This is a genomic window from Lactobacillus sp. ESL0233 (genome assembly GCF_003692995.1).
GTDB classification, from domain to species: domain Bacteria; phylum Bacillota; class Bacilli; order Lactobacillales; family Lactobacillaceae; genus Lactobacillus; species Lactobacillus bombicola.
Genome location: NZ_REHH01000009.1, coordinates 230,686 through 288,356 on the forward strand (window position 1 = coordinate 230,686; position 57,671 = coordinate 288,356).

The 57,671-nt window shown below is 35.8% G+C and carries 54 protein-coding genes and 2 riboswitches (2 of these 56 only partly in view); of the genes, 18 read left to right on the top strand and 36 right to left on the bottom strand.

The genetic code is table 11. The features are described from left to right. From asnB to F5ESL0233_RS07430, 10 genes are all read right to left on the bottom strand, one after another. A protein-coding gene (gene asnB, locus F5ESL0233_RS07390; protein WP_090092576.1) for an asparagine synthase (glutamine-hydrolyzing) crosses the window boundary here: on the bottom strand, positions 1–295 show its start. It extends 1,655 nt beyond the left edge of the window; the window shows 295 of its 1,950 coding nt (coding positions 1–295); it begins with the start codon at positions 293–295; its stop codon lies off the left edge, out of view. Positions 296–394: 99 nt separating this feature from the next. Then, on the bottom strand, positions 395–1,792 hold the full coding sequence (locus tag F5ESL0233_RS07395) for a metallophosphoesterase (protein ID WP_090092577.1): 1,398 nt from the start codon (positions 1,790–1,792) through the stop codon (positions 395–397). Between the two features lie 52 nt (positions 1,793–1,844). After that, positions 1,845–2,330 (bottom strand): hypothetical protein, encoded by a 486-nt coding sequence (locus tag F5ESL0233_RS07400; RefSeq protein WP_090092579.1) that lies wholly within the window; start codon positions 2,328–2,330, stop codon positions 1,845–1,847. Between the two features lie 246 nt (positions 2,331–2,576). Beyond that, positions 2,577–3,389: a phosphonate ABC transporter, permease protein PhnE gene (phnE, locus tag F5ESL0233_RS07405; RefSeq protein ID WP_090092581.1), complete on the bottom strand. Its 813-nt coding sequence runs from the start codon at positions 3,387–3,389 to the stop codon at positions 2,577–2,579. Beyond that, complete coding sequence (gene phnE, locus F5ESL0233_RS07410; protein WP_090092583.1) at positions 3,389–4,192, bottom strand: phosphonate ABC transporter, permease protein PhnE; 804 nt, start codon at positions 4,190–4,192, stop codon at positions 3,389–3,391. The genes phnE (F5ESL0233_RS07405) and phnE (F5ESL0233_RS07410) overlap by 1 nt, the downstream gene beginning before the upstream one ends. Then, positions 4,185–4,958: a phosphonate ABC transporter ATP-binding protein gene (phnC, locus tag F5ESL0233_RS07415; protein ID WP_122059509.1), complete on the bottom strand. Its 774-nt coding sequence runs from the start codon at positions 4,956–4,958 to the stop codon at positions 4,185–4,187. The genes phnE (F5ESL0233_RS07410) and phnC overlap by 8 nt, the downstream gene beginning before the upstream one ends. Positions 4,959–4,973: 15 nt before the next feature. Next, on the bottom strand, positions 4,974–5,909 hold the full coding sequence (phnD, locus tag F5ESL0233_RS07420; RefSeq protein WP_090092585.1) for a phosphate/phosphite/phosphonate ABC transporter substrate-binding protein: 936 nt from the start codon (positions 5,907–5,909) through the stop codon (positions 4,974–4,976). Between the two features lie 28 nt (positions 5,910–5,937). Further along, positions 5,938–6,072, bottom strand: a complete 135-nt coding sequence (locus F5ESL0233_RS08470) for a hypothetical protein (protein ID WP_255409639.1) — start codon at positions 6,070–6,072, stop codon at positions 5,938–5,940. Positions 6,073–6,180: 108 nt separating this feature from the next. After that, complete coding sequence (locus tag F5ESL0233_RS07425) at positions 6,181–7,107, bottom strand: phosphate/phosphite/phosphonate ABC transporter substrate-binding protein (protein ID WP_122059511.1); 927 nt, start codon at positions 7,105–7,107, stop codon at positions 6,181–6,183. 290 nt (positions 7,108–7,397) lie between these two features. Continuing rightward, the gene (locus tag F5ESL0233_RS07430; RefSeq protein WP_165777845.1) at positions 7,398–7,871 is read right to left on the bottom strand and encodes a universal stress protein; all 474 of its coding nucleotides are present in this window, start codon (positions 7,869–7,871) and stop codon (positions 7,398–7,400) included. A 151-nt stretch (positions 7,872–8,022) separates the two neighbouring features. Here F5ESL0233_RS07430 and F5ESL0233_RS07435 point away from each other — a divergent pair, with 151 nt between their 5' ends. Together F5ESL0233_RS07435 and F5ESL0233_RS07440 are read left to right on the top strand one after the other, a co-directional pair. Next, positions 8,023–8,823, top strand: coding sequence for a tyrosine-protein phosphatase (locus F5ESL0233_RS07435; protein WP_122059512.1), 801 nt, complete (start codon positions 8,023–8,025; stop codon positions 8,821–8,823). A gap of 18 nt (positions 8,824–8,841) precedes the next feature. Further along, the gene (locus tag F5ESL0233_RS07440; protein WP_090092591.1) at positions 8,842–9,318 is read left to right on the top strand and encodes a nucleoside 2-deoxyribosyltransferase; all 477 of its coding nucleotides are present in this window, start codon (positions 8,842–8,844) and stop codon (positions 9,316–9,318) included. Positions 9,319–9,373: 55 nt separating this feature from the next. On the opposite strand, the gene nagA is transcribed toward F5ESL0233_RS07440, so the two are convergent. Further along, positions 9,374–10,528, bottom strand: coding sequence for an N-acetylglucosamine-6-phosphate deacetylase (nagA, locus tag F5ESL0233_RS07445; RefSeq protein WP_122059514.1), 1,155 nt, complete (start codon positions 10,526–10,528; stop codon positions 9,374–9,376). A 154-nt stretch (positions 10,529–10,682) separates the two neighbouring features. Here nagA and F5ESL0233_RS07450 point away from each other — a divergent pair, with 154 nt between their 5' ends. Then, positions 10,683–13,670 carry a TIM-barrel domain-containing protein gene (locus F5ESL0233_RS07450; RefSeq protein ID WP_122059516.1) on the top strand — a complete coding sequence of 996 codons (2,988 nt, stop codon included), beginning with the start codon at positions 10,683–10,685 and terminating at the stop codon, positions 13,668–13,670. 58 nt (positions 13,671–13,728) lie between these two features. Here F5ESL0233_RS07450 and F5ESL0233_RS07455 read toward each other — a convergent pair whose 3' ends face one another. Further along, positions 13,729–14,334 (bottom strand): hypothetical protein, encoded by a 606-nt coding sequence (locus F5ESL0233_RS07455; protein ID WP_122059517.1) that lies wholly within the window; start codon positions 14,332–14,334, stop codon positions 13,729–13,731. Between the two features lie 143 nt (positions 14,335–14,477). Next, positions 14,478–15,401, bottom strand: a complete 924-nt coding sequence (locus tag F5ESL0233_RS07460) for a cytochrome C5 (protein WP_122059519.1) — start codon at positions 15,399–15,401, stop codon at positions 14,478–14,480. Between the two features lie 143 nt (positions 15,402–15,544). Between F5ESL0233_RS07460 and F5ESL0233_RS07465 the strand changes: the two genes are divergently transcribed. Beyond that, positions 15,545–16,780 carry an MFS transporter gene (locus F5ESL0233_RS07465; protein ID WP_122059520.1) on the top strand — a complete coding sequence of 412 codons (1,236 nt, stop codon included), beginning with the start codon at positions 15,545–15,547 and terminating at the stop codon, positions 16,778–16,780. A 203-nt stretch (positions 16,781–16,983) separates the two neighbouring features. Here the strand turns inward: F5ESL0233_RS07465 and F5ESL0233_RS07470 are convergent, their stop codons facing one another. From F5ESL0233_RS07470 to F5ESL0233_RS07485, 4 genes are all read right to left on the bottom strand, one after another. Beyond that, positions 16,984–17,808: a histidine phosphatase family protein gene (locus F5ESL0233_RS07470; protein ID WP_122059522.1), complete on the bottom strand. Its 825-nt coding sequence runs from the start codon at positions 17,806–17,808 to the stop codon at positions 16,984–16,986. 26 nt (positions 17,809–17,834) lie between these two features. Further along, complete coding sequence (locus tag F5ESL0233_RS07475) at positions 17,835–19,283, bottom strand: glycoside hydrolase family 1 protein (protein WP_122059524.1); 1,449 nt, start codon at positions 19,281–19,283, stop codon at positions 17,835–17,837. Between the two features lie 28 nt (positions 19,284–19,311). Beyond that, positions 19,312–21,267, bottom strand: a complete 1,956-nt coding sequence (locus tag F5ESL0233_RS07480) for a beta-glucoside-specific PTS transporter subunit IIABC (protein WP_122059525.1) — start codon at positions 21,265–21,267, stop codon at positions 19,312–19,314. 140 nt (positions 21,268–21,407) lie between these two features. After that, on the bottom strand, positions 21,408–22,280 hold the full coding sequence (locus F5ESL0233_RS07485; RefSeq protein ID WP_090092606.1) for a PRD domain-containing protein: 873 nt from the start codon (positions 22,278–22,280) through the stop codon (positions 21,408–21,410). A 263-nt stretch (positions 22,281–22,543) separates the two neighbouring features. On the opposite strand from F5ESL0233_RS07485, the gene F5ESL0233_RS07490 reads away from it, so the two are divergent. Continuing rightward, on the top strand, positions 22,544–23,488 hold the full coding sequence (locus F5ESL0233_RS07490; protein WP_090092608.1) for a class A sortase: 945 nt from the start codon (positions 22,544–22,546) through the stop codon (positions 23,486–23,488). 53 nt (positions 23,489–23,541) lie between these two features. Here F5ESL0233_RS07490 and F5ESL0233_RS07495 read toward each other — a convergent pair whose 3' ends face one another. Continuing rightward, positions 23,542–24,315, bottom strand: coding sequence for a tyrosine-protein phosphatase (locus F5ESL0233_RS07495; RefSeq protein WP_122059639.1), 774 nt, complete (start codon positions 24,313–24,315; stop codon positions 23,542–23,544). A 15-nt stretch (positions 24,316–24,330) separates the two neighbouring features. After that, positions 24,331–25,848: a glycerol kinase GlpK gene (glpK, locus tag F5ESL0233_RS07500; RefSeq protein ID WP_090092609.1), complete on the bottom strand. Its 1,518-nt coding sequence runs from the start codon at positions 25,846–25,848 to the stop codon at positions 24,331–24,333. 143 nt (positions 25,849–25,991) lie between these two features. Here glpK and thiD (F5ESL0233_RS07505) point away from each other — a divergent pair, with 143 nt between their 5' ends. After that, positions 25,992–26,804, top strand: coding sequence for a bifunctional hydroxymethylpyrimidine kinase/phosphomethylpyrimidine kinase (thiD, locus tag F5ESL0233_RS07505; protein WP_370448351.1), 813 nt, complete (start codon positions 25,992–25,994; stop codon positions 26,802–26,804). A gap of 64 nt (positions 26,805–26,868) precedes the next feature. After that, positions 26,869–27,540, top strand: a complete 672-nt coding sequence (locus F5ESL0233_RS07510) for a type 1 glutamine amidotransferase (protein ID WP_122059529.1) — start codon at positions 26,869–26,871, stop codon at positions 27,538–27,540. A 33-nt stretch (positions 27,541–27,573) separates the two neighbouring features. On the opposite strand, the gene tenA is transcribed toward F5ESL0233_RS07510, so the two are convergent. Further along, positions 27,574–28,230: a thiaminase II gene (gene tenA / locus F5ESL0233_RS07515; protein WP_122059530.1), complete on the bottom strand. Its 657-nt coding sequence runs from the start codon at positions 28,228–28,230 to the stop codon at positions 27,574–27,576. 91 nt (positions 28,231–28,321) lie between these two features. After that, positions 28,322–28,425: riboswitch (TPP riboswitch) on the top strand. A gap of 71 nt (positions 28,426–28,496) precedes the next feature. On the opposite strand from tenA, the gene thiM reads away from it, so the two are divergent. The 3 genes from thiM to thiE are packed head-to-tail and all read left to right on the top strand — an operon-like array spanning position 28,497 to position 30,776. Further along, on the top strand, positions 28,497–29,285 hold the full coding sequence (gene thiM / locus F5ESL0233_RS07520; protein ID WP_122059532.1) for a hydroxyethylthiazole kinase: 789 nt from the start codon (positions 28,497–28,499) through the stop codon (positions 29,283–29,285). A 13-nt stretch (positions 29,286–29,298) separates the two neighbouring features. Then, positions 29,299–30,108: a bifunctional hydroxymethylpyrimidine kinase/phosphomethylpyrimidine kinase gene (gene thiD / locus F5ESL0233_RS07525; RefSeq protein ID WP_122059533.1), complete on the top strand. Its 810-nt coding sequence runs from the start codon at positions 29,299–29,301 to the stop codon at positions 30,106–30,108. 5 nt (positions 30,109–30,113) lie between these two features. Continuing rightward, the gene (gene thiE, locus F5ESL0233_RS07530; RefSeq protein ID WP_122059641.1) at positions 30,114–30,776 is read left to right on the top strand and encodes a thiamine phosphate synthase; all 663 of its coding nucleotides are present in this window, start codon (positions 30,114–30,116) and stop codon (positions 30,774–30,776) included. 182 nt (positions 30,777–30,958) lie between these two features. Here thiE and F5ESL0233_RS07535 read toward each other — a convergent pair whose 3' ends face one another. The 3 genes from F5ESL0233_RS07535 to F5ESL0233_RS07545 all read right to left on the bottom strand — a co-directional run bounded on the left by F5ESL0233_RS07535 (position 30,959) and on the right by F5ESL0233_RS07545 (position 33,199). After that, entirely contained in the window at positions 30,959–31,714 is a 756-nt protein-coding gene (locus F5ESL0233_RS07535; protein WP_122059535.1) for a hypothetical protein, read from the bottom strand. Next, positions 31,711–32,169, bottom strand: coding sequence for a LytTR family DNA-binding domain-containing protein (locus F5ESL0233_RS07540; RefSeq protein ID WP_090092622.1), 459 nt, complete (start codon positions 32,167–32,169; stop codon positions 31,711–31,713). Before F5ESL0233_RS07540 ends, F5ESL0233_RS07535 begins: the two co-directional genes overlap by 4 nt. Positions 32,170–32,353: 184 nt before the next feature. After that, positions 32,354–33,199, bottom strand: coding sequence for a helix-turn-helix domain-containing protein (locus F5ESL0233_RS07545; RefSeq protein WP_122059536.1), 846 nt, complete (start codon positions 33,197–33,199; stop codon positions 32,354–32,356). 216 nt (positions 33,200–33,415) lie between these two features. On the opposite strand from F5ESL0233_RS07545, the gene F5ESL0233_RS07550 reads away from it, so the two are divergent. Then, positions 33,416–34,645 (top strand): MFS transporter, encoded by a 1,230-nt coding sequence (locus tag F5ESL0233_RS07550; RefSeq protein ID WP_122059538.1) that lies wholly within the window; start codon positions 33,416–33,418, stop codon positions 34,643–34,645. Positions 34,646–34,939: 294 nt separating this feature from the next. Here F5ESL0233_RS07550 and purB read toward each other — a convergent pair whose 3' ends face one another. Together purB and F5ESL0233_RS07560 are read right to left on the bottom strand one after the other, a co-directional pair. Next, a complete protein-coding gene (purB, locus tag F5ESL0233_RS07555) occupies positions 34,940–36,235 on the bottom strand; it encodes an adenylosuccinate lyase (RefSeq protein ID WP_122059539.1) in 1,296 nt (431 codons plus the stop codon). Positions 36,236–36,238: 3 nt separating this feature from the next. Further along, positions 36,239–37,528, bottom strand: a complete 1,290-nt coding sequence (locus F5ESL0233_RS07560; RefSeq protein WP_122059541.1) for an adenylosuccinate synthase — start codon at positions 37,526–37,528, stop codon at positions 36,239–36,241. A 191-nt stretch (positions 37,529–37,719) separates the two neighbouring features. Between F5ESL0233_RS07560 and F5ESL0233_RS07565 the strand changes: the two genes are divergently transcribed. Both F5ESL0233_RS07565 and F5ESL0233_RS08415 read left to right on the top strand, forming a co-directional pair. Further along, positions 37,720–38,712 carry a GMP reductase gene (locus F5ESL0233_RS07565; RefSeq protein WP_090092630.1) on the top strand — a complete coding sequence of 331 codons (993 nt, stop codon included), beginning with the start codon at positions 37,720–37,722 and terminating at the stop codon, positions 38,710–38,712. Positions 38,713–38,969: 257 nt separating this feature from the next. Next, on the top strand, positions 38,970–39,968 hold the full coding sequence (locus F5ESL0233_RS08415) for a CAP domain-containing protein (RefSeq protein WP_233554981.1): 999 nt from the start codon (positions 38,970–38,972) through the stop codon (positions 39,966–39,968). Between the two features lie 51 nt (positions 39,969–40,019). Here the strand turns inward: F5ESL0233_RS08415 and F5ESL0233_RS07575 are convergent, their stop codons facing one another. The 7 genes from F5ESL0233_RS07575 to lysA are packed head-to-tail and all read right to left on the bottom strand — an operon-like array spanning position 40,020 to position 47,157. Further along, positions 40,020–41,084: an aspartate-semialdehyde dehydrogenase gene (locus tag F5ESL0233_RS07575; protein WP_122059542.1), complete on the bottom strand. Its 1,065-nt coding sequence runs from the start codon at positions 41,082–41,084 to the stop codon at positions 40,020–40,022. Position 41,085: 1 nt separating this feature from the next. Continuing rightward, the gene (locus F5ESL0233_RS07580) at positions 41,086–42,267 is read right to left on the bottom strand and encodes an aminotransferase class I/II-fold pyridoxal phosphate-dependent enzyme (protein WP_122059544.1); all 1,182 of its coding nucleotides are present in this window, start codon (positions 42,265–42,267) and stop codon (positions 41,086–41,088) included. 15 nt (positions 42,268–42,282) lie between these two features. Then, on the bottom strand, positions 42,283–43,044 hold the full coding sequence (gene dapB, locus F5ESL0233_RS07585; RefSeq protein ID WP_122059545.1) for a 4-hydroxy-tetrahydrodipicolinate reductase: 762 nt from the start codon (positions 43,042–43,044) through the stop codon (positions 42,283–42,285). Positions 43,045–43,054: 10 nt separating this feature from the next. Then, entirely contained in the window at positions 43,055–43,966 is a 912-nt protein-coding gene (gene dapA, locus F5ESL0233_RS07590) for a 4-hydroxy-tetrahydrodipicolinate synthase (protein WP_122059547.1), read from the bottom strand. Positions 43,967–43,988: 22 nt separating this feature from the next. Next, entirely contained in the window at positions 43,989–45,128 is a 1,140-nt protein-coding gene (locus tag F5ESL0233_RS07595) for an N-acetyldiaminopimelate deacetylase (RefSeq protein WP_122059549.1), read from the bottom strand. 4 nt (positions 45,129–45,132) lie between these two features. Continuing rightward, the gene (gene dapD / locus F5ESL0233_RS07600) at positions 45,133–45,843 is read right to left on the bottom strand and encodes a 2,3,4,5-tetrahydropyridine-2,6-dicarboxylate N-acetyltransferase (RefSeq protein ID WP_122022324.1); all 711 of its coding nucleotides are present in this window, start codon (positions 45,841–45,843) and stop codon (positions 45,133–45,135) included. Between the two features lie 18 nt (positions 45,844–45,861). Next, positions 45,862–47,157, bottom strand: a complete 1,296-nt coding sequence (lysA, locus tag F5ESL0233_RS07605; protein ID WP_122059551.1) for a diaminopimelate decarboxylase — start codon at positions 47,155–47,157, stop codon at positions 45,862–45,864. A gap of 89 nt (positions 47,158–47,246) precedes the next feature. Further along, positions 47,247–47,424, bottom strand: a riboswitch (Lysine riboswitch). Between the two features lie 168 nt (positions 47,425–47,592). Here lysA and F5ESL0233_RS07610 point away from each other — a divergent pair. From F5ESL0233_RS07610 to F5ESL0233_RS07630, 5 genes are all read left to right on the top strand, one after another. Further along, the gene (locus F5ESL0233_RS07610) at positions 47,593–48,945 is read left to right on the top strand and encodes an aspartate kinase (protein ID WP_122059553.1); all 1,353 of its coding nucleotides are present in this window, start codon (positions 47,593–47,595) and stop codon (positions 48,943–48,945) included. A 17-nt stretch (positions 48,946–48,962) separates the two neighbouring features. Then, a complete protein-coding gene (gene dapF, locus F5ESL0233_RS07615; RefSeq protein ID WP_122059554.1) occupies positions 48,963–49,943 on the top strand; it encodes a diaminopimelate epimerase in 981 nt (326 codons plus the stop codon). A 111-nt stretch (positions 49,944–50,054) separates the two neighbouring features. After that, entirely contained in the window at positions 50,055–50,951 is an 897-nt protein-coding gene (locus F5ESL0233_RS07620; protein ID WP_122059556.1) for an alpha/beta hydrolase, read from the top strand. A gap of 75 nt (positions 50,952–51,026) precedes the next feature. Next, the gene (locus F5ESL0233_RS07625; protein WP_090092644.1) at positions 51,027–51,896 is read left to right on the top strand and encodes an AraC family transcriptional regulator; all 870 of its coding nucleotides are present in this window, start codon (positions 51,027–51,029) and stop codon (positions 51,894–51,896) included. Positions 51,897–51,947: 51 nt separating this feature from the next. Then, a complete protein-coding gene (locus F5ESL0233_RS07630) occupies positions 51,948–53,129 on the top strand; it encodes an MFS transporter (protein ID WP_122059557.1) in 1,182 nt (393 codons plus the stop codon). Positions 53,130–53,288: 159 nt separating this feature from the next. Here the strand turns inward: F5ESL0233_RS07630 and F5ESL0233_RS07635 are convergent, their stop codons facing one another. From F5ESL0233_RS07635 to F5ESL0233_RS07650, 4 genes are all read right to left on the bottom strand, one after another. Continuing rightward, on the bottom strand, positions 53,289–54,689 hold the full coding sequence (locus F5ESL0233_RS07635) for an APC family permease (RefSeq protein WP_122059559.1): 1,401 nt from the start codon (positions 54,687–54,689) through the stop codon (positions 53,289–53,291). Positions 54,690–54,693: 4 nt separating this feature from the next. Beyond that, on the bottom strand, positions 54,694–55,422 hold the full coding sequence (locus F5ESL0233_RS07640; protein WP_090092647.1) for a gamma-glutamyl-gamma-aminobutyrate hydrolase family protein: 729 nt from the start codon (positions 55,420–55,422) through the stop codon (positions 54,694–54,696). A gap of 107 nt (positions 55,423–55,529) precedes the next feature. After that, positions 55,530–57,083, bottom strand: a complete 1,554-nt coding sequence (locus F5ESL0233_RS07645; RefSeq protein WP_122059560.1) for an ATP-binding cassette domain-containing protein — start codon at positions 57,081–57,083, stop codon at positions 55,530–55,532. 280 nt (positions 57,084–57,363) lie between these two features. After that, positions 57,364–57,671, bottom strand: the 3' portion of a protein-coding gene (locus F5ESL0233_RS07650) for an ASCH domain-containing protein (protein WP_122059562.1). The gene runs 130 nt beyond the window's last position; the window shows 308 of its 438 coding nt (coding positions 131–438); the start codon falls outside the window, past its right edge — the gene reads right to left on this strand; it ends in the stop codon at positions 57,364–57,366.

A 57,671-nucleotide genomic window follows, 5' to 3' on the forward strand; every position in this document is an offset into this window, starting at 1 on the left:
TATCAGCCTTAGTAGTAAAGGTATGACCCTTTTCAATCAATTCTTCCCTTAGCGGCTTGAAATTATAAATTTCACCATTAAAAACAATTGCCCGCGTCTTATCTTCATTAAAAATCGGTTGACTTCCACCACGCAAATCAATAATTGATAATCGTCTAAAGCCAAGTGCCACTTTATCATTAGTGTAAAGTCCATCTGAGTCTGGACCACGGTGCTTAATTGCTGCCATCATTTTGCCAATTGCAGCTTGTTTATCGTTTATTTCTGGATTATAAAACGCGACAATTCCGCACATAGTTTATCTTCCCTTATTTTCAGTAATTTATTTTTTTAGTCTAGTCGCTCTATTATATGCTAAAAATCACATATTTACCAAACTACTTGTGAATTTTTACTAAATATAAAAAAATCGTCTCTTACTTGCCGCACCATAGCCAAATACTTGAATTAAGTGTCGATGCAAATCAATATTTACAACATAACCCGCAAATTCTGTTTGATGATCAATCTGTCGTTTCCAATTTTTATTATACTTAGTAGTTAAAGCATGGTTAGGACCCATCAAAGCCGAACAATTAAATAAAATATATTGAATACCATTAATTCGATATTGGTCTTCACGGTGCCGATGTCCACAAAAATAGGCGATAATCCGGGCATTTTTGACATTAGTGAAATCAAAATCATTAGCTAAGCGAAATTCCGCAGGAATACCATAGCTAGAATGCATTCGGCCTTTTTCACCTTGATTAAAGGCTACTAATAATTCATGAAGAGAACGTCCATTATATTTCAAAGCATTAGAAGCTTTACGATTAATTGGATTAGCATGGCTCATAAAAATAATATTTTTATTCGAAGACTGTTCCAAAATTTCAATAATTTCTTCAATTTGATCTTCTCTAACACCTAAGGTAATTTTGGCATCATATTTTTTGCGACCTTGCGCATCCAAATAATAGGGTAAGTCTGAAGTATTAACCGCAATAAAGCGAACATTATCTATATCATAGTAACAAACCCCATGCTGGCGTGAAATATAGTTAATCTCATCTTGCGCGTACATCTGCGGCCACATAATATGTTCGAATTCATTTTCTGGAAACGATGCTTTTAAGTCATGATGTTCATCGTATTTATCATTTTCATCATGATTTCCTTTAATCATTATATATGGAATGTAGTTTGACTTAAAAGCATCACGTAATTTAATAAGTTCCCTCTCACCTAAAAATCCGGTATCTGACCCATCAATCCAATCCCCTAGGTGAACTTTTAAATCTAATAAACCTAAATTATCTAAATAGGAAAACTCACTAACATGGGTTAGCCCATTCCAACCATAAAAATCGATACTGTTGGCATCTTTATAATGGGTATCAGTAATCACACTGACATTTACCGAGTTTTCTCCTTGGCGGACATGCTTTTTTACTCGCCCAACAAATTGTTCTAAATATTCTTCAACCACGTAGCGGCGACCAGTATTCCGATTAGCAAAGGCACGATAGCAGCCTAATTCTTGATTAAAGTCACGGACATATTCCGGTTCTAACTTAGTTGTACTTTCTAAACTAAGTGCTTGATGTAAAACCCCTTCATCATCTTTATAAACCGTTAAATTATATGGCTGATTATGCGGCGTATGTTGTTCCTCATCAACCCGATATTCTCCTACAGTTAAGTAATCCTGCATCGGATCAAGTGAGACATTTTTCTTTTGCGATAATTTCTGCTCTCTTACACTACTAATCCGATTAACTAATCCTTTAGCATATCTAAAAAATTCCATTATTCTGCCTCAAGCTAAAGAAAAAGCTGGGCATTAGCCACAGCCTTCATTTTTATTTATTATTTGCCAATGCGTATGCTGCTAACCCAATTGACAAAACTGCATCTTTAGACAATACTGTTTGTAATTCTTGAGCTGCTACTGCTTGAACGGCACCAATTACCTTCAAACTATAGCTAACAACATGAAAATCGACTACATTATTATAAAAATCATCTTCGAAAGGATTTTCATGATTATAAGTCAGATTAATCTCATGTTGATCCACAAAACCATCTACATGATTAGTTAAGATGCGATCATGCAAGTCAGTCAAGTTTGCTGATAAATTAATCAAAGTTAATTTATGATCACTCTCGGTTTCATAATATTGTTCTTGTGTCATTGCAAAGTATTCTTTGACTGGCTTATGCAGTACTTGCAAACTGTCAATTACACGATAAACAGCCTCGGCATCAAAATCTATTTCTTGGTTTAAAATACTTTCTTGGTTCATGGCCAAATCATCGGCCAAAGCCACTATAGCTAACTTTTCCATGATATCCTCCTAAAGTTCATTCTATATTATACCAAAAAAACTACTATTGCACTTTTTCAAAATAAATTTTTACTCTGTTAACAAAGAATTAATAATTATAATAATGTTTTTACTTAAAACGGACTACAATTTGTCTATTTTTATCTAAAAATATAAATTTTATTAATAGCACAGCAAAAACTAACGGTAAATATAATACCCCGATAATAAAAAAAGTAATGCAGTTTTACCTGCACTACTTTTTATTTATACTAATTTTTTACGAATCCAACCAGAAATTGCATCAATAACAATTACCATGACAATAATACCGAGTAAAATAATTCCCACTCGATTCCATTGCCGATACTGTAAAGCAATTATTAAAGGATAGCCAATACCACCAGCACCAACAAGACCAAGAATTGAAGCTGATCTAATTGAAACATCAAATCGGTATAAGGTATTAGAAATCAGGGCAGGCATTAAATTAGGTAGGATTGAAAACATGATTATATTCATTTTTGATCCACCAGCCGCAGTTACTGCCTCATTAGGACCATCATCTAAATTTTCAATTGCTTCTGAAAACAATTTAGCTAACATTCCCACTGAGTGAAAACCTAAGGCTAAAACACCAGCTGCTGAACCAGGGCCAACCGCTTTAATAAACATTAAAGCCAAAACTATTTCAGGGAATGACCGAATGACTGCTAGCACAATCTTACCTAAACGTGATAGATACCATTTTTTATGCTTTGTATGTGCTGCCCAAAAAGCAAATGGTAAAGAAATAATTGCTGAGATGAAGGTCCCTAAGAATGCAATACAAACAGTTTCCCATAATTGAGAAACTAAATCTTCACCGGTCCCATTATAAATGTAGGACCAATCAGGATTAAAAATACCTGTAAATATTGCACCAGCAATTTGGCCAGCAGTTTCCTTAATACCACCAAAATCAATCCCTGTACAAGACCAAATAATTAAGAAAACCGTAATTATTGCTATAGCCCAATGTAAGATGCGTTTTTTCCATTCAATTGGCTTAGGAGGCAATTTTTTCATAGTAGTATCCATTAGTTCATCAACGCCTCCCGTGATTTAGATGAAATGTAATCAATTAGTACCACAACCAAAATAATTACAATAATAATTGTCCCGGTTTTTGCATAGTCAAAGACTTGAAGTGTTTGTTGCAAGTACAAGCCAATCCCACCAGCACCGATATAACCAAGGACTGTTGAAGCCCGCACATTGATTTCAAAGGCATATAGGCAATATGAAATGAAGTAAGTGATAACTTGAGGTAAAACTGCAAAAACAATAATTTGCAATTTATTAGCACCTACAGCAGTTAAAGCTTCAATGGGACCTGGGTCAATTGTTTCAATGGCTTCATAAAATAATTTAACCACTATTCCAAACGTACAAATCGCCAATGCCAAGATACCTGCCACCGGACCAATACCCACAATTGCCACAAAAATTGCTCCCAGTAGTAAGTCAGGTATCGTTCTAATAATATTCATAATTACCCTTAGAATGCCGGTTACTGTTTTATTCTTAACAATATTACGTGCAATTAATAATGCATAGATAAAGGCTAAGACTGAACCAATTACAGTCCCCAAAACAGCCATCTTAATCGTCTCCAGCAGAAGCGGAATCACTGCACCAAGATATGCCCAATTCGGATGAAGCATTTGTAAGAAGATATCAGCAAATTGCCCAAAATTGCTAAAAAAAGCACCTAAACTTGTTTTAGTAACACCAGTTGAAATAAACAAACCGCCAATAAAAATAATTACCCAAATTAAGTTCCAGAATTTAAATTTTTTCTTAGGCAATGTCATTAATTTTTCTGGATCAGTGCTATTCATCTTTTTCACCACCACTGTATATTTGATCAAAGGTGGACTCTGGCGTTTCATTCATTTTGCCATCATAAATGATTTCACCAGCACGTACGCCGATTACTCGCTTACCAAATTCTTTCGCCAATTGCACGCTATGTAAATTAATAATAACTGTCATACCATGCTTTTCATTGAGCATCTTTAAATCTTGCATTACCCGCCGTGAAGTTTGGGGATCAAGTGACGCTGTAGGCTCATCAGCTAAAATAATATCAGGATTCTGAGTTAAAACCCGAGCAATGGCTACACGTTGCTGCTGACCTCCTGAAAGTTCATCAGCTCGGCTATATACTTTATCAGCCAAATCAACCTGTTGCAGAGCATCATATGCTCTTTGTTTATCCTCTTTAGTAAATAGATTTAGAGTACTTTTCCAAGTTGGATAATATGCTACCCGCCCAGTTAAAACATTACGTAAGACACTCGAGCGCTTAACTAAATTAAAGCTTTGAAAAATCATTCCAATATTACGGCGCAGCATTCTGAGCTCTTTACCTTTAGCCTTAGTAATTGATTCACCGGCAATTAAAATATCACCGGCACTAATGTCGATTAAGCGATTGATTGAACGCAGCAAAGTTGATTTTCCTGCACCAGATAAGCCAACAATAACGACAAATTCACCCTTATTAATAGTTAAATTGATATCTTTTAAACCAACAATATCTTTACCATAAATTTTATTTACATTTTTTAATTCAATTATTGGTTTAACTGCAGAATCTGCCATTATATACTTCCTTTTTTATTTTTTAGTTGATTCGATAATCTCTTCATATTTACGAACTGTATTAAAATCGCTGTCTTTACTATTGACATACCCTTCGTGCGTATAAATACTTTCGATAATCTTCTTACCTTTCTTTGATTTACCAATATCAATAAAGGCATTAGCTAACTTTTTCCGAAATGATTTAGGCATACTTGGAACAACCGAAATTGTGTCATTAGGAATTGGCTTGGTAAAGTAAATTGGCACAACTTGTTTCATAATATTAGGATTATCATCTTTAACGATGGTCCGTGCATCTTCGAAAACAAAAGCTGCATCCGTATCACCGTTTAAAACATTTAAAACAGATTGATCTTGACCTGTAACAGTTACTAATTTGCAACTCTTTCTTACATCAAGCCCTTTTTCCTTTAATTCAGCAATGGGATATACGTAACCAGCTGAAGAGGTCGGACTTTGAATGGAAATTGATTTCCCTTTTAAATCTTTCCAAGTTTTAATCTTAGAACCCTTTTTAACTAAAATTTCTGCACGATAATAGTTAACCAACTCTTTAGTTGGCCGACCATCAGGTTGCTTAACGCCATATCTTTGAGCTTGCAGTAGAACATCTGCTGCTTTTTGCTTATGTGCTAAAACATATCCATTTGGTGGTAAAAAGCCTACATCAACTTTTTTAGACTTCATTGCTTCAACTACCGTGTTATAGTCCGTTGACATTGAAACATGGACTGGAATGCCTAAGCGGTCAGATAACATTTTTTCTAGCGGCTTGGCCCTTGATTCTAGTTTAGTTGCCGCTTGACTTGGTACAAACTGAACATTTAAAGATTTAGGTGCAGCATTATCTGTACTCTTACTTTTACTTGAGTTACCTGAACAAGCAGTCGCCATCACAGCTACCAGCATCACCGCAAAACCAGCAAGTATTTTTTTAAATTTATTCATCATGCCCTCCCAGACATAAAAAAAGACTTTAGCTAAGAACACAAGCGTGAGTCATACTAAGTCTTTTACCAACAATATTATTTAAAAAGCGAACAATAACATCATTTTTAAAGAAACAAAAAAGCTTAACTGCAAAATCTCTAATGGATACTTCATTTTGCATCAGCCTTTGCCCCCTTTCGATGCTTTGGTAATTATTCTATCAAATAATAACAGAAATACTTTATTTAGCAAAGTAAAATATATAAAAATAGCTCATATAAATTAAAAATTATTTTTTGATTGTATCCATAATTTTATTATATTGTCTAATGGTGTCATAGTCACTATCTTTAGCGTGAACGTAGCCTTCATGACTATAGACACTCTCTATAATTTTCTTACCCGCTTTAGACTTACCGATAGCAATAAACGCTTTAGCTAATTTTTTCCGAAAATTTTTAGGCATACTGGAAATAACTGAAATCGTATCGTTGGGAATTGGTTTGGTGAAGTAAATAGGCACAACTTTAGTCATAATATCAGGCTCATCATGTTTTACAATATTGCGCGCATCCTCAAAAACAAAGGCTGCATCTGTATCACCATTTAAAACATTCAACACCCCTTGGTCAGCTCCTTTAACAGAAACAACTTTACAGCTCTTAGTAACATCTAACCCCTTTTGTTTTAATTCAGCGACGGGGAAAACATAGCCTGAGTCTGAGGTAATGTCCTGAACAGAAATTGATTTACCTTTAAGATCTTGCCAAGTTTTAATAGCGGAATCTTTTTTAACTAAAATTTCACCACGATAAAAGTTGACTAATTTTTTAGTTGCCACTCCACCGGGTTGCTTTATACCATAGCGAACTGCTTGTAAGAGTAAATCAGCTGCTTTTTGCTTATGTGCCATGATATAAGCATCGGAAGGCAAAAAACCTACGTCAACTTTCTTAGACTTCATTGCCTCAACTAGCCCGCTGTAATCAGTTGACATTGAAACATGGACTGGAATGCCTAACCGCTTAGAAAGTAATTTTTCCATTGGCTTTGCCCGCGCTTCTAACTTATTAGCAGCAGAGCTGGGAACAAATTGGACATTAAGTGACTTGGGTTCATTATTGCTTGAAGACGTTTTTTTATTTGCACACGCCGTTAAATTAGCTGCAAATAGTACGGCCATCATTATTACAAGAAATTGCTTGACTTTTTTCATTTCTATAATACTCCTATATTCCATGTACAAACTGAATCTTTTTAATTAAAATGGCAAACTTATTTAATCAGTTTCAGTTAAATTACGTTCAATACATTTAAATACTATCATTAATATTCGCAAATTTATAGGTTAATATTATTAATTTTTTCCTGTACGTTTATGCCATTATTTAAACACGAACATTTTATTTATGCTTTTCGTAAATGAAAAACATACGATTTACTCGTATGTTCCAGTTAATTATTGTTTTTATTTTGCTTTAACTATAGTTCGGATTACTCTTCAAATTACTTAATTGGCTTATTGTTAATATCTGTTCTAACAATTAAGACATCTGCTAATGCATGTTGATTGACGTATTCAGTTACTGAGCCCATTAGCATTCTTTCAACAGCGTTTAAACCAGTTGAACTCATGATAATTAAATCGTCATGATGATCCTGAATAAAGTCATAAGAAATAATAGCCTTGGGACTACCATAACGAATATGATAATCAAGATTATCAAAACCAAGGCTATCATGAGCCCAATCTTTTAAACTTTTTAAATATTTTTCTGCATCTTGAGTCATTTGATAAATAGTATCACCTGTAATTACAGTATCTTGGATTTCGCCCAAAAATTGTCTAGTATCAATTACATTTAACAGATCAAGATGAGCATCCACATCCATTGCTATTTTTACTGCCTTATCAAAAGCACGTTCGGCTGCTTCAGAACCATCAACCGGAACTAAAATCTGTTCTTTTTTCATAGTCATAATCCACCCTTTATTAATGTACAATCCTTAATTTTCTATATTTTAACATATTTTAGCCTTAGTAATTTTTGGGAATTTCTTGGAATTGTTTGTACCTTAGTTTATTGCTAAAATGATATTGGAACTCAAAGTGTAAAAGGTGGAGAATTTAATGACTAAAAATTTAACAAATCAACTTATCCCAATCAAGAATGGCCGTAATTTTCGCGAACTTGGCGGCTATAAAACTATGGATGGTAAAACCATTAAAAAGCATAAACTACTTAGAACAGCTAATTGGGCGACACTAGATGAAGCTGACCTTCAATTTCTACAAGATTATGGTGCTAAGTATATCGTTGATTTTAGAAGTAAAGACGAAGTAGACCAAGAACCTGATCGTGTTCCTGAAGGGGTAACATACAATTTCGACCCAGTTTTCAGTGAAGATTTAACTAATTCTTCTAAGGGAATTGATGAAATTATTAGTCAAGAAAATGATGATCCTAAAGCCGGCTTTAACCATATGTTTATTGCCTATGATGATATGATTAAAAGTGAATCAGCTCAAAAGGCATATCGTAAGTTTTTTGACATCTTATTGGCTAACACAGACTCCGATAAAAGTGTACTATTTCACTGTACTGCTGGTAAAGACCGGACTGGCTTAGCAGCAATTTTAATTTTATCTGCTTTGAATGTACCGCTTGAAACCATTAGAGCAGACTATTTATTTACCAATATCGCCACTAAAGATTTCGTTAATAACTTTTTGCAAAAGGCCAAAGACGAGGGTGCCAATGATGCAGCAATTAGTAATTTAAGAGACTTACAAACTGTTTGCCCAGAGTATTTTGATTACGTTATCAATACTATAAATAAAAATTATGGTAGTCTAGAAAACTATTTGCATGATATCATGAGACTAACTGATGATAAAATTGTTCAATTACGCAAAATTTATCTAGATTAAAATGCTAAGGAGAGAAAAATGGGTAAAACAAAGACCGTTTATTTTGGCGCAGGCTGGTTTAACGAAAAACAAAACAAGGCATATCAAGAAGCAATGTCAGCTTTAGCACAAAATCCAACAATTGACCTTGAAAACAGTTATGTTCCATTAGACCACCAATATAAGGGTATTAACGTGGCAGAGCATCCCGAATACTTACATGATCGAGAATGGGCAAATGCTACTTATCGGGGTGACTTAACTGGTATTAAAGCAAATGACGTCATGATTGGCGTTTATCTTCCTGATGAAGAAGATGTAGGCCTGGGCATGGAACTGGGCTATGCGATGTCCCAAGGTAAGTATATTGTTTTAGTAATTCCTGATGAAGATTTTGGCAAATCAATTAACTTGATGAGCTGGGGTGTGTGTGATAATGCCATCAAAATTAGCGAGTTAAAAGATTTTGATTTTAACAAACCAACTTTCAATTTTTATGATGGTGGTGTCTACTAAACTAAAACAAAAACCGTTTCACAAGATGTGAAGCGGTTTTTTTCGTATTTCAATTTTAAGCCTGATACCGTGACTCTCCTTCTAAGTAGGTTTCACTCAAAGTCATATCTTGATTTAATACTAAAAAATCAGCCGCCTTGTCAGGAGCAATTGAACCACACTTATCTAAAAAATGGGCACTTTTAGCAGGTACATAAGCAGCCATCATTACTGCTTCTTCTGGTGTGGCCACATTCCAATCAACAACATTCTTTAAAGCAGTATTAAGCTGCAAAATACTACCAGCCAGGTTATCACCTGTTTTAAGACGGGCCATCCCATCTTTAACATAAACTGGTAATTCACCAAGCATATAATCTCCATCGGGCATCATTCCAGCTTCCATACAATCTGTTATCAAACAAATGTGTTCTGGTCCCTTAGCCTTAATCAAGGCACGGACCATTTCCTTATTCACATGGTGCCCATCACAGATTAATTCGGCAGTTACATTATTTAAGGCCATTGCTGCATTAGAAATGGAAGTATCATGATGAGCCGGATCAGGCATGCCATTAAAAGTATGAGTAAACATTGAAGCCCCTGCCTCAATACCAGCCTTGGCTTGGGTATAATCGGCACTAGAGTGTCCTAAAGCAACAACTACTCCTTCTTTAACAACTGCCCGAATAAATTCTTTGGCACCCTTTCTTTCTGGTGCAAGTGAAATTTTATTTAATAAGCCTTGCGAATCCTCACGCCACTGCTTAAATTGATCAATATCCGGATCAAGCAAATACTTAGGATTTTCTGCCCCAGCATGTTCGGCAGTAAAATATGGTCCTTCAAAATGGAGCCCTTGAATTTTAGCACCAGTTTCTTCACCTTTATGCTCACCAAACATTCGGCAAATTTCAGTTAAAGTTGTTGCACTAGCAGTATATGTGGTCGGTAACCAACTAGTTACACCTGATTGTAAAAAACCTTCTGACAGCCGATTAACACCGGCCCAGTCGCTACGCATTATATCTTCATTAAGAGAGCCATGAACATGTGTGTCAACTAAACCTGGGGCAATCCACTTGCCGCTGTAGTCAATAATTTTACCTTGAGGTTTTTCATTTTCAGAATAGTAAAAGCCAAATTTACCATTATCTTGAATTTCTAAGTAACCACCATCTTCAGTTACATTTTCAAGAAAAAATTTATCTGCATGGATATAATAAGTCATTATTTTACCTTTCTTTACAAAATTCAGCTTAATATTTTCATCTTCATTTTAGCTTAATAAATTTACCTTTACCAGTTCAATCACAAATACTACAGAAAGTTTCTATTTTTTAGTTATAATAGTAGTAAGAATAGTTAACAGGAAAGCAATAATTATGATACAAAAAACAAACAAACATCAATTAGGAGCGTTGACTGGTGCTAACAGATGTGAAAACTTTTACGAATTACACTTTGCTACCGGAGAAGTAGCACATTTTTACATTTTAGCAGATGGTATTTTTCGCTTTTTACTTGATCCAGAACAAAACTTCAATGAAAACCGTACAACTTATATTCAATTAAATAATTTTGACGAAAGTGCATTTAAACTTTCACGTGTCCATGCAACCAACGATTCATTAATTATTCATGCAGGTAATTATCAAATTATTTTTGGGCAAAATCCTGTATTAATGAGCATCTTTGATGAAAAACTACATCGCATTCGTATGGCCCAGGCCAAACCACTAGAGCTATCAAATGAAGCCACAAGTGAAACTCTCGTTCAGAAAAAAAATGAATTTTATTTTGGTGGCGGCTTACAAAATGGCTATTTCAGTCATAAAGGACGCAAAATTATGATTAAGCATGATCAAATTACTGGAAAAGGCGGTATTCCGCTGCAGGTGCCATTCTTTTGGTCAAATGCTGGTTACGGTGAAATCCGTAATACTGCCCAAGAAGGTATATATGATTTTGGACAGCAAAATCCCGAACTAACATTGATTAAACATCAAGACGTGATTTTTGATAGTTTTTATATAATGGGCGAAACACCCAACTCTATCTTAAAAAAATACTATTCTTTAACTGGCCAACCCCAGCTATTGCCTAAATATGCGTTGGGTTTGGGACATATTGGCAATTTCATTACTACTCTTTGGCAACCAAGTCAAGCCAAGGAGCGCAATGCCAGTCGTTTTGACAATAGTTATTATACTCGTACTAATGACCCCACTGTTGCCTCTAGTAAAGCTTCGCTTAATGGTGAGGAAGACTATCAATTTTCTGCTCGTGGTCTTATTGATCGTTATAAAGCAATGAACTTCAACTTAGCCTGGCTTATCCCCAACCATGGTGTATCAGCTGTTGATTACCAAAGATTTAATTTTTTCAATGATTATGCTATCGACCAGGGAGTTCAACCAGGATTTTGGTATGAAGGCCAGCCTACTTTACCATCTAAAAGTAGCTTTAGCTATGCACGTAATGAAACTGCAATCGATACCGACCAAAAGCAACTGCAAAGTATTTTACGACCTAAACGTCCATTAATACTGCGGGATGGCGGTTTTATGGGGATGCAAAATAAGGCAGCCTTAATTTTTGGTGATGTTGGTGGAAATTGGGAAAACATCACCACCCAAGTTGCGGGAATGATTGGAGCAAATTTATCAGGTCAACCTTTAGTAGGAGCAGCAATTGATGGTGCTCAAGGTGGCGGAAATGCTCAAATTTATGTTCGTGATTTTCAATGGAAAACCTTTACGCCCTTCTTATTTAATATCGATGATCAAAGTAATTATAGTAAAACACCATTTTCCTATAATAATAAAATAACCAATATAAATCGTGCATATCTAGCATTACATCAACAGTTACAAAGCTATTTATACACGCTAAATGCTCAAGCTCGAACTGGAAATCCCATTATGCAACCATTATTTATGGCATTTCCTGACGAACGAATAAATTATACTGAGCAATTCAACAGCGAATTTATGTTAGGTAATAATTTTTTAATTGCGCCTATCACAAACGGACGCGAAGATGCTAATTGCGATTCACGTAAAGATAATTTATATTTACCCGGCAAACATATAATGTGGATTGATCTACTTACTGGAAAAAAATATGCTGGTAACCGCGTCTACAATAACCTGTCATTTCCCCTATGGCATTTGCCAGTATTTGTGCGTGGGGGGAGTATTTTTGACTTTGGTCGCCGTAATTTCTTCTTTTATCCCCAAGGAGAAAGCGAAACTGTCATTTATAATGATGATGATTTAACTGCTTTTAGCGAGCATCATTCCGAAACACATATTAAGAGCATAGTTAAAGGCGAAAAGCTGACCATTACAATTGATCCAGTTAAAGGCGACCACTCCGCATTAAAAACTGACCAAGAAACCCAATTAACCATAATGTGTGATTCGTATTCTGATCAAGTTACAGTAAAGATCAATGATCAAGTTATACAAATACAGCAATACGGTACAATTGATGCCTTTAATCATGCACGCGAAGGAATCTTTTATAATACTAATTATGCCTTACCAGAATTTGCTCCATATCTGCAACAAGGACAAACTGCTTTTCAAATTAAACTAGCAAATCGAAATATAACCGATGCCAAAATTGAAATTACCATTAATAATTTTTCTTATAATAGCAAAGTCATGGTACCTGCTGTTACTAATGGGCTTCTCCCATCTCCCAAATTACCGTCAGTTGATTCAAATAAAATTTCAGCCCATTCATTTGAACTTACTTGGTCTCGCCCTGGCAATGTTGAAGTTGAAATTAATCATCTTATTTATAAAGGAATTTCCGGTAAAAGTTTCACTTTCCATGAATTGACCCCCAATAATCGTTATATTATCCGTATGCGCTATGTAGCTGGAAATAAGGTATCCGAGTGGTCTGATCTTTTTGGAGTAATTACTAAACACGAAGTAATCAAAAACGCAATTGCTGATATTCTAGTCACTAGCAATTGTGAAAGTAACTCTCATCACCCACTAACTTACTTAACTGATTTAAAATTAGCTAGCGAATGGCAGACTAACCAAGTTAGCTTGCAGGATAACCCACTCAAATTAACTTTTACTTTTGATAAAGTAGAAAATTTGAGCCGGATGGTTTTTGTGCCACGCAATATTGATCACAAAGCAAATCCAGTTGATGTTTCCATTTTAATATCACCAGATGGCAAGAACTTCACCAGTTACATCGATCATTTACAATGGAAAGCAGATAGCAAAAATAAAGTGGTAGGCTTACGTGACGTAACTGCTAAAGCAATAGAACTTGTTATTTATCAATCATCTGGTTCACTAGTTGCTGCACGTGAAATTTTCTTTTATCGCGCTAAAAAATAATATACTAAAAAGTCTAAGTTCTCGAATTTGAGAACTTAGACTTTTTATTTAAGAATTATTATTGTGGTAACTTGTCTAAATTAAAATAAGTCATATCAGTAAATTTTTGCTTACTATATTTTTGAGCTAATTCTAACGTTGTAAAGTACTGATTGACTACTTTACCTGTATAATCTGCTTCAAAGACAACTTTAACGGTTTGCCCATCTATGTTTTCTTCATGCATGGTATAAGCTGTGGCCATCTTGGGAGCATGGTCATCCACTGGTCCAATCACGGTCCATTTTAATCCCCGCATCTTGCGTGGTTTTTCAACTCTCATCGCTTTTTCATAATACTTGTCGAACTTACCTGTCATTTGCCAAGGATATTTATTCGTTCCCTTAACTTTACCAACAACATAGACAACGGCGTAAAGCTTTTTGCCATTAGTCCCAGGTCTTGAAAAAGAATGCTTAGTGATCTTCATTGGTGACATATTTGAAACTTGGGTATACCATGTCCCGCGTAAACTTTGCGGTAAGGTATAGCGTTTGACAAGCCCGTATTTATTACCTTTTGCGGCCGCTTGAATAGTTTGTTCAGGGTGCACAGCAACCGTAGCTACTCCTGCTAAGGACAGCCCCAAGGCCGTAATTAAAGTAATTATTTTTGCTTTTTTCATTTATTTTTCTCCTTTTCTGTAAGCATGACGGTTTCAGTATATGCTACAAATTATACTTCTTAAGATTCTTATTAGCAAGCGCTTACAATAATACTATTTAATTAAAAAAATAAAACCGCATTCCATAGTGGAAACGGTTTATATCAGTCAAATTTATCTTGTTTAATTATCCGATAAATAGAAATCATTAAAACTAAAATTGAACATAACATTGCAATATATGCCATAGGTCCTATACTGATAGCCGCCATCGCCTGCTCATGCGCTAATCTATTTTCCATCGCATAAGCCACAATCCATTTACGCATTAAATAAGGGGTTAGTAATAAATCCACCGTAGCAATCAATGACGCAACTAAAGTAGCATTACGAGCATGTGGTTCACGAAAAAATTGAGCCAATACACAGAATGCCGGTGCCAACATTAAAAGTAAAACCCATATAATAATTAAACGACCTGCATTACTATTCATCATTTGCGCACTATTAGTAGCATAGCGATACTTCCCCCATAATTGTCCCCCAGTTAAGGTATTAAGTAAACTTAAGAAATATGACCCCTGTTGTCCATAAATACCCGCACGATTTGACAAAATTCCTTGAATTACTTGTAACCCATCAGTTGAGCCTGCAGTTGAAAAATTAACCGTTACAACTTTTTTCATATAAGTTGCTAAAAACATAATAATTGAGCCACCAAATTGTAAGGAACGTAGCATACTTAATTTGCGTTGCGCTTTTAATTTAAATTCTAAACTCAATACTTGATTGGGATGATGGCTACGCGCAATCACCAACACACCTACTATCACCAATAATAGTAATAAAACTAATAGTAACCATAATTTAGCCATTATAAAGAAAATCGCTAATACTATAACTGTGACTGCTAAATAAGGCCGATCAGAAAATATTTCCCAAAAATTCAATTTGAGATGACGATAGTTAGTACGCGTTTTTTCAGGTTGAGATGTGCGCACCGTTGGGGAAGAACTACCGGCTTTTTCATTATTTGTCATGTATTTTTTACGGTACTCATTTCTAGTAATATGTGACTGCTTACCCATGAACAATCTTCCTTTCAAAAGTATTATCCTAACACGTTTTAAGTATAATTTTTATGGTTTAGTAAATTCTTATTAAATTTATTGTGCTAGAATAAAAAAGACAATAATTTTTAATAAATTTAAAAAAGAAAGATGAGGGAATTTTGACACAATCGACTAAATTACCAGCTAATTGGCACAAAGCTTTTTATACCTTGTGGTTAGGCTGCTTTATTACTGGCATGGGCTATTCAATGACAATGCCTTTTATCTCATTATTTATTGCTGACTTAGGTCACTACACGCAATTACAAGTTAGCCTTTATTCCGGACTAGCTTTTGCAATGACTTTTATTGCCCAGGCTATAGTTTCACCTTATTGGGGAAATTTAGCTGATCGTAAGGGCCGCAAATTAATGTGTATGCGGGCATCTGGGGTAATGGCTTTAACAATCACAGCAACCGGTTTTGCACCTAACGCGATCTACATTATTGTAATGCGTTTTATTCAGGGCGCTTTTTCAGGTTATATTAACAATGCAACTGCTTTAATTGCTGGAGAAACCCCACACAAAAAAAGTGGTTGGGTTATGAGCCAGATGATGACCGCTGGAACCGCTGGTAACTTAGTAGGACCCCTTTTAGGTGGTGTTCTCTCAAACTTTTTTGGTAACTGGCTTGGAGGTGCTTGGGGCTATCGAATTCCTTTCTTTATTACAGGATTTTTGATGGTACTAGTTTTCTTAGGATCAACTTTTTTAGTTAAAGAAGATTTTACTCCCGTTTCGCGAGCAGAAATGAAACCAATGAGCGAAATTATGCATACTCTACCGCATGTAAAATTAATTGTTGCTATGTTTGTCACCACTTTACTAGTCCAAGCTGCTAACATGTCAATTGATCCCATCGTTTCGCTTTATGTTAAATCAATGATGCCTAATAGTAAAAATATCGCTTTTGTCGCTGGAATTGTTGCTGCAACTCCTGGTCTTGGCACCCTATTGGCTGCATCTAAGATTGGCCACAAAATGGATGAAATTGGTCCACTTAAAATTTTACGTGTTGGGTTAATTGTTGGTGCTATTCTTTTTATTCCTATGGCACTTACACATTCACCTTGGATCTTAGCCGGTTTACGCTTCTTGCTTGGAATCGCCAGTGCAGCCATGCTACCAGCCGCTCAGACAGTTTTAACCTTAAACACACCTGCTGAAAGTTTTGGTCGTATCTTTAGTTATAATCAGTCTTTCCAAGCAGTTGGTTCTGTTTTCGGTTCACTAATGGGTTCTGCAATTTCTGGTGTGTTCAATTATGCAACCGTCTTTTGGACGACCGGACTGATGCTAGCAATTAACTTCGTCTTAATTATCCTATTTAGTCTTAAAAGCAACAATAAATAATATCAACTTAGTGATTAGAAGTTTTGCACTTAAATCCTTATATTGCGCTGAAACCTCTAATAACTAAAAACTTAACTGAATTTCAATTTATTTTATATGTGATTATTAAGATTGATACAAATAATTACTTACTAAAATTATTCAATAAAAAAAGCGTGATTTTAAATATCACGCTTTTTATTGATAAATAATTAGAGTTAACATTACTTACTTGCTGCTTTACCAGCATCAAAGTATTTCAAACTGCCGATTTCACCAGCAAGCTTAAACTTGCCATCCTTATAAACTAATTTAGTAACCGCATCATTGGCCATTCCAGTTCCTTGATATTCTGGATAGTTTTGTGTCGATAAGAACAAGTTAATGGACATACCTGAACTAACTACCAAAACATTGCCACCTTTTTTCTGTTGCTTCTTAGCAATCATGGTCAAAACTTCAGTCATACGTTTTTCAACCGTCTCTGAGCTTTCTGCACGATATTGTGCTGGAAGATTAGTGTTCAACTTGTTTTGTTGATCTAAACCATAATAACCATCTTGCATCTTATTTTGCAACATTTTACCGGTTTTTGCTTGAAAATCTTCGAGGCTAGTATAACCTAAATATTCTGCAATTTCCGGTACATTTTTAGCAATATCTGGTCGGCCTTCGTAACTGCCATAATTACACTCACGCAAACGTGGATCTACTTTCAGTTGCACTTTTTTGTTACCAGAATATTTCAAGGCTCCTTTAGCCGTTTTTTCTTGCCGAGATAAGTCGCCCGAATAAGCAGCACTAAACTTAATACCTTTTAAGCCCTTACCTAGATATTCTGCACCCTTAATGCCGTTTTCAGTTAACGTAAAGTCGCTCCAACCTTGCGCTAAATGCATCACATTAGCAGTAGTTTCTCCATGACGAGTTAAATAAATTGTTACTGGCTTATTGCTTTTACCTTTAGCATTAACTGCATGTACACTAAATGAAAACGAGCTGACTACACTAATTAATAGTACTAAGAAATGGGACAATTTATGTTTCATTTTCTTACTCCTAAATTATAAATTTATTAGCTTAAATCTGCTCCATTAGTAGAAATAACTTGCTTATACCAATCGAATGACTTCTTCTTGAAACGGTTAAACGTTCCTTGACCTTGATCATCTTCATCGACATAAATGAAGCCGTAACGCTTAGACATTTCACCTGTTGAAGCACTAACCAAGTCAATACAGCCCCAAGGAGTATAACCCATCACATCAGCACCATCAGCAATTGCTTCAGAAATAGCTTCGATGTGTTCACGCAAATAATCAATGCGGTAATCATCAGCTACATAATTGTTCTCATCCGGCTCATCTACTGCACCCAAACCATTTTCCACAATAAATAATGGCTTTTCATAGCGATCAGATAATTGGTTGAGCGCAATTCTTAAACCAGCTGGGTCAATCTGCCAACCCCAGTCGCTTGACTCTAGGAATGGATTCTTAACACCACCCATTAAGTTGCCGTTAGCCGTTTCTTGATTTTCATGTGTTACATCAACAACAGATGACATGTAGTAGCTAAAGCCAATATAATCAACTGGATATTTGGCTAATAATTCTAGTTCCTCGTCAGTGTAGTCAATATCAGATAATTGAACCCCTTGACGGGCTAGCAAACTCTTCGTATATGCTGGGTAATGGCCGCGTACTTGCACATCAGCACAGAAGAAATTATTAGCTTGATTAGTTTGCAAAGTAGCTAATTGGTTCTTAGGATTTGAATCGTAGCTATAAGTTGTCGCATAAAGAATCATGCAACCTATTTTCATTTCTGGATCCAATTCGTGACCAATTTTAACTGCTTTTGAGCTAGCAACAAATTGATTGTGCCAGGCTTGATAAACGTTCTTCTTATCTAAGGCACCATTACTTACAGTTAAGCCCTGACTCATGATTGGAAAATGAGCTGCACTGTTGATTTCATTAAAAGTCATCCAATATTTAACTTTATCCTGATAACGAGTTAAAACAGTTCGAGCAAAGTTTTCAAAGAAACCAATTAACTTCTTATTCTTCCAGCCACCATATTCTTTAATTAAATGTAGCGGCATTTCATAATGCGAAATAGTAATAACTGGTTCAATATGATTCTTTAAACATTCATCAATTACGGCATCATAAAACTTCAAACCTGCTTCGTTAGGTGTTTCTTCATCCCCATTAGGAAAAATTCGGGACCAAGCAATTGAAAAGCGATAGCACTTAAAGCCCATTTCACCAAACAATTCAATATCTTCTTTAAAATGATGGTAATGATCTATACCAATGTGGTTAGGATAGACTTGCTTTGCATCAATTGAAAAGTCAAAATCTGGTGAAGCGATTATCTTCATTCGATCCTTACCACCAGGTAAAACATCAGCTACTGATAGACCTTTACCGTCTTCTTGATAGGCACCTTCTAATTGGTTAGCTGCAGTAGCACCACCCCATAAAAAGTCTTTAGGAAAATTATTTGTAGTCATCATATACTTCTTTTACTTCTTTCTTTACTAATTATTTCAAATCTAGTAGTTGATCGCCAAAAGCTACATTACCACTAGTTAAAACTGTAACATCTTGATAGCTATTTGAATTAGTGACAACGATTGGTGTTGTTACCGGATAGCCAGCCTTCTTAATTGCCGCCATATCAAATTCAATCAAAGGTTCACCTGCCTTAACAGCTTGATCCTTCTTAACTAATATTTTAAAACCTTTTCCATCTAATTCAACCGTATCCATTCCAATATGAATCATTACCTCAGCGCCTTTTGCTGATTTAAGACCAATTGCATGTCCGGTTGGGAACACCATTGCTACTTCACAATCAAATGGTGCACAAACTTTACCTTCCTTAGGCTCAATAGCGACTCCCTTACCCATTGAACCACTAGCAAAAACTTCATCCTTAACTTCATTTAACGGCACAATTGTACCTGCTAAAGGCGCAACTAAAGTTTCCGCTTGGTTCATCGCTACAGCGCTGGTTTTGGCAGCTGGTTCAGTTTGAGCTGCTGAAGCTGCTAAATCAGTATTGTTTGCAGCTTGACCATCACTTGGAGCATCAACACTATTTTTTCCAAAGAACATTTGTAGTAAGAACCCTAAGACAGTTGCCACAGCCATAGCAATCATTAAGCCGTAAACTCGACCATCAACACCATTTTTCCCAATTGCGTCAGGAATTGAGAAGATACCCATACCTGCCATCAAGTAAACCTTGGTACCGAAGAAACCAATCAATCCGCCGCCAATAGCTGAAGCTATACAGCTAAGAATAAATGGTTTTTTACGCGATAAAGTAATACCGTAAATTGCTGGTTCAGTTACCCCAAAAATACCAGATACAAAAGCTGGAATAGCGATACTACGAGTTTTTTCATTCTTAGTTTGGAAAATAATTGCTAAAACAACACCGGTTTGCGCAAATGAAGCAGCTAAAGATAAGCCTAAAATTGGATCATAGCCCATAGCGGCAATGTTAGTCATCATCACCGCAACAAAGCCCCAGTGCACACCAAAGATTACAAAGACTTGCCAGAAAGCACCCATTAAAATACCAGCTAAAATTGGACTAAAGTTGTAAATGGCACTAACTATAGCTGCAATTGCATTGCCAAGCCACGTAGCCACTGGTCCAATGACTAAAAAAGTAACCGGTACAGTAACCAAAAGAACAACAAATGGTACTAAGAAAGTTTTAACCACATCAGGAATAATCTTACGCGCAATTTTTTGTACTTTTGAAGCAAACCAAATTGCTAAAATTATTGGGATAACTGATGAAGTATAATTCATCGAAATAACAGGGATACCAAGGAAAGTCATGTGGACTGGAGCTTGCAAAATTGTACCCTTAAAAACCGTAAAGAGTGCTGTTTTACTACCAGCCATAGCTACGATAGTTGGGTAACACAAAGCAGCTCCTATTGTTGCACCTAGGTACTCATTAATCCCAAACTTTTTAGCTGCAGAAATACCTAAAATGATTGGCAAGAAGTAGAATAAACTATCGCCAATGGCATTCAAGATCATGTAAGTCCCAGAATTGGCTGTTACTAAGCCAAAAGACAAAAACATTGCATTGAAACCCTTAATCATTCCGGCTGCACAAAGTGGTCCTAAAATAGGGTTAAAGATACCAGAAATCAAATCAATAAAACGATCAGCGATGCTCATGTTACTGTTATCAACATAATCATCACTAACTGCACCGCCATCGCTAAAGCCACCGACTTTAATTAAAGTATCATAAACATCGGCAACATTATTACCAATAACTACCTGGTATTGACCACCAGATTTAACTAATGAAAGTACTCCATCAGTCGCTTTCATCTTTTCGTCATTTGCCTTTTTCTCATCTTTCAATTTGAAACGCAAACGTGTCGTACAATGCACCACGCTAGCGACATTATCTTTACCACCAACATTGGCGATAATTTCTCGACTTAATTCTTCGTAAGCCATCTGATCCTCCTAATAAAAACAACAAAATAAAAACCCGCAAACCTAAAGAAGACCCCTTGCATCATTGCAATAGACTTTTCTTTACGTTCTCGGGTTAATGCCTGTAAACAGTAACACACCGTACAAACTAATATTTAAAATTACTCTGATTCCTTAGCTTTACTGTCTCCTTGTCGATGCGTTACCCGCCAAACATGGAGTGTTAAATAAACTTCATCATCAGGTTGTAATTTCCAACCGGCCTGTTTAAGTAAATAAGTGCCAATTTTCAAAACTGTTTCGTATGACTTTTTGTACTTTACCTTCATCAATTCTAATAGAGACTGATCTAATTCACTACCATTATCTTCATCATTAATTTGATAAAGGTGACGCACCATAAACGAACGTAAATGGGTCATAAAGCGATTAAAATTGAAAGACTCCGTATCTAATTGCATACCATATTGATACTCAATTATTTCAACTACGCCACTAATTAGTTTAGTAATTTTGACAGTATCTTGGAGTCTCGTCTGCTTAGAACTGGCATTAATAAAGTGATAAGCAAGATAGGCTACTTCTGATTTAGGAAAAGAAGAGTTAGTTTTTTGTTCAATTAAAGCTAAAGCCTCTTTTGCAACAGTATATTCTTTAGGAAAAAGTTTCCTTATTTCCCAGCTGAGCGTATCCGGACCCAAAGTAAAGCCTTCGTCTGTCCTTTTAAGCATAAAATCAATGTGATCAGCTAAAACTAAATATTGGTAATCAGAAAATTTTACTTTTAATTTGATTGATACTAAATTGATAACATCAGTAGTTAGTGCCAAAGTCCGCGAATCGATATCTTTAACACTATCAATCATTTTAATGTTCTTTTCAACAGCAACAAAACGTCGCGTTATTTTTTGTTCATCAACAAAATCGCCCGGCTTTTTGCCAAAACCAATTCCATTACCAATTACTACCCAATCAACATCAAATTCATCTGACACTAAAGCAGCATTGTTGTTAAAATTTTTAATAAATTTCACTCAGCGTACTCCTACTTCAATAAAAAAACCTATGAGCAGCATGAGAAACTTGTTGTTCATAGGTTAATGCCTGATCGAATCAGTAACACACTTATTTACTTAAAAGATTATACATCATTGTTAAAGCGATTTCAACAATTATTTGTTATTTAACATTTTGATTTTTGGCATTGCAATTGCTTATAGTCTTATAGTTTGTCAAAGTATCTATTTTAATATAAAGTACATGCAAAGAAATTTATTTTTTAAAAAAGGATAATTATATGACTAAAAAAAAGCAAAATTATTCAGCTAAAAATAAACTATGGTCCTCTATCCGCTTATTAGTGAGCGGGCTACTATTTTATTCCGGAGTTGCTCTAATCTTTTTTGGCTCTGGTTTAGGAAATTCATACTTGGTTCAATTAAATGCTGAACAGGCCAGTTCCAAGCTAACAGCTAAAAAAGCAGATCAAAATAAACAACACAAAACAACTTATGATGCTAGTAAGACTGAATCAATTACTACTAAGCGTTTACTTACTTCTAGACACAAAAAAGCATATGCCATTGGCCAAATTGCAATACCGACCGTTAACATCCATACCCCTTTATTTGCAGGCTATGGTAGTCATAATCAAAATTTAGCTTATGGCGTAGTAACTTGTCTACCTGAGCGAATTATGGGGGGACAGAATAATTACGTTCTGGCTGGGCACTATATGGGAACTTATGGTGGAGCTGTTTTAGACAACTTACACCTCGCTAAAGCGGGCGACATAGTCTACGTGACCGACTTACATCATATTTATGCTTATCGTATTCAAAACATATCTTTTACTATTAAACCAACCCAAGTCGAAGTAGAAAATAATGTACAAAAAAAGCGACTACTTACCCTAATTACTTGTTCTGATTTCAATACTTCTAAATATGGTTATGGTGCTCACCGTACAGTGGCTCAAGGAGAACTAATCGGCAAAACAAAGGCGACTAGCAAGAATCTATTGGCAGCAGAACTTACCGGCAAGCAGGAATCTAAGCAAACAAGAAAAATAACCCTAGTAACTGATAAAGGTCATAAAACAATTGCCCCTCAAAAACAAACTAGCTTAATTGCACAGCCTAGTTTTTTTCAAAATACTAGAACATTAAGCACAATTATTATTTGCTTAACAATTCTGTTCTTATTAATCATAATTGCAGCGCTAAGCAAGATTTGGTTTTAATTGCAGTATACTTCACTAATTTATATTAGAAGTTTTTTATATTAAAACTAACTCTATACTAAATACATTTTTCGTAACTGCTGGTAATCCATGATACTAAAGCCTAATTCTTTTTTGAAAAAGGTAGCAAAGTCTCCCCAGCCCTGACGAATGGTTTCGGTAATGCCTTTAATTGCAATTCCTTCACCCTTAGTTACATTCATCTTAGCGACCATTTGGGAAATCTCATCATTACTGGGCAGCTGACGCGAAACCGCAAAATCGTAAAGCTGGTTAGTTAACAGATAATCGCGGGCAATTGTGTCATCCGCAATTCCTAAAGCCATTAAGACTAAGACTGACACCATACCGGTTCGATCTTTACCAGCACTGCAATGATATACTAAGGCTTCCTCCTCGGGTAAGGTTAAAAGTTCAGCAAATACTTTAGCAAACATCGTCTGACTATGTGCATTAAGTAAAGTTTGCTGGTAAATTCGACCCATAAAATTGTTATTTAGACTGGGTAGTTGACCCAAAAACTGAGAATTATAATGTTCCTTTGATTTATCGGCCCCGACTTCAGCATATACAGGGACATCAACCAACTTGACGTTTGCCCATAAAATATCTGGCGCAGTATTTTTTTCGTATTGCGAACGCAAATCACAATCAGTAGTAATCCGCAATTGGGCTAATTTTTTTTGATCACTTGCGCTTAAAGAGCTGAGCGAATCTGAGCGATAAATTTTATTCCATTTAACTGTTTGTCCATTTTCATTTTGATAGCCACCAATATCTCTAAAATTTAGTGGTCCATCTAATTTAATGATTCGTTTGTGTGCCAACTTACTCACTCTTTCCTACTTGTTCAATGCTTCTTCACCATGAGCAAAAACTTGCGTAGCTTTAACCGCCCTTTTCCATCCTTGATACAAGCGGTTGCGTTCTTCCTCTGCCATCTGACATTCAAAAGTTTTGCCCACAACAAATATATCTTTTAATTCATCAAGATCTTTCCAATATCCTACTGCCAGCCCTGCTAAAAAGGCTGCGCCTAAAGCAGTTGTTTCTAATGTTTGAGCACGTTCAATTTTAATTCCTAATAAATCAGCTTGAAATTGTAAAAGATAATCATTATTTGATGCGCCTCCATCTACACGTAAAGTTGGAATTTTGATTCCTGAATCTATCTGCATTGTATCAACTACATCTCTAGTTTGATAGGCTAATGACTGCAGTGTAGCCTTAATAAAATCATTACGATTTGTTCCACGTGTAACCCCAAAAACTGCCCCACGGGCTGCCGAATCCCAATATGGAGCTCCTAAGCCAGTAAATGCTGGCACAACATAAACTTCATTTTCAGATTTGGATAACTTAGCTGCTGTTTCAGATTCAGTTGCTGTTTTAACCATTTTCATTGAATCGCGCAACCATTGAATAGCACTCCCTGAAACGAAAATAGAGCCTTCAAGAGCATAGTTAATTTGACCATTAAGTCCATAAGCAATAGTCGTCAATAAATTATTATCCGATTCAGTCGGTTCTTCACCAGTATTCATTACAATGAATGAACCAGTTCCATAAGTGTTTTTTACCATTCCTTTTTTCAAAGCCAATTGACCAAAAAGAGCCGCCTGCTGGTCACCAGCAATACCACAAATTGGTACTTTACCACCAAAAAAAGTATACGAATTAGTGTAACCATATATCTCAGAATTAGATTTAACCTCTGGCAACATTTTTTTAGGAATATTTAACAATTCAAGTATATCTTCATCCCATTTTAAATCATGGATATTAAATAACATTGTCCTGGAAGCATTCGTATAGTCGGTCACATGAACTGCACCGTCCGTTAATTTCCACAACAACCAACTGTCAATCGTCCCAAAAAGCAAGTCACCCTGTTCCGCTTTTTGCTGTGCACCTGCAACATTATCTAAAATCCAACGAATTTTGGTAGCACTAAAATACGGATCAATAATTAGACCGGTTTTTTTATGGATTAATTTGCTATAACCAGCATTTTTCAATTTTTCAGCCAACTTAGTTGTCTGGCGAGATTGCCACACAATTGCATTATAAATTGGCTTACCAGTCTTTTTATCCCAAATTACCGTTGTTTCTCTTTGATTAGTAATGCCAATACCTTTAATCTGTTCTGGACGAATTCCTGAATTAATAATCGCATTAGCAATTGTAGTTTGAACTGCATGCCAGATTTCCTCTGCTTTGTGCTCAACCCAACCTGGTTGTGGAAAATATTGCGGAAATTCCTTTTGTGAAGAAGCAACTTTTCGACCTTGATGGTCAATAATCATTGCCCGCGTTGAGGTTGTTCCTTCATCAATTGCCATAATGTAATTTTTCGCCATAAATTGTCCTTTCTATAAGAAAGCGGTTCATCATAATTTTACTACCCCACCTTGCTTTTACAAGAAATAATTATAGCATTGTCCTTATTTTTTAAGTTATACTGTGAACATAAAACTTTTATTTAAAAGAGGATTACATAATAATGAAAAAAGAAATTATTACTCTGACAATTGCAGGAAATGATAGTGATGGTAGTGCTGGAATGACTGCAGATTTACATTCATTTTATGCCCGAAAAGTATATGGTATGGGGCTTTTAACTGCTGCTGTTGCTGGAAACACCACAGGAATCTACGCCCAAGAAGTAATGCCCATTTCATTTATTCAAAAGCAATTTGATGTTCTAAATGATGATTTTGCAATTTCAGCTCTTAAAACTGGAATGCTGGCTAATAAAGAAATTATTACTTGCGTTACAGCTAACTTGCGTAAATATGATATGGGTAAGATTGTCATTGATCCTGTTATTATGACTAAACATGGCAATACCCTGCTTGACGATGACGCTTACCAAGCTTTCTTAGATGAACTACTACCACTTGCTGATATCATTACACCTAATTTTTATGAACAACAAAAATTAACAGGGCTTTCTTTGGATTCAAAAGAAGAAGTGCTGATGGGGGCAAAAATGTTACAAGCAATGGGAGCGAAGAATGTTTTAATGAAGGGGCGCCACGATAGTCCTCACCAAACCCGAGTAACCGATGTACTGCTAGCTGCTGACGGTCAGGTTTATGAATTTACTAAGCCGTTTATTAATACTGAACGAATTAACGGCACAGGCGATACCCTATCAGCAGTTATTGCTGCTGAACTTGCCAAAAAAATGTCAATTATTGACAGTGTTAAAATTGCTAAAGATTTTACTTATGAAGCAATCGCTCATCCAATTGAAGTTGGCTCAAAATATGGTCCAATTAATCATTTCGCTGCCCAAGAAGATATTGAATAATTATCTTTTGCTCACGCTTTACCTTTAGGATATACTTTAACCAAAGAATAGAGGTAGAGATAAAATGGCAGATAAATCAATTAAAATTGCATACTTATACGAAGACCTAATGAATACCTATGGTGATTCTGGTGATGTCAAAATTATTCGCTATTTACTAAAAAAACAAAATTATGCAACTCAAATAGATAATATTTCTTTAAACGATAGCTTTGACGCTTTTGACTATGACTTTGTTTTTTTTGGTGGTGGCCAAGATTTTGAACAAACTGTAGTTGCCAAAGACTTACCACGTCATAAAGATACTTTAACCAACTATATCAATAGTGACGGCCCAATGTTAGGTGTTTGTGGGGGCTATCAATTAGTTGGTTCTTATTACAAAACTAATTCTGGCATTACAATTAAAGGACTAGATATCTTACCCTTCCACACCGTTTTTAAGTCAGATAAGCGAATGATTGGTGATACTAGGTATCTGAGCGACTGGGGTGAAGTTAGTGCCTTTGAAAACCATTCAGGACAAACATATTTTGATGATAAAGAAAAACTGCATCCTTTAGGCAAAATGATTGAAGGTTATGGTAATAACCCCCAAGATAAAGTCGAAGGGCTACGTTATCATAACTTTATTGGTACCTATTCTCATGGACCATTATTAAAAAACCTTAATGTCGCCCAAGCAATTGTTGACATGATTTTGGCTCGGCATGAAAAACGACTTGCGGCTCAATAAAAAAACTGAACTACTAGCTAGTTCAGTTTTTTATTACCATCGCTCTTTTGCGTAAGCCATTTGCCAAAACTGCAATTCGTAGTAGCTACTGCGAATAAAAGCTGTTTGCATCATTTGACGATCAGTTGCGGTGGCTTGACTAGCCAAAATATTTATTAATTGCAAAATATGCGTCACATTGACCTCATACCAGTCACTATCATAAGTATCTATCCATGTTTGATAGAGTGCTACGGGTGAGCCAACTTTAGCTAATTTTTGCCCAATTTCTTGATACAACCAATAACAAGGAACAATTGCAGCGATTGCTGGGGCAAAGCCATCACGTTCGAGTGTCAGATACATATGATTGACATAATTATACGCCGTAGGCGCAACCGCTGTTTGTCTAATTTCCATTGGAGTAATTTTTAATTCCGTAAAAAAATCACTGCGGGCAGACCATTCGCAAGCTCTAAGATCTGCTTCACTCTGCAATAAAAATTTTTTAATTTGCGGATTACCTGCTTGTTCAGCTAATAGATGATGGAACTTACTAAATTCAACTAAATAATATCGATCCTGCAGTAAATAAAACCGAAATTTTGTTAACGGTAGTTGGCCACTTTGTAATTCTGTAATGAAAGGATGCACCAGACTTTTTTGCCATATATTTTGTGCTGCTTGATGCAATTGCTGCGTGAAACTCATTAATTTGCCTCTTTTCTACTTTATTAATTTTATTCTTATTTTATGCCTATTTTTAATTGTATTAAACTTAAAAAGTCATTATAATAGAAAGCGATAACACGAGGGGAGCCCCCATCGCGGCTGAGATGGAACTACGTTCTAGACCCTTTGAACCTGTAAGCTAATTCTTGCGTAGGAACGTGTCAATAACCGTTAAGCTTTGACACATGATAGTGTCAAAGCTTTTTATTTACGCAAGTAGGCTAGTGCAATTGTTGGAGGTTGAAATGAAGTTAAATATTCTCAATGAATTACGAGAAAAAAATCCGGTTGTTTTAAATGCTGCTAATTTTGTCACCGTTCAAGATGTTGCTAATAGTTTAAATGCTATTGGTGCTTCACCAATTATGAGTAAAGAAATTGCCGAAGCCGAAGAAATGGTTAAGATGGCTTCAAGCGTTACCCTTAATCTCGGCACCTTAACCCAGTTGCAAATTGCCCAAATGAAAAAAATAGGCGCTTTAGCTACCCAAGATAAAAAGCCTATCGTATTTGACCCTGTCGCTGTAGGAGCGGTTAATTATCGTCTGCAAACAGCGCAGGACCTCCTCCACAGATTTCCAGTTAGCATAATCCGTGGTAATGTTGGCGAAATTGCAGCTTTAGGGGGTTTTGAATGGAATGCCCGAGGGATTGATGCTGGTTCGGGTTCAGGTAATCTTGACCAAATCACCCAAAAAACGGCTCAAAAATTGGACTGTGTTGTTATTGCTAGTGGTGCAACAGACACAATCAGCAATGGCAAGAAGATTGCACATGTTTACAACGGCACCCCGCTATTTCAAGCCCATGTTGGCTCAGGTGATGTACTATCTAGTATTGTGGCAGCTTTTGCAGCAGTTGGGGCTGATCAATTTGAAGCAGCTCAAACTGCCACCTTGGTATTTGCAGCTACTGGCGAATTACTAGCTAAAGACCATCCAAAAATTGGCCCTGGCACGTTCGGTATGCATCTGATAGACTACTTGGCTAAAGTTCAAGTTGCCGATATTGAAAAAATAGCAAAATTTGACTAAAGGACGGCTTTTTATGACTGAAAAAATTAATTCTTTCCCCCAAGTATTAACAATCGCTGGAACTGATTCTGGTGGTGGTGCTGGTATTATGGCCGATCTTAAGACTTTTCAAATGCAAAAAGTTTTTGGTACAGCAGTGGTGGTAGCTGTTACCGCACAAAATACCCTTGGTGTACAAGACTCTTTTTTAATACCATTAGAACTAATTGACGCACAATTTACTTCACTTGCCGCTGATTTTAAGATCAGCGCCTGCAAAACAGGAATGCTTGGCGATGCAGCTCACGTGCATCAAGTTGCTCTTAACCTAAAAAAGTATGATTTTGGTCCCATTACAATTGATCCCGTAATGGTAGCTAAAGGCGGTGCACCCCTGCTAAGTAAAGATGCTGTTAAAACTGTCAAAGAGGAACTTTTACCACTTGCAGATTTAGTAACACCCAACTTGCCCGAAGCTGAAGTACTGACGGGAATTAAGGCAAGCAGCGAAAAACAGTATCCCGCATTAGCTCATGCCTTACAAAAGATGGGTGTGAAAAATGTTCTAATCAAAGGTGGTCATGCTGAAAATGAACTAGTACGCGACTATGCCCTCTTAGCCGATGGTACCGATTTTTGGATTAGCAGTCCACGTACTCACACCAAAAGAACTCACGGCACCGGTGACACTTTAGCTGCAACAATTACAGCTCAGCTCGCTCACGGTCAAACTTTAAGTGCTGCAATTAAACTTGGTAAACAATACGTAGCCAAAGCTATCGCAGAAACCATCCAAGTTGGCCATGGTCACGGACCACTTAATCATTGGGTAAAAATAAACTAGGAGAAATTATGCAAAAATTTGATCCCACACAGTTAACCGCATATTTTGTCTGTGGAACACAAGACCTGCCCGCAAACAAAAGTCTACCAGAATTAGTAGAAGAAGCTCTCAAAGCTGGCATCACTGCTTATCAATTCCGTGACAAGGGTCCTAAATCAACTTTGAAACAAAGTGACCACTTATCAATGGCCGAAGAACTACACCAACTTTGTCAAAAATATGATGTGCCATTTTTTATCGATGATGATGTTGCTTTAGCCAAAAAAGTTCACGCTGAAGGAATCCATGTTGGTCAAGATGATGAAGATATTACCCAGGTAATAAATGAAGTAGCCGGCCAGATGATTGTGGGCTACTCATGTTCTACTATGACAGAAATTACCAAAGGCGACCTTATTGCTGGCATTGATTATTATGGCAGTGGTCCAATTTTTACCACACAATCAAAAGACGATGCTGATCCAGAAATAGGTCTTACTGGTTTAGCTAAACTAGTCAAGCGCACTAGTAGACCAATCGTTGCAATTGGTGGCATTAAGGTTACAGATTTACCAGCAATTGCCCAAACTAATGTAGCTGGCGCAGCCGTCATTTCAATGATTTCCCAAAGTAAAGATATTAAAAAAGCGGTTGCAGCAATGCTTACCACCAATTGGCAGCGACAATAAGAACAGTTAGCTTCTTCCTCGTTATTTAAAGTCTTAGCTAACTTCAAAAAAGGCAGTACCACCTTCAGTACTGTCTTTTTTTACTTCTTTAAATATACTTCATAAGAGTAATCTTTACTTTGCTTCAAATTTTTCAATACTAGGAGGTTTTTAATACGGCTAGGTGCATTGTTACGGCTCTTTTAAACATAATTAATCGAAATTGAGACAAATCTACTTGATCCTTGCAGAATTACCGTTGGACCATTACCTTTTGCTGTACCATTAATTTCTACTTCACCCAAAATAGTAGCTAAATTGTCCTTAAGTTGCCATGACAATGGCAAGTAGATTGCAACCTCACTCATTAAAGCATTGACATTAATTATCACCGTATCGCCAGCCGGTTTAGCAGAATCTAGATAAACACTAGTTGTACCCATTGTTGAATTAATAGTGACCGTTTCTAAGTTTTGTGAATGAACGTAGCGCGAAACTTCCGATAATTTTTGGTTAATCACGATATGACGTTCATCATTTTCACTGTTGTCATCACCAAAATCACTTTTGGTAGAGGTGAATTCGCCCTCCGTCCAACCTCTGCTTTGACGCTTATTGAAAAAATAAGATGTGTAATAGTGATGCCAGCTTTTTGCAAAAATCAAATGTAATCCCGCATACACTAAACAAGTTGCTAAAAGTAACGTCCACGGAACAATACTAGTGATGTGTAGTGGCTCAGCATAAACAATCAATAAAAAGGCGACTGAAAATACTGTACCAAATAAATTATAATTAACGAGGCTATTGATTAAGCTTACTGCAAAAATTACTGTCCAAAAAATAGTGGCCAAGCCTAAATGAAAAGATAAAAGCTGTAATTGATTAAGAATTAAGAAAACGGCTGCTGCCACTAAACCAATGCCCCACAAAATTTCTTTAATCTTTTGTTTTCTCATGATAAGGACCTTCTCTCATTTAATTTATCACTCAAATTATGATAATAACGGCGCGAAACGTAAACAACTTTGTAAGAATCTCGAAAATGTACTTGGCAATTAGAAATTGATCTAGTCAATGCATAAACCTGTTTTAAATTTAAAATAGTCGATTTAGAAACACGCATAAACTGCCAGCTAAGCAATTTCTCTAATTCATATAATTTATAATTAACGCTAAAAGAATTACCTTTTGTATGCGCAACTACTTGGCGACCTTCCGTTTCCAAAAATAGAATATCATCTAAATTTAAATAGTATGTAAGCTCATTTTTGTAACATTCTAGTTGATTGGGTCGTTCACTTAATTCTTGCAGTTGCCGATAGATTTCTTCCACTTCGGCTGTTAATTCTGGTGCCTGAATAGTAACCATTGTTTCAGCAGTATCCGCATTCAAATCAATTTTAACTTTCAAAACTCTCACCTGCCCTTCAATTGGTAGTTTTAATTAAACCCTAATTTAAACGTAAAAGCCAGCAACATGGTGCAAGTGGTTCCTTTATCTAAGTAAGCGGTCAATTTTAATAAGTGAATATAATAGTCATAATTTTTTACAAGTAATTGAAAAGATTCTGCCAAGAAAGATAACCCGCTAATAATTAACCATTTTGTTTTTTAAAAAATCGTTCTAATTCTTTGCCATACTCAGGCATACCCAATAAAGAAAAATTCTCAATTGCTATTCGACAAATATCTAAATATTTATCTTCTGCTTTGTAATGATACTCAATCATATTTTTGAGTAACAAAATGACATTTTTATAAAAAAACAATTCAGATTTAGTATCGATTTGATCTGCAGCTATAATCAAAAAGTGTGTTGCATCATATTCATTCTCTTCAATACACTGAATTAATAAATTACCAATAACAGTTAGAACCATTGCCAACGTCTTCACATCATTGGATCCCTGGAATTGCTTGATTATCCTTCTAGTAATTAACATATTACTTTCAAAATCATAAAACATCATAAAATTGCAATAGAGCACTAACTTAGACTTATCAAAATTAGGTCTGCTAAATATTTCATCTTTTAGAGCCTTTTTTTCTGTATCATTTAAATCTTCATTATTTACATTAGCAATATAAGCATCCAGATAAAGTAAGTCAGTCTCCTTATTTGGCAAATCACTTTTATCAACAAATTTTTTTAACTTCACCAATTCATCTTTTGAATTCCGATAATAGGCATCGTTAATCACCGTCATTAATTCACGTTCTTGATTATATTTTGATTGTTTAGAATTATTTAGTTCACCAAAAAAATCAAGTAAAGAGACAGAATTATAATTTAGTAAACTTATTAAATCTTCTGCAGAAATACGATGAATATCTTTTTCTACCTTAGAGTAATAGGAAGGACTTACAATATCCCCAATCCACTCTCGTTGAGTTTTTTCTTTATTCAGTCGAAATTTTCTTAATAAGCTACCAATAGTCATAATTTTCTCCATTCCTGTTACTTGTAATACTATATTTTTAATTTTTATTACGCCTGAATTTATTTTTCCCAATCAGTATTAATATTATATTTGTTCGGATTCACTTGCCTCTTTCTTATTTAGCCTAAAAATTTCGAATACGACATTTTTATATTTGAAATTATAGCCTATTTATAATAAAAATATCATCAAATTAAGAAATGAGAGGCAAATATTATGAACATCTTTTTAAAGAATAAAAACTACAGAAAATTTACTCTTGCCAGCTGGTTATCCGGCGCAGGCAACATCCTTTTCTACCTGGCTCTCATGACTTATGCTAGCAAATTGAAAAATTATTCCTTGGCCTTATCTTTGATTGCGATTACCGAGTCACTACCAGACTTAATTCAAAGTCTCAGTGGCTACTTGGCCGACCGGACGCACAATAAATACCGCGTAATTGTCTGGCTTGCAATCTTTCGCTTTGCTTTGTACATACTGGTGGCCCTGCTCTTCGTCACCAATATTGTAGGCTGGAACCTAGTTTTAATGGTTATCGGGCTCAACTTTGTATCTGATCTATCCGGCATGTACTCTAGCAGTTTACAAACGCCCTTAATTGTCGGCCTAGTCGGTGAAAATGAAATAGCTGAAGCCCAGGGCTTTACCAGTGGCGTATCCCAACTAATTACGCTAGTTGCCCAGTTTGTCGGTTCCGGTCTCCTGCTCTTCATGTCATATTCAGAACTAGCCGTGGTCAATGCCCTAACTTTTTTAGCAGCTGGCTTACTCTATGCCAACATTGGCGCAAGTGTTCGTAAGCAGCTGCCTAACCAGAAAGAAGAAGTCAATGACCAAAGTTTCTTTGCCACGATTGGTTCATCACTCAAGCAAGTACGGCAAGCCCAAGGACTCCTAACAATTGTTTTGGTTATAGCCATGCTTAACGGCCTACTCAGCTCTGTTGAACCACTAATCTCAATCGTTATTGCCGGCAATAAAAATATGTTTATTGGCAACTATAGTTTCACCATTGCACTCCTAGGCGCCACGGCCGCAATCGGTTTGGCTCTTGGCAGTGCATTTGGCACTAAGCTGCTTAAAAGCACTTCACTTTTTCAGTTATCTTTATTATCTACCGTTAACAGTGCTATTATGGCCATTGCGATTCTAAATAAGAGCATCATAGCTTGCCTTATCTTAATGACCACTCTTGGCTTCTTAGCTGGTACGAGCAGTCCTAAGTTAATGCAATGGTTGGTTATCTCCGTAGACCGCAAAATTTTAGCTTCCTCAGCAGGGCTTTTAAACACCATCTTAGCAATTGCTGGTCCATTAATGACTACCTTATTTACCTCTATTGCCGGTGTAATCAATGTTAATTATGCCCTATACGGTGTTTTGGGACTTAGTACCATAGTTCTCATTGTCACTTTAATTGTAATGATTAAGGTCAATAAATAGCAATTACTTATGAGTATTAAAAAAAGAGTAATTCATTTACTCTTTTTTATTAATTATTTAATATCCAAATCATTTGTGCTATAAATCGTGTGGTTGTATCACTAAAGCAATAAACAATAATTTTAATATTGCCAGCTTGAGCAGAAATCAATATACTTTTTAACACAGCTGCATGCAAATGTGCAGTTTTTTTATTGTTAGTTTTTTCGTACATGCGCTCTAGTACTAAGCGACCAATACAATCGAATCCATTAATACCTATATATAGAATATTTAAAATTATTAAATTAGATTTTATTCTAATCCAACCTTTTGAAAAATTTCATCGACATGACGTAAATGATAATGATAATCAAACGCATCGTTCACGTCTTCTTGTGAAAGATAATTCATAATTTGACTATCTTCAACTAGCTTTTTAAATGAAAGACCATTATTCCAAGACTTAGCCGTCAATTTTTGCACCATGTCATAAGCTGTTTCACGTGATAATCCTGCTTCATCAATTAATTTAAGTAATAATCTTTGAGAATATATCAAACCATAAGTTTTATCCATATTCTGACGCATAGTGTTGGGAAAAACATCCAGGTTAGTTAAGATACGATTGAATCTAGTTAGCATATAGTCAATGCCACTTGTTGCATCAGGTAAAATAATTCGCTCAGCGCTAGAATGGGAGATATCACGTTCATGCCAAAGAGCAACATCTTCGTAAGCAGTAAGCATTTGCCCTCTTAAAACTCGAGCCATCCCACATAGATTTTCTGAACCAATCGGATTACGTTTATGTGGCATCGCCGAAGACCCCTTTTGACCAGCACGAAAATGTTCTTCAACTTCATGAATTTCTGATCTTTGTAAACCGCGTATTTCCGTGGCCCAATTTTCAATACTAGTTGCAATCAGGGCCAGCGTAGCAATATATTCTGCATGTAAGTCACGTGGTAAAATTTGGCTTGTAATTGGTTGCTGCGTCAAATCTAATTGCTTTAAAACACTGGTCTCAACTGCAGGTAAAACATTAGCAAAAGTACCAACTGCACCAGAAATCTTCCCCGATTCAACCCCATGGGCAGCATGTTCAAAACGCTCAATATCTCGGTTAATTTCAGCATACCACCGTGCTAATTTCAAGCCAAAAGTTGTTGGCTCAGCCTGTACCCCGTGAGTCCGTCCCATTTCAACTGTATTTTTATATTTAATAGCTTTTTGGGCAATTGTTTGTCGTAACAGCAGTAAATCTTGCCGGATTAGTTTATCAGCTTGTTTTAAAAGGTAACCTTGAGCCGTATCTACTACATCAGTAGAGGTCAGCCCATAATGGACCCACTTTTTTTCTGGTCCAAGACTCTCAGAAACTGCCCGCGTAAAGGCAACCACATCATGATGAGTAACTTGTTCCAATTCATTCACTCGTTCAACAGTAAAATTAGCATTTTGAGCAATTTTAGTTGCCTCATTTTTAGGTATCGTACCAACTTCACTCCATGCATTAGTAGCAGCAATTTCTACCTTTAACCAGGCTGCATACTTGTTTTTAGTTGACCAAATTTTACCCATTTCTGGGCGTGTATAACGTTCTAACATAATTTATTTTTCCCAAGGATTTTGTAAAACAATAGTTTGTTCCCGCTCTGGTCCGACCGAGACTGTTACTAAAGGAACCCCCACCACTTCTGTTATCCGTTGCAAAAATTTTTGGGCATTTTCTGGCAAATCTTGCCAAGTTTTGACGTTGGTAATATCTTCTTGCCATGCTGGTAGCTCTTCATAAACTGGCTTGCAGCGCGCCAGTTCTTTTAAGCTTGCTGGATAATAGTCAATTTGCTTGCCGTCCAATTCATATGCAATAGCAATCTTAACTTTATCAAAGCCACTAAAAATATCTAATAAGTTCAAACTTAAGGCATTAATGCCCGCAACTCGCTTTGCATGACGCAAGGCAACTGCATCAAACCAGCCAATACGGCGTGGTCGACCAGTAACTGTACCATATTCATGCGCCGTTTCACGAATACGATCACCAGTCTGATCAAATAATTCGGTAGGAAATGGACCGGCCCCGACTCTTGTAGTGTAAGCCTTACATACACCAATTACGGTATCTAAACGATTAGCACCAACACCAATGCCACTAGTTAAACCACCTGAAATTGTATTTGAAGATGTTACAAAAGGATAGGTCCCTTCATCAAGATCAAGCATAATTCCTTGTGCTCCTTCAAAAAGGACTTTTTCATTTTGATCAAGTGCTTGATTGACTAAAACTGAAGTGTCAGTTACATATTTTTTAATTTTTTGTCCATATTCATAATAAGTAGCAAAAATATCATCAAAGTTAAGTTCTGGCTTGTGATAAATTTGAGTAAATAAGGCGTTCTTTTCCTTTAAATTAGCACTTAATTTTGTGGCAAAAGTATCTTTTTCAAGTAAATCACAGACGCGAATCCCAATTCTAGAAGCCTTATCCATATAGGCTGGACCAATTCCATTTTTAGTTGTACCAATTTTATTGTTACCTTTTGATTCTTCTTGGTATTCATCTTGCTTAATATGATAGGGCATAATGACATGTGCACGGTTAGAAATTCGCAGTTTACCAGTATCAATGCCATTTTCAGTTAAATTTTCTAATTCTGCTAATAAAACTTCTGGATTAATAACTACCCCATTACCAATAATGGCTCCTTTAGCTGCTGCAAAAATTCCGGACGGGAGTAAACGCATTTTAAAAGACTTATCATTAATTTCGATTGTATGTCCTGCATTATTGCCACCATTGGAACGAACTGCATATGAAGCTTCTTTACTTAGAAAATCCGTAATTTTCCCTTTTCCTTCATCGCCCCATTGACTACCAACTACTGCAATTGCTGTCATTTTATCCACCTCATACAAAAATATACCAATATAACATGAATAGTTTAGCAATTTACTTTATGATAGTCAAATAGAAATACGAATTATTATAGATTATTTGTTATAAATGGTTCGATTTTTAATTGACAAAATTAAATAAATTTATTATAGTTGCTTTGGTTAACAGATATTTATTTAGGAGTATATTTTTTATGAGTAATTATTTTAGCATGGAAGCCTTTGATTATGATGATATTCAGTTAGTACCAAATAAAGGAATCATCAAAAGTCGCCACGATGCTGATACTAGTATTAAATTTGGAAACCGAACATTTAAAATACCAGTGGTTCCAGCAAATATGGAAAGTGTGATTAATGAAGATTTGGCAATCTGGCTCGCTAAAAATAACTACTATTATGTAATGCATCGCTTTCAACCAGAAAAGCGGCTTAGCTTTATTGAAATGATGCATCACATGGGCTTATTTGCATCTATTTCCGTGGGTATCAAAAAAGAAGAATATTCTTTTATTGATCAATTAGCTGAAAAAGATATTATCCCTGAATACATTACTATCGATGTCGCACATGGACATTCTAATTTTGTAATTGAAATGATTAAGTACATTAAAGCCAAATTACCAGATACCTTTTTGACTGCTGGTAATATTGCCACGCCTGAAGCTGTACGTGAACTAGAAAATGCTGGTGCTGATGCCACCAAAGTTGGCGTTGGACCTGGTCGAGCCTGCATCACCAAATTAAAGACTGGGTTTGGAACTGGCGGTTGGCAACTAGCAGCGCTTAGAATGTGTAGTAAAGTTGCCAGCAAGCCGATCATTGCTGACGGCGGTATTCGTTATAATGGTGATATTGCTAAATCAATCCGCTTTGGCGCAACAATGGTCATGATTGGTTCAATGCTTGCTGGTCATGAAGAATCACCGGGCAATGTTATTAAAATTAATGGTAAAACATACAAACAATATTGGGGATCAGCTTCTGAAGTTCAAAAGGGCGCTTATCGTAACGTTGAAGGTAAGCAAATGCTAGTTCCGTTTCGCGGATCAATTACTAATACCTTGAAGGAAATGCAAGAAGATTTACAGTCCGCGATTTCTTATGCAGGTGGCAACAATCTTAATTCCATTAGATTAGTCGATTACGTTATTGTAAAAAATACAATTTTAAATGGCGATAAATAACTCTCAAAATATTTTTTTGATAAACTTTTATTTTAATGTGGTAATATTAAAAAAATTCCGTTAAAATAATATTTATCTCAGTATTGTTAGGTAGTCAGTACTGAGATTTTTTTTGCAGTTTTTAATTAAAATCTATAAATAACAACGTAGCAATAAAACCACCCTGTCAAAATTATACTTATATATGTTATTGTTTTCATTAAATGCATTTGCTAAAATATACACAACAAGTTTAAGTATAGAAAGATTTGACAGATATGAAAACTACAAAAAAAGCTTTAGAATTTTTAGCTGTTAATTTTATTTTTTTATTAACAATTGGATTAGTTGGCTTTACCCCAAAAGTAACTGCAGCTACCAAAAGTGACGTTAAGGCAAATGTAGCCAAAAAAGAAAATAAATATATAACTGATGATCAAATTAAGAAGATATTCGATATACTAAAACCTTCATATGGTAAATATTTTGACGATTCAAAAACTAATAAGCAATCGAATAAAGGTGCATCTTCTAAGTCAAAGAAAAATAAAACACCTAATAAAAAGCCAAAGCAAAATAACAATGCTGCTACCTTTATGGACTTTCTTTCTACTAATAATTCACTGACTGCCGCCCAAAAAGCAGCTGCTAAAACAGCTGCTACTCTGCTCAGAACTGGTAAATTAGGTAATAAATCAGCTCCTGTTTGGTTTAAAACTTACGTTGACTTGAATAGCGCAAAAGATGCTACCAGCATTAGTAACATTCAGGCTACCCTTAAAAATTTGAGCAATGTTAATAAAGTACGCGCTCAGCTTAAAGAAAAACAATTAAGAATTTCGCCCATTTTAACCGCACTTTCAATGATTGATGCAGATTATCAAAAGCGTGGCACCTTAACTGAACCACAATATTATGAATATACGAATAATTTAGAAAACTTAGCTAGTGGAACTGATCCCGTCAAGAAATGGCTAAGTGAACAAGCTAATTGGAAAGCAAATGTCACTAAAACACCAAGCTTAGCACCTTACGAGTTTTCTCCTAATTGGAAGAACAATAAATATGGATATGCCGTTTATGGCGCTAATGGTTATAAAGAGTCAGGGCATTATTTAAACTTAGTGAACAAGAATCATTGTATCATGGGCATGGCCCATATGATTCCAAACAGTAAGGGATATGTCGATGTTTTTAATGCTGCAGATACCGGAACCGCAAGTTCTTTAAAAGTTAGTGAGTATAAAAAATTAATCACTGAATGGCTACATAAGTAATTAAAAAAGCATTCATTTTAAAAATGAATGCTTTTTTAATACCATTTTTAGCTAAATATTAGGGACTCTTACTAAATTTTTGCGTACTAAACACTCCGCGATTTCAACTGTATTAGTCGCAGCTCCTCTTAATAAATTGTCGGCTACGACCCACATATGAAAAGCACCCAAGTTTTCCTGATCTGCTCGAATACGACCAACGAAGGTCTCCCGCTTACCTGCAATCTGCAATGGTTGCGGATAAAGTTGTTTTTTAAAATCATCCTGTAAAATTAGCCAGGCTGTTTTTTGAATTTCAGCTTGGATTTCCTTAACCGTCACCTGTTTATCTTGAAGTATAAAATAAACCGCCTCACCATGACCAATTTCTACTGGAACTCGAACACAAGTAGCCGTTACTTTAATTTGATTCGAATCTTGGTCATTAAACAAAATTTTTTTAGTTTCATGAATCATTTTCCATTCTTCATGAGTATAGCCATCAGCTTCAAAAATGTCGATTTGGGGCAAAAGATTAAAAGCTAACGGATAGTGCTTCTTAGCTGCTGGAGTAGGTAAAATAGCAGCTGCCACCTGCTGGTTGTCTAGCCTAGCTTGGGCCTGCCCCAGCATTTCATCCCAAGCTTTTTTACCTGCTCCTGATACTGCTTGATAGGTTGAAACTACAATCTGCTTGATACCCCAACGTCTATGAAGCGGATATAATGCAGCAACCATTTGAATAGTAGAGCAGTTAGGATTGGCAATAATTCCTTGATGCTGGGCTAATTGCTGGTCATTGACACCAGGAATTACTAACGGGACGTTTTCTGCCATCCGAAAAGCACTAGTATTATCTACACAAACTGCTCCCCGTTTGACTGCTTCGGGTAATAATTTTTTCGAAATTGCTCCACCAGCCGATGATAAAACTATGTCAACGCCAGTAAAAGAATCTGGTTGCGCCTGCTCCACTTCTATTTCTTGGTTCTTAAATTTTAACTTTTTACCAACTGACCTTTTCGAAGCAAGTAACTTAACCTGTTTAATTGGGATATTTGCTTGGGCTAATTCCTTGACCAAACGCTGGCCAACGGCACCAGTAGCCCCCAGAATTGCCACCACATACTCTTTCATTCTAATTCTCCTTAACTAAAAAATTTTGGATACGTAACATTGCAAGTTGTAACTCAGTCTCACTAGCTGCATAAGAAAAGCGAATGTACCCTTGACCTCCAACGCCAAAAGCACTACCAGGAGTACCACCAACTTTAGCTTGATCAGCTAAGTCCAAGGCAAATCTTAAATCATCTTTGCCGTACCGCTCAGGAATTTTCACAAAAACATAAAACGTACCTTCATTAGCTACCGTTTTTAAGCCCATTTTATTAAGACTTGATCGCACGTAGTCACGCCTGTGGCGATAAATTTCTCTTGCTATTACCGGATCCTGATCGCCATGTTCTAAGGCTTCAGTTGCTGCTGCTTGGGCTGGATTAGACGGTGCAGTTACCATAAAAGCATGCATTTTAGCAACTAAATTAATTATTTTTTTAGGCCCTGCTAGATAGCCAATCCGATAGCCAGTCATTGCATGTGATTTAGACAGACCATTAATTATTAAAGTACGTTCAGGCAAATAGCGGGCAATAGAAACATGTTGAAAATCATAAGTCAGCTCACTATAAATTTCATCAGCAATCACATAAAGATGGTAACGGGCAATGATTTTTGCTAAGCCTTTTAATTGTTCCTTTGAATATGACCTTCCAGTTGGATTAGTTGGGTAATTCAATAAAATCGCTTTAGCCTGTGGATATTGTTGTAAAGTCTGTTCTAAAAGACTAGGAGTTAAAACAAAATCACTAGTCGCTGTATTAATCGGTATTAAATGTGCCTTAGTATATTTAATTAAGGGAAAATATAGTGCATATGATGGCGTAGGAACAATAATTTCATCTCCTGGTTGAAATAAAGATAGCATACTAGCTGCTATTGCTTCGGTAGCACCAACAGTGACAATAATTTCACTATTACAATCATAAATTAAGTTCTGTTTGCGCTTTAGGTAATTACTAATCGCTTGCCGCAACTCTAATGTACCTTTTTGCGCTGAATAATGGGAATCGTTAGTAATAATACTTTTAATTGCCGCTTGTTTAACATGTTCAGGTGTATCTAAATCGGGTTCACCTAAAGTTAACTTAATTAAATCAGGAATATCATTAATCTTTTGGGCAAATGCGCGAATACCCGACGGGGGAATTTTTTCAAGCGGCGTATTAATAATTTCAGCTAAATCAGCAGCTAATTGAGGCATTTTTTCTCCTTCTATTTATAATATTTTTTCTAAACCAACCACTAATTCTGGTAATTCCATAATATGTTCCAAAGCTAGCTTCACCCCTGACATAAAAGAAGACCGGTCAAAAGAATCTTGTCTAAGCGTAAGGGCTTCGCCTAATCCACCAAATAATACTTGTTCATGCGCAACATAGCCTGGCAGGCGAACTGAATGTACCGGAATCCCAGCATAATTTTCCCCTCTTGCCCTTGACTCATTGCTACTATTTTGGTCAATTGCTTGCTCTTGGTTAGCAGCAATCAAACGCGCTGTAGCAATTGCCGTTGCCGAGGGGGCGTCTAATTTATCAGCATGATGCATTTCTATCACTTCTGCATCGGGAAAATAACGAGCAGCTTCTTGGGCAAATTTCATTAACAATACAGCAGATAAGCCAAAGTTAGGCGCAATCAGACCACCAATTTTTTGTTCCTGCGCCTTTTTTTGCAATTGTGTAATCTGCTCTGTCGTCAAGCCACTAGTACCAATCAGTGGACGTATCTGATGCTCAATCGCAAATTTAGTATTTTCAAAGACTGCCGCTGGGGTCGTAAAGTCTATCCAAATATCGGCTGTCAGGTTATTAATATCCCTTAAACTTTTATAACATTTAACCGCCTGCTTAAAATTTAAGTTACTTGCCATATTGGGCGCTAAAACAGCTACCAATTCACAGTCCGACTGATTTTCAATCAATTTCACTACTTGCTGCCCCATTGATCCGGTAGCACCAGCTACTATAATTTTCTTCATTAATCTTCTCCTAAATACTTGCCAGTGGATGTAACAAGGCAGTTTTATTCAAGCCCAAGCCTAAGGCTAGTTGCTGCTTTTCTTCATTATTTAATTCAACTATTGGTAGCCGACACCCACCGGCTGCTAGTCCTTGCGCAGTTAAAACGGCTTTAACTGGGGCTGGCGAAGGATACATAAATAAGGCTTGCATTTTAGGCATTAACTGTCGTTGTAATTTACCCGCCTCTGCTAAATTACCTTGCGCTAAATTGTCATACATTTGACGCATCGCTTTACCATAAATATGTGAAGCTACTGAAATCACACCTTGTGCACCCAAAACTTTAGCCGCTAAAGCCTGTAAGTCTTCTCCTGTATAAACTAAAAAGTCATCATCAGTATGCTCAACTATGTATTCTAAGTCTTCTAAATTAGTGCATTGTTTAACGCCAATAATTTGTGAATTACGCGCTAAATCTACCAAAGTTTCTTTCGCAATCTTTATTCCCGTTCGACTCGGAATGTTATAAATTAATACTGGCAACTTAACTTGACTTGTAATAGCTTCAAAATGAGCTTTAATTCCCCGCTGATTAGGCTTGTTATAATAAGGAGCAACTACTAGGGCAGCATCAATTCCAGGTATTTGCGCCACCTCTTGCGTAAATTGGATTGTTTGAGCGGTATCATTACTGCCAGTGCCCGCAATCAGTGGTACCCGCTTATTAATTATCTGGGCAAAACGAGTATACAGTTCAACTTTTTCATCATGTGTCATTGTTGCTGCTTCGCCAGTTGTGCCTCCAATTACAAAACCTTTAGTACCCGTTTCAATTAAATGCTCCGCTAACTCTTCTAAACCTGGGTAATCAATCTTTCCCTGCTTATCAAACGGCGTAATTAGTGCTGTTAAAATATCTGCGTGTGTCAAACCTATCATTGCAAGTGCTCCTTTTAATTACTTACATATGCTTCTGTAAAAAACCTATCATTGTTTTAACTCCAGTCATAATTGCTTTTTCTTGGGGGGAAAATGTTGCTGAATGCAGCTGTGAAGTATCTTCTACTCCCAACCAAAACATAGTTCCGGGAATTTTGGCTAATAAATAGCCAAAATCTTCTCCCGTCATTGCTGGTGGAGTTGCTTGATAGTTCACTTCGGGGTTTTTTTTCAGATAATCAATAAATTCAGTCGTAATTTCTGAATTATTTTCTACCGGCCAATAACCACCTTGATTAAATTCAATTTCTACTTTTGCCCCAAAGCTTTGCGCAATTCCTTGTGTAACATCTTGTAATCGTTGTTCAATTTGCTCAATCATTGTTTGAGTTAAACCGCGAATAGTTCCTTCTAATCTAGCATGACCAGCGATTGCATTCCTAATTTTCCCCGCTCGTAGCTTACCAATAGTAATTACGCCCCCTTCAATTGGGTCAATGCTACGTGAAACAATCGTCTGAATTTGCCCAATCATAGCAGCTGCTGCAACAACCATATCATTACCCCTTTGGGGATAGGCCGCATGCCCATCTTGACCATAAAGATCAATATTTACCTCAGCTGCCCCAGCAAATAAAGTTCCTAAACAACAGCCAATTGTGCCCACCGGTAAATCCGGAGTAACATGCAAGGCAAAAAATTCATCTAGGCGCCATTGATCGGTAAAAATTCCTTGTTCATAAGCAAGTTTACCGCCATTTTTACTCTCTTCTGCTGGTTGAAAAAAGAATAATAAATTATCTTGAGGTTGGTGCTCGCTATAATAACTTAAAATTCCTAAAGCTACCGTCATATGTATGTCATGGCCACATGCATGCATCTGACCCGGATTTTGTGAAGAAAAGGGCAGGGCTGTTTTTTCTTGAATCGGTAAAGCATCAATGTCGGCCCGATAACCAATTGTTTTTTTAGGATTGCTGCCTTGAACATGGACTAATAATGCTGTGGGCATTGCTGGACAAGTTTTAATTTGTAAATATTGCTGGTTAAAGCGGCTGATTATCTTAACTAAATATGCTTGCGTTTTAAATTCCTGTAGAGCCACTTCAGGAATTTGATGTAAGTTACGTCTTATCTCATTTAGTTCATTTACTGATAGCATAAAATCACAACCTTCTTAAATCTGCTTCAATCTTTGTTTTAGCAGTAGTTTTTTGTGTTTTTTGTTTAATTATTTTTGCAGGAACGCCCGCAACGACTGCATTTTCTGGTACGTCCTTAGTTACCACAGCTCCGGCTGCAATTACTGCATTATCGCCAATTTTAACCCCCTCTAAAACAACCGCATTAGCTCCAACTAACACGCCATTTCCCACTCTAACTGGTTGGGCAGATGCTGGTTCTATAACACCAGCTAGGACTGCTCCAGCCCCAATGTGACTATTTGCTCCCACAATTGCGCGGCCACCTAAAACAGCATTCATATCAATCATGGTTCCAGAACCCACTTGCGCTCCAATATTAATTACCGCGCCCATCATAATCACTGCATTATCACCAATACTTACTTGCTCTCTTATTAAAGCTCCAGGCTCAATTCGAGCAGAGATATTTTTTAAATCTAATAGTGGAATAGCGGAATTACGACTGGCATTTTCTACTTGATAATCAGTAATCAAATCAGCATTATCTCTTAAAAAAGGAGCAATTTCTTGCCAATCGCCAAAAACAACTCCCATATGACCTTCAATAAAAGTTTTTACTTTATCAGGCCAGGTCAATTTATCTAGTTCACCTTTAAGATAAATTTTAACTGCAGTTTGCTTAGGTGCTTGAGCAATAAAATCAATTATTTCGCTTGCTGACATATTCTCCATACTAAAATCTCCTTTTACCTAATAAAAACAATCATGACTGACTAAATCAGCATAAGTCTCCCGCCTAATTACTTCTTGAGCATGTCCAGCTTCTGCAAAAACCACTGCTGGACGCGGTACACGATTATAATTAGATGCCATACTATAGCCATAAGCACCAGTAGCTAAGACTGCCACTACATCACCTGCTTTAACTTGTGGCAAGGAAGCTTGCTTAATCAAAATATCACCAGATTCACAATAGCGACCAGCTAGGTGTACTACCTGCTTGGGTTCAGCTTGTGGACAGCGCGCTAGTACTGTCTCATACTCAGCTTGATAAAGCGCCGGTCTGATATTATCACCCATACCACCATCTACCGTTATATACGGCATAAGGCCGGGAACTGTTTTACTTGAGCCAATCGTATATAAGCTATAGCCTGCTTTGCCTACAATTGAGCGCCCCGGTTCAATCCAAATTTCAGGCAATTCCAAGTGATATTTTTGCGCATAAGCACGCATTGTCTGGACAATTTCTTTAATAAAGATGTCCGGTGCTAAAACTTGATCTTGCACAGTGTAACGGATACCAAAGCCGCCACCTAAATTTAAAATTTGTGGTTGATAAGCATATTTTTGGGCCCACTCATGTATTAAATGCATGAGCTTTTTTACTTCTAATTTAAAACCGCCTACCGCTAAAATTTGTGAACCAATGTGGGCATGAATACCAATTAATTTCAATTGTTTATTAGCTTGTACCTTAAGCAATGCTTGTTCAGCTTGACCCGAAGAAATATCAAACCCAAATTTGCTATCTTCTTGACCTGTCTGTACATATTGATGAGTATGAGCTGTAATACCGGGCGTTACCCTAAGCATAACTGACACACGCTTAGACGTATTATTCAGAATCTGCTCAAGTAGTTCAATTTCATGAAAATTATCAAGAATAATTACACCAACTTGATTTTCAACAGCCAATGCTAATTCTTCTTTAGTTTTATTATTGCCATGAAAGCTGATTCTATCTGTCGGAAAATTTGCTTTAAGCGCGGTATACAATTCCCCCCCAGAAACCACATCAATATGTCCTTTTAACTGATTAATCAGTTGATACATAGCGATGGCAGAGAAAGCTTTACTAGCATAACTTATTACGGAATTTACTTTTAGGTTGGTAAAAGCTTGCTGAAATGCTTGAAATTGTTGCCGAATTTGGGCAACATCATAGACTACTAATGGCGTACCATAATTTTTAGCTAGCTCTAAAGCATCAACCCCACCAATTATTAAATGTCCTTGGTTATTGGTTTGGTAATAATTATTCATGCGTAAAATCCTCTCTATGTAAAAAGGACTCTTTTGTGCGCACAGTACACAAAAGAGTCCTCAGATTGAAATTATAATTGGATTCAATTTTGGCCGATAGCGCTCCGCAAACTTACATTTGCGACAGTCCGTAATCTATTAAATTACGTCCCAGCTAATTAATCACTGCAATAATTAATGCTTCGGCAACTTTCCCTTTCACTAGTTTCATTGTTTATGCAGAAACTCGGCTAGTTACTCATGTTAGTTGCAACCTCTTCGATTTATTAAAAATATTATTATTAATTAATATTAATGTCAATACATTTCAGCAAGATTTAATATTTAAAAATATAATTAGCAATTAACTAAGTCATAGTTGCATATTTAAATTAGAATGTTAAAATGCAAAACTAATAAAACTAAAATTAATTTAATTTAAGAAAGGGATTAGGAATGAAAGTCGTTAAATTTGGTGGTAGTTCGCTAGCTAATGGAACACAATTTCAAAAAGTTATTAATATTATCAAGGCCGATCCTGCACGTAAAATTATTATTACCTCTGCTCCTGGTAAAAGATTTGCTGATGATTTTAAAGTAACAGATTTATTAATAAAATATGCTAAACAATATTTAACCCAAAAAAATTATCAGCCTGTAGTTAAAGAAATTTGGGCAAGATACCAAGAAATAGCAGCTTATTTTAAAATAACACCTGCCTTACTACAACCGCTAAAACAGCAACTATTTGATTTACCAAAAAATAATTATCGTAATTCTGATTTTCTAATTGCTGCTTTTAAAGCTCAAGGAGAAAAATTAAGTGCTGAGTTATTAGCCTTAATTTTGCAACAAGAAAAACTACCAGCTCGCTTTTTAGATCCTCAAAATATTAAATTCATGGTTACTGATAGTGCCAATGATGCTCAAATCTTACCTCAGACTTATCACAATTTATATGAATGGCATCAAACTAATCAATTATTAATTTTTCCAGGCTTTTATGGTATTACAAAAAAAGGGGATATTGCCACTTTTTCTCGTGGTGGTTCAGACATTACTGGAGCAATTTGGGCGCGTGGAGTACAAGCCGATTTATACGAGAACTTTACTGATGTTAATGCAATCTATGCAGCCGACCCCCATATTGTTAATAATCCTTGCGCTATTAAAGTTATGACTTATCGCGAATTAAGAGAATTATCCTATGCTGGATTTTCTGTCTTTCATGATGAAGCTCTTATACCAGCCATTCAAGGTCAAATACCAATTAATGTTAAAAATACTAATTATCCCGACTTACCTGGGACTAAAATTGTACCCGCAAAAAATTTCCTAGCACAAAATATAGTTACAGGCGTAGCTAGTTCTAATCATTTTGCCGCTTTATACTTACATAAATATTTATTGAATAAAGAACTGGGTTTTACGCTTAAATTACTCCAAATATTTTACAAGTTTAAAATTTCATACGAGCATATGCCTTCTGGAATTGATGATTTAACGGTTATTTTTGATAAACGGCAATTTACGGTAGCAATTCAGCAAAATATGTGTGATGAAATCCAAAAAGTTCTAAAACCTGACTATCTTGAATGGATTGATGATTATGCCATCATTATGGTAGTGGGAGAAGGAATGCGAAATAAAATTGGTGCCATGAGAAACATTACTGCACCATTAGCCAAAAAGAAGGTTGCAATCCATATGATTAATCAAGGTGCTTCGCGTATATCAATCATGTTAGGCACTAAAAAAGCTGATGCCCCGATAGCCGTTAAACAAATTTATCAACAATTTTTCAATTAATTTCCGGAGGAGTAAAAATGGTACAACTATTAAAGGTTCATGGTTCACAAAATAGCTTTTTTTTACTTGATCAAACACAACTTAATCAAGCATTTACCCAACTGGAACTAGTCAATTTAACAAAGCAATTAACTAATTCGCACAATCTTTTAAATGGGGCTGATGGTCTTTTAGTCGTGAGCCCATCTTCTCAACCTAGTGCTTGTGGCAAAATGCAGGTAATTAACGCTGACGGTTCTATTGCCTCAATGTGTGGCAATGGACTACGAACAGTCGGGCGCTATTTAGCAGAAAAATATCAGCAGCAAAATTTAATCGTCGAAACTGACCAAGCCAATTTAAGAGTTAGTTGTCAGCCAGATTGGGCACCACACGTCAAAGCAGTTAGTGTGGAAATTAGTCCAGTTAGTTTTCAGCAGCAAGACTTACCCTTCAGCAATTTAGGCAAAAAAGAGCTAATTAATCAACCCGTTCCCGAATTTGCTGCTAACTTGAAATTTACGGCAGTTGCTGTTCCTAATCCTCATCTTATTAGCATAGTATCAGCCGATCTGATGCAAACAGATTTATTAAAACAATTGGGAACCCAGCTTAATCGACCTAATTCTTATTTCCCTGATGGCGTTAATGTTAGTTTTGCCCAAATTATTAATCCTCAACGCCTTTTTGTCCGCACCTTTGAACGTGGCGTTGGTTTTACCAATGCCTGCGGAACTGGCATGTCGGCAGCTAGTCTAGTTTATGCCCTAACTTATCCCCAAAACTCCCTGTTTAATAACCTAATTACTGTCACTAATCCCGGAGGCTTTGTACAAACTATTGTTCATCAGGATAATAACCATTATTGGATTGAACTAATTGGTAATGCCACTTTTACTCACTACATCGAAGTTGCTGAAAATGAACTGCATCAAAATGTAATTGATTTTACTAAATTTAAAGTTAAATCGACAGTTGAAAATCAGGCGTATCAAGAATTTATTACTAAACATTCTTGATTTTCTTGATTAAATTTATTACTATTTGCCATTTTAAAGTGCCTTTATGCACTTTTTTTTTGCTTGCAATGGATTAAAATTAAATAAAGCGATTTCATAAAGGAGTAAAAAATGACTGAACCAGACTATCAAAAATTAGTTAATAAAATGCGTACTGAATTTAAACAAGGAGATGATAAACGCGATGCAGGATTACCAACACAAATTCCTGAAGTTGAGCGCTTTGACAATCTATCCTACGGGGTCGTACCGCAATTTCAGTCGCTTGATGTTTATCTACCCAAAAAAAGAACCGACCAAAAATTGCCTGTAATTGTTAATATCCATGGTGGCGGCTGGGTTTATGGTACAAAAGAAACATATCAATTCTACTGTCTTGCTTTAGCTAAAGCGGGCTTTGCCGTAGTCAACGCCAATTATCGTTTAGCGCCCGATGTAGTCTATCCTGGTGAACTTGATGATCTAAATTTAGTTTTTCATTGGATAGCAGACAGTACCAATGCCAACAACTACCAGTTTGATCTTAATAATGTCTTCATTGTCGGCGACAGTGCTGGCGGACAGATGGCAGAACAGATTTTAGCAATTTATACTAATAATGAGTATCGTAAATATTTTGGCTATGCTTTACCCAATCTAACCATTAAAGCAGCCGCACTAAATTGTGGTCTATACTTTTTAACAGAAACTAACTTAATAGTTGGTGCCCCAGAAGCTTACTTTCGTCCAGAAATTCGTTTAACTAAGCATGATCAATTGAACGTAGAACGCTACTTAACTCAAGCGTTACCACCAATTTTTTTAATGACTAGTAATGGCGATTTTTTACGAAATAGTGCCTTTACACTTTCTGGGTATCTATCTGCTAAAAATATTTTTCATGAAATGCATTTCTATGGTGATACTAACCATCTGCGTGGACATGTATTTCACATTAATCAAAAAGATGATTTAGCCAGACAATGCAATTTAGACGAATTAAACTTTTTCCGAAAATACATAAATTAATGCATGAGCAAGCTAACGAAATAATGGTTGACATAGGAGCTAAGTGTTTAATTATTTTTTATAAAGGTAGAAAATATGAACACTGATATACACGAATTAGTCCAACTAGATAAATTACCAATTTATATTAAAGTGCATCAAAAGCCAGGAAAAACTGAAGTTCCACCTCATTGGCATCAAAGCATTGAACTAAGCTTTACCATGAGAGGTAAAATTGATCATTTCATAATTGAAGGTCTAGATTACCAAACACACCCAGGTGAGATTCTAGTTATTAATACACAAATCGTTCATAGTATACAAAACATTAACAATAAACAAACAGATTTGATGTTAACGATACTTTTCCCTTATTCACTAGTTTCGAGTATGTTTCCCGAAATAAATCATTATCTGATTGTTTTAAAAAATGTATCAGAGTTAGCATTTAATCAGCTAAGCCAGTATTACCACCTACAAACTCTGCTTAGTCAAATGACAACCATCAGTTTAAATAATAGTGACACATTTAAAAATTTAGAACTAACTATCCTGAGCTACCAAGTTCTCGAAATTTTACTCAAATATTTCCTAGAGCCGCGAGATAATAACAGTCGTCTATCTGATAACTTAATTATTACTGGTCATTTACGTAATGCATTAGATTTTATTCAAACTCATTATCAAGAACAAATTTCACTACAAGACATTGCAAATAATTGTCATTTAGCACGCCAATATCTACAAAAAATTTTTAGGCAAAATATGGGGATTACTTTAGGAAAATATCTTAAAAAATATCGAGCACAAAAAGCTTATCATGAGCTTTGTAATAGTTCACATACATTAACTACTATTGCAAGCAATACTGGTTTTAGCGGTGTCCGCTCAATGAATCGGGCACTAGTTGCTAATTATGGAAAAACAAGTATGCAAATAAAAAAAGTTACTCAACGCCATATTTAAGTTACTAAAAATTAAAATAACAGTGTATCTATTTTAGAAAAGAGGAATTATATGAAAAAAGCAAAGCCTCAATCTGGATTATTCAAGATTGCCCTATTATCAATTTCATTATTATTAATGATTGCTCCCCAAATTTCACCAGTATTGCCTTTAATGTATTCGTCCTTTCCCACTATTTCTCGAGCTGGCGTCGAAACCTTAAGTACTATTCCTAATATTGGAATTGTTATCGGCTTAATGCTAAGCCCATTTTTAATAAGACTAGTTGGCAGTAAACCGACAATTATATCTGGATTATTAATTATTTTATTAGCAGGTACTTATCCTATATACTCTACAAATTATTACATGATTCTAATTTCCCGTTTCTTATTAGGTTTAGGCATTGGTTTATTTAATTCATTAGCGGTTAGCCTATTAGCAAAATTTTATCAGGGTAATGAATTATCAACCATGCTAGGATTTCAAAATTCAATGGGAAGCATTGGTGCGGCACTTTTTTCATTCTGTGTAGGATGTTTAGCTGGACTGGGTTGGCACACTACATTTTTAATTTATTTAGCTGCATTACCAATTTTAGTTTTATTCAGTTGGATAGTGACACTGCCTCGTGAGCAAAATCAGATAGCTGCATCACAAAATCAGATGACTAAAAATGATAATAGATTAAATATTCAGGTAATAAAAATTGCTTTACTAATGTTTTTTATGTACATCTTCTTCATGCCAATGACTTTTAAATTACCACAATTAGCAATTAGTCAAAAAATAGCTGATGTTAGTCAAGTTGCTTTTGTTTCTTCAATGATAACTCTTATCGGCATTCCGGTCGGGTTAGCTTATGGCTATTTAAAAAAGAAATTGCAAGATTTGATTTTACCAATTGGTTTATTTTTACAAGTTGTTGGCTTATTAGCAATTGCTTTTTCAGCAAATCTTCTAATGTTAATATTTGCTGCTATTGTCTTAGGTACCGGATTTGGTCTATCGGTTCCCTATATCTTCAACTGGCTAGGTAATGTTGCCCCCAAAAATTCAATTAATTTTGCAACAACGATTACTTTAATTTTAGTTAATATAGGTTGTGCTGTTTCACCAACAATTATTAATTGGCTAGGTAATACTTTAGGTAATGGATCCGCACGTACCGATATAATAATTGCTAGTTTAGGTATGACAATCTTATTTTGTTATAGTGGCGTTCATTATCTACAAACTAAAAATAAGCATTAGTTATTAGGTACTAACAGTTTAACTAATAAAACAATTAATTACTTTCTAAAATATATTTTATGAGTCTACAATAAATACCCCCTTTGAGCTGCTACTCTCAAAGGGGGTATATTGTAATTAAAGATAAGATTATTTAATTACATAATATTTATCTATAAATTACTGTTGCCGCCGTTCTTTTCTGGAAAACCAGAACATAAATAATGGTAAAATAACAAAACCAAAAATCATCATCAAGATTGCGTACCAATTAATCCCGATAACTTTTCCATTTGCAATAATACCAAACTGTGCTTGCCAATTATAATTAATCAATAAAAAGATAACTAAGACAATTGATAAAACAGGCACAATAATGTCGGTTAAAAAATTTTTAGCAGCAGGTAAAATTGCCTCTTTATTTTTACCATAATAAAAACAAATAACGGCCAATGGAACAATGATAAAACCCAGAAAACGTACCATGGCGCTCAAGGTAATTAAGTTGCCCATATTATATTGAAAAGCTAACGGTACTAAAAGAGCTAAAGTTGCAGAAATAAAAAATGTTCTAATTGGAAAATTATTTTGCGTTCTTTTAGTCAACGAGATTGGTAATTGATGTTCACGGGCCATGGCCTCTAAAATGCGGGGCGCATTGAAACTAGATGCGACATTAATACCCAACATTGAAATTAAGGCACCTACTAAAATTACATCTCGTAAAATTTCATTATTAAAGATTGCACTAATTGCAACTACCTGATTAGTCGTCATCAGTGCTCGCGGATTCAGTACCAGCGCCACCGCTACAACGCCAATGTAAATTGCTGCAATCACAAAAATTGCCAAGGGAATCGCCCGCGGTAGATTTTTTTCGGGTGCTTGCATATCGTCTGAACCTGAAGCAACTGATTCAAACCCGGTAAAAGCATAAAAAGCAGATACAATTGCCATTACAAAACTAGTGGTTGTTAATGTTGGGACAATTTTTTGACCATTTTGTGTAATTTGATCAACTTCTGCTAAATTATGGGATGCACCACTTGTGATCAAGAGTGTCACACCTGCAACGATAATCAAAACTAAAGCAGCTAACTTTCCAGCTGTAGCAAGATTCATCACAAATTTAACAAATTTTTGCCCAAATATATTAATGACCGTAATTGCTACCATCAAAATTACAAAGCCAAGGGTCACTGCACTAATATTATCTGGATTGCCACCAAAAATAGAAATAGCTGATTTAATTACCCCTACTGCCATTACGCCCCAAGCAACACTAGCCGAAAAATAACGTAAAATACCAACATAAAAGCCAATATTATCCCCAAATGCTGCTTTAGCATAGGCATATGATGCCCCTGATTTGGTCACATACTTAGCCGCTGCCGAAAATGAAATAGCTAAAATGGCCGCAAAAGTTGCCGCAATCAAATAAACAAGTAATGCCTTACTACCTGCTTGTTTAACCACACTGCCTGGCGTTAAAAAGATACCTGAACCAATAATTGAATTAATTGCTAAAAAAACAATCGACCAAAAGCCTAATTTATCATTTACAGTTTTATTTCCTTGCATCCAATCACCTAGCCTTCTCAATTACAAATTTAAATAAATTATTCATAAACTTAACATGTTGATTGCGATGTAACATTTCTGGATGCCACTGCACTGCTAAAAGATTACCAGTTTGATTTTCTAATCCTTCAACTACACCATCATCCGTTTTTGCAACTGCTTTTAAATCAGGAGCAACTGTTTTAATTAATTGATGGTGAAAAGAATTAGTTAAAAAGTCTGTCTCACCTAAAGTCTGTGCCAATAAACTAGCTGCTTCAACTTTTACCCGATGCGTTGGTAAATCTGGCGTATGCCCTTGTTCATGCTTAAAAGTTTTTTCTGAACGATATGTAATATCCTGATAAAGACTACCACCGTGGGCAACATTAATAATTTGTGCTCCACGACAAATGCCAAGAATTGGTTTACCCATTTTTTCTGCTATTTTCAATAATAACATGTCAAAATGATCACGCATTGGCCAAATTTCGCCAATTTGTGGCAATAACTCTTCACCGTATAAATGCGGATCAACATCGTGCCCACCAGACAAGATTAAACCTTGAACATGTTCCATTTGTGCTTTAATTACTTCCTCATCAGCCGAATATGGAATAATAAAAGGCACACCACCATTTTGTACTACTGAATCAATATAATCATCATTAACATAACTGCGCCGATAGCCAGGAAACATTCCACCAGAATCAATTATGATTGAACCGGAAATTCCTATAATTGGTTTTTTCATTTTTTATCTCACTTCTTTTGCTACACAATTCATCTTCTTACTAATAACATTATAATAGTAATCCGTTTATTTGGGGGGTTATTTGCTTTCTTACTTATCTCTTTTAACTATTTAGGCAGCGTTAAGTCAGTTATTTTTTGCTTTAGTTGCTGGACTTCGGCAATTGCCACATTAGGGGCGGAAATAGCTTTAGCTAACTTAAACTTTAATAATTCTAATTCACTATTATTTTGTATGCTTTTTTGGTTAGAATCGCTTTCTGGTAGAAGCAATTGCTGCTTTTTGATTTTCCAAGTTGGAAAATTCAAATTAGTTAAAAATTGTTGATCATGTGAAACCAAGATTACTGCAAAAGGATAGTTATTCAGAAAATTTTCTACCGCTTTAATTGCAGCAAGATCTAAGAAATTATTTGGTTCATCCAGAATTAATAAATCATGTTGTCCCAATAACACCCGTGCCAATTTATAACAAACTAATTGTCCCCCACTCAGAGAACATATTGTTGTTTTTAAAAACGGTTGTAAACGTAAATCACCTAAAAATTGAAGCGTTGCTGTTTTATCGAATAAACTAAGTCGCATTATTTCACTTAGAACAGTCTTCTTATTTTTAGTTTCTTGCCGAAAATCTTGCCTAAAAAAGCCAATTTTAGCTTGAGGATTAAGCCATTCAGCCAAAGTTTTCGCAACTATCTGACTTAAAAAAACGGACTTACCACAGCCATTAGGACCCGTTAAAGCCACCTTTTGGCCAGTTTTAAGCTTTAGTTGCGTTGCGATTGTAAATAACTCACGCTGAGCAATAGTTATTTTTTGTGGCTCAATGCGGAGTAAGTTATCTTTTATAGAAATAGCTGAAGATTGCCACTTCAAATTATTTAATGTCATTGGTTTATGAATATATGGTCTTACTATGTTTGTAGTTTCTTCTTTAATCCGTTGCTTAATTATCTTTTGTGTATGCGCCAAATGTTTTTCTTTACCACCATAATCTCGATTTTTCCATTCTGACCAAGATAAAGGTTTTTTCTTACGATTGGCACGATTGACTTGTTGTTGCTTTCGTTGCTGCGCCTTTTTTAATTTTTGAATTTGCTTTATTTGATTATGATACTGTATTGCCTCATTTTCTCTTCTTTTTTTGAGATCTTGTTCAAAATTTAAAAATAATTCTTTGTACGCAATAACTTTTTTGTCATTCAAATACCAAATTGTATTGACAGTTTGTGTTAAAAAATGGCGATCATGACTAATTACAATATATGGGTTTTTTAGGTGATTTAAAATTTCAATGAGCCATTGCTGTTGACCAATATCTAAATTCGATGTAGGTTCATCCAATAATAGTAAAGTATTCTTACTATGGCGCATTTGCGCCATTGCTGTCATAATTTCCTGTCGTTCCCTTTCACCACCACTTTGTTTACCGTAACTTATAATCTGTGCTACCATTGCCAATTGACAATTACGTTGAATTTGGCCCGTAACGCTAAATACCACTGGCTTTTGGCTGATTACATTAAACAAAGTCGTTTTGCCAGTACCGTTTTTACCAATCAGGCCAATCCTCTGCCCATCTTGTACATTTAGTTTGTCAACGTATAATAGTTTTTCTCCTTGGTATTCAAGTTGCAATTGATTAATTTTGAGATATTCCATACCTAATAACTCGCTTTCTTGAGTAAAGAAAAAGCACTGATAACAGTTGCTTCCAACCTAAATTAGCAGTGCACAAAAAAGCCAGTGTCAGATACGACTACCTAAGCTAAATTCAAGACTAATTTCTGATTATCAGCAAAAAAACACACACCGAAATGTATGGGTTATCAATCTTTTTCGCATAATAATATTTCAGAAATTAATTTTTCATTTTAGTAGTAGTCTCTCTTTCTTCATCTTTTAATTATTATATCATATTTGTTAAAAGATTAAATAAAAACTAATCAATCTTTTCAAAAACCTCACAAACCATTGGTGCTTGCGGATAAAATTCCTTATTTCCTTCTTCTTGATATTTTTTAGTAAAATACTCATCATGAATTCGGCGCCAATTTTGATAACTACCATCACCTTCATGATAGGCATGCTCAGCTGAAATTTGCTCATAGGGAATTATTTCAACTACTTTATCTTGAACTACACAAACTGGCCTAGCAGCCTGATCAAGGATGATATTCCAATCCCCAACTTGTGGCAATGGCTCATCTTTTGTGTAAAGTTCATATGCAGAAGTCGTCGCCGTTTTAA

Bases quoted from the DNA above. Each gene is read 5' to 3' on its own strand.
- F5ESL0233_RS07395 (WP_090092577.1), bottom strand. From the start codon at position 1,792: ATGGAATTTTTTAGATATGCTAAAGGATTAGTTAATCGGATTAGTAGT.
- F5ESL0233_RS07400 (WP_090092579.1), bottom strand. From the start codon at position 2,330: ATGGAAAAGTTAGCTATAGTGGCTTTGGCCGATGATTTGGCCATGAAC.
- phnE (WP_090092581.1), bottom strand. From the start codon at position 3,389: ATGGATACTACTATGAAAAAATTGCCTCCTAAGCCAATTGAATGGAAA.
- phnE (WP_090092583.1), bottom strand. From the start codon at position 4,192: ATGAATAGCACTGATCCAGAAAAATTAATGACATTGCCTAAGAAAAAA.
- phnC (WP_122059509.1), bottom strand. From the start codon at position 4,958: ATGGCAGATTCTGCAGTTAAACCAATAATTGAATTAAAAAATGTAAAT.
- phnD (WP_090092585.1), bottom strand. From the start codon at position 5,909: ATGAATAAATTTAAAAAAATACTTGCTGGTTTTGCGGTGATGCTGGTA.
- F5ESL0233_RS08470 (WP_255409639.1), bottom strand. From the start codon at position 6,072: ATGCAAAATGAAGTATCCATTAGAGATTTTGCAGTTAAGCTTTTTTGT.
- F5ESL0233_RS07425 (WP_122059511.1), bottom strand. From the start codon at position 7,107: ATGAAAAAAGTCAAGCAATTTCTTGTAATAATGATGGCCGTACTATTT.
- F5ESL0233_RS07430 (WP_165777845.1), bottom strand. From the start codon at position 7,871: ATGACTATGAAAAAAGAACAGATTTTAGTTCCGGTTGATGGTTCTGAA.
- F5ESL0233_RS07435 (WP_122059512.1), top strand. From the start codon at position 8,023: ATGACTAAAAATTTAACAAATCAACTTATCCCAATCAAGAATGGCCGT.
- F5ESL0233_RS07440 (WP_090092591.1), top strand. From the start codon at position 8,842: ATGGGTAAAACAAAGACCGTTTATTTTGGCGCAGGCTGGTTTAACGAA.
- nagA (WP_122059514.1), bottom strand. From the start codon at position 10,528: ATGACTTATTATATCCATGCAGATAAATTTTTTCTTGAAAATGTAACT.
- F5ESL0233_RS07450 (WP_122059516.1), top strand. From the start codon at position 10,683: ATGATACAAAAAACAAACAAACATCAATTAGGAGCGTTGACTGGTGCT.
- F5ESL0233_RS07455 (WP_122059517.1), bottom strand. From the start codon at position 14,334: ATGAAAAAAGCAAAAATAATTACTTTAATTACGGCCTTGGGGCTGTCC.
- F5ESL0233_RS07460 (WP_122059519.1), bottom strand. From the start codon at position 15,401: ATGGGTAAGCAGTCACATATTACTAGAAATGAGTACCGTAAAAAATAC.
- F5ESL0233_RS07470 (WP_122059522.1), bottom strand. From the start codon at position 17,808: ATGAAACATAAATTGTCCCATTTCTTAGTACTATTAATTAGTGTAGTC.
- F5ESL0233_RS07475 (WP_122059524.1), bottom strand. From the start codon at position 19,283: ATGATGACTACAAATAATTTTCCTAAAGACTTTTTATGGGGTGGTGCT.
- F5ESL0233_RS07480 (WP_122059525.1), bottom strand. From the start codon at position 21,267: ATGGCTTACGAAGAATTAAGTCGAGAAATTATCGCCAATGTTGGTGGT.
- F5ESL0233_RS07490 (WP_090092608.1), top strand. From the start codon at position 22,544: ATGACTAAAAAAAAGCAAAATTATTCAGCTAAAAATAAACTATGGTCC.
- glpK (WP_090092609.1), bottom strand. From the start codon at position 25,848: ATGGCGAAAAATTACATTATGGCAATTGATGAAGGAACAACCTCAACG.
- thiD (WP_370448351.1), top strand. From the start codon at position 25,992: ATGAAAAAAGAAATTATTACTCTGACAATTGCAGGAAATGATAGTGAT.
- F5ESL0233_RS07510 (WP_122059529.1), top strand. From the start codon at position 26,869: ATGGCAGATAAATCAATTAAAATTGCATACTTATACGAAGACCTAATG.
- tenA (WP_122059530.1), bottom strand. From the start codon at position 28,230: ATGAGTTTCACGCAGCAATTGCATCAAGCAGCACAAAATATATGGCAA.
- thiM (WP_122059532.1), top strand. From the start codon at position 28,497: ATGAAGTTAAATATTCTCAATGAATTACGAGAAAAAAATCCGGTTGTT.
- thiD (WP_122059533.1), top strand. From the start codon at position 29,299: ATGACTGAAAAAATTAATTCTTTCCCCCAAGTATTAACAATCGCTGGA.
- F5ESL0233_RS07535 (WP_122059535.1), bottom strand. From the start codon at position 31,714: ATGAGAAAACAAAAGATTAAAGAAATTTTGTGGGGCATTGGTTTAGTG.
- F5ESL0233_RS07545 (WP_122059536.1), bottom strand. From the start codon at position 33,199: ATGACTATTGGTAGCTTATTAAGAAAATTTCGACTGAATAAAGAAAAA.
- F5ESL0233_RS07550 (WP_122059538.1), top strand. From the start codon at position 33,416: ATGAACATCTTTTTAAAGAATAAAAACTACAGAAAATTTACTCTTGCC.
- purB (WP_122059539.1), bottom strand. From the start codon at position 36,235: ATGTTAGAACGTTATACACGCCCAGAAATGGGTAAAATTTGGTCAACT.
- F5ESL0233_RS07560 (WP_122059541.1), bottom strand. From the start codon at position 37,528: ATGACAGCAATTGCAGTAGTTGGTAGTCAATGGGGCGATGAAGGAAAA.
- F5ESL0233_RS07565 (WP_090092630.1), top strand. From the start codon at position 37,720: ATGAGTAATTATTTTAGCATGGAAGCCTTTGATTATGATGATATTCAG.
- F5ESL0233_RS08415 (WP_233554981.1), top strand. From the start codon at position 38,970: ATGAAAACTACAAAAAAAGCTTTAGAATTTTTAGCTGTTAATTTTATT.
- F5ESL0233_RS07575 (WP_122059542.1), bottom strand. From the start codon at position 41,084: ATGAAAGAGTATGTGGTGGCAATTCTGGGGGCTACTGGTGCCGTTGGC.
- F5ESL0233_RS07580 (WP_122059544.1), bottom strand. From the start codon at position 42,267: ATGCCTCAATTAGCTGCTGATTTAGCTGAAATTATTAATACGCCGCTT.
- dapB (WP_122059545.1), bottom strand. From the start codon at position 43,044: ATGAAGAAAATTATAGTAGCTGGTGCTACCGGATCAATGGGGCAGCAA.
- dapA (WP_122059547.1), bottom strand. From the start codon at position 43,966: ATGATAGGTTTGACACACGCAGATATTTTAACAGCACTAATTACGCCG.
- F5ESL0233_RS07595 (WP_122059549.1), bottom strand. From the start codon at position 45,128: ATGCTATCAGTAAATGAACTAAATGAGATAAGACGTAACTTACATCAA.
- dapD (WP_122022324.1), bottom strand. From the start codon at position 45,843: ATGGAGAATATGTCAGCAAGCGAAATAATTGATTTTATTGCTCAAGCA.
- lysA (WP_122059551.1), bottom strand. From the start codon at position 47,157: ATGAATAATTATTACCAAACCAATAACCAAGGACATTTAATAATTGGT.
- F5ESL0233_RS07610 (WP_122059553.1), top strand. From the start codon at position 47,593: ATGAAAGTCGTTAAATTTGGTGGTAGTTCGCTAGCTAATGGAACACAA.
- dapF (WP_122059554.1), top strand. From the start codon at position 48,963: ATGGTACAACTATTAAAGGTTCATGGTTCACAAAATAGCTTTTTTTTA.
- F5ESL0233_RS07620 (WP_122059556.1), top strand. From the start codon at position 50,055: ATGACTGAACCAGACTATCAAAAATTAGTTAATAAAATGCGTACTGAA.
- F5ESL0233_RS07625 (WP_090092644.1), top strand. From the start codon at position 51,027: ATGAACACTGATATACACGAATTAGTCCAACTAGATAAATTACCAATT.
- F5ESL0233_RS07630 (WP_122059557.1), top strand. From the start codon at position 51,948: ATGAAAAAAGCAAAGCCTCAATCTGGATTATTCAAGATTGCCCTATTA.
- F5ESL0233_RS07635 (WP_122059559.1), bottom strand. From the start codon at position 54,689: ATGCAAGGAAATAAAACTGTAAATGATAAATTAGGCTTTTGGTCGATT.
- F5ESL0233_RS07640 (WP_090092647.1), bottom strand. From the start codon at position 55,422: ATGAAAAAACCAATTATAGGAATTTCCGGTTCAATCATAATTGATTCT.
- F5ESL0233_RS07645 (WP_122059560.1), bottom strand. From the start codon at position 57,083: ATGGAATATCTCAAAATTAATCAATTGCAACTTGAATACCAAGGAGAA.